At 40.4% G+C, this 57671-nt stretch carries 50 protein-coding genes and 4 pseudogenes (1 of these 54 running past the window's edge); 28 read left to right on the top strand and 26 right to left on the bottom strand.

Features of this window, described 5'->3' with window-relative positions; translation table 11 throughout:
- On the bottom strand, positions 1 to 265 hold the start of the coding sequence (locus tag MMP72_RS08900; protein ID WP_241316493.1) for a valine--tRNA ligase. Its footprint begins 2636 nt before the window's first position; 265 of the gene's 2901 nt are visible here — the first part of the coding sequence; the start codon lies at positions 263 to 265; its stop codon lies beyond the left edge, outside the window.
- A 251-nt stretch (positions 266 to 516) separates the two neighbouring features.
- On the opposite strand from MMP72_RS08900, the gene MMP72_RS08895 reads away from it, so the two are divergent.
- The 3 genes from MMP72_RS08895 (at position 517) to MMP72_RS08885 (ending at position 2795) form a co-directional block, all read left to right on the top strand.
- Positions 517 to 1197: a hypothetical protein gene (locus MMP72_RS08895; protein WP_241316488.1), complete on the top strand. Its 681-nt coding sequence runs from the start codon at positions 517 to 519 to the stop codon at positions 1195 to 1197.
- Between the two features lie 115 nt (positions 1198 to 1312).
- On the top strand, positions 1313 to 1984 hold the full coding sequence (locus tag MMP72_RS08890) for a hypothetical protein (protein ID WP_241316486.1): 672 nt from the start codon (positions 1313 to 1315) through the stop codon (positions 1982 to 1984).
- Positions 1985 to 1988: 4 nt separating this feature from the next.
- Positions 1989 to 2795, top strand: coding sequence for an SDR family NAD(P)-dependent oxidoreductase (locus MMP72_RS08885; RefSeq protein WP_241316484.1), 807 nt, complete (start codon positions 1989 to 1991; stop codon positions 2793 to 2795).
- Positions 2796 to 2867: 72 nt separating this feature from the next.
- Here the strand turns inward: MMP72_RS08885 and MMP72_RS08880 are convergent, their stop codons facing one another.
- The 8 genes and pseudogenes from MMP72_RS08880 to MMP72_RS08845 all read right to left on the bottom strand — a co-directional run bounded on the left by MMP72_RS08880 (position 2868) and on the right by MMP72_RS08845 (position 13472).
- Positions 2868 to 3308, bottom strand: a complete 441-nt coding sequence (locus MMP72_RS08880; RefSeq protein WP_241316482.1) for a heavy metal-binding domain-containing protein — start codon at positions 3306 to 3308, stop codon at positions 2868 to 2870.
- Between the two features lie 9 nt (positions 3309 to 3317).
- On the bottom strand, positions 3318 to 3668 hold the full coding sequence (locus MMP72_RS08875) for a YbjQ family protein (protein ID WP_241316644.1): 351 nt from the start codon (positions 3666 to 3668) through the stop codon (positions 3318 to 3320).
- A 106-nt stretch (positions 3669 to 3774) separates the two neighbouring features.
- Entirely contained in the window at positions 3775 to 5232 is a 1458-nt protein-coding gene (gene adeK, locus MMP72_RS08870; RefSeq protein ID WP_241316642.1) for a multidrug efflux RND transporter AdeIJK outer membrane channel subunit AdeK, read from the bottom strand.
- The gene (gene adeJ / locus MMP72_RS08865) at positions 5232 to 8408 is read right to left on the bottom strand and encodes a multidrug efflux RND transporter permease subunit AdeJ (RefSeq protein ID WP_241316476.1); all 3177 of its coding nucleotides are present in this window, start codon (positions 8406 to 8408) and stop codon (positions 5232 to 5234) included. The genes adeK and adeJ overlap by 1 nt, the downstream gene beginning before the upstream one ends.
- Positions 8409 to 8420: 12 nt before the next feature.
- Positions 8421 to 9644 (bottom strand): AdeA/AdeI family multidrug efflux RND transporter periplasmic adaptor subunit, encoded by a 1224-nt coding sequence (locus tag MMP72_RS08860; protein ID WP_241316474.1) that lies wholly within the window; start codon positions 9642 to 9644, stop codon positions 8421 to 8423.
- Positions 9631 to 10279, bottom strand: a pseudogene (locus MMP72_RS08855) (phosphatase PAP2 family protein). The gene MMP72_RS08860 and the pseudogene MMP72_RS08855 overlap by 14 nt, the downstream one beginning before the upstream one ends.
- A gap of 158 nt (positions 10280 to 10437) precedes the next feature.
- Positions 10438 to 12480 carry a site-specific recombinase gene (locus tag MMP72_RS08850; protein ID WP_241316472.1) on the bottom strand — a complete coding sequence of 681 codons (2043 nt, stop codon included), beginning with the start codon at positions 12478 to 12480 and terminating at the stop codon, positions 10438 to 10440.
- 14 nt (positions 12481 to 12494) lie between these two features.
- Positions 12495 to 13472 (bottom strand): All-trans-nonaprenyl-diphosphate synthase, encoded by a 978-nt coding sequence (locus MMP72_RS08845; RefSeq protein WP_241316470.1) that lies wholly within the window; start codon positions 13470 to 13472, stop codon positions 12495 to 12497.
- A gap of 451 nt (positions 13473 to 13923) precedes the next feature.
- Here MMP72_RS08845 and rplU point away from each other — a divergent pair, with 451 nt between their 5' ends.
- Both rplU and rpmA read left to right on the top strand, forming a co-directional pair.
- Positions 13924 to 14235 (top strand): 50S ribosomal protein L21, encoded by a 312-nt coding sequence (gene rplU, locus MMP72_RS08840; protein ID WP_241316468.1) that lies wholly within the window; start codon positions 13924 to 13926, stop codon positions 14233 to 14235.
- An 18-nt stretch (positions 14236 to 14253) separates the two neighbouring features.
- Complete coding sequence (rpmA, locus tag MMP72_RS08835; RefSeq protein ID WP_005296333.1) at positions 14254 to 14508, top strand: 50S ribosomal protein L27; 255 nt, start codon at positions 14254 to 14256, stop codon at positions 14506 to 14508.
- A gap of 58 nt (positions 14509 to 14566) precedes the next feature.
- On the opposite strand, the gene MMP72_RS08830 is transcribed toward rpmA, so the two are convergent.
- Positions 14567 to 15445, bottom strand: a complete 879-nt coding sequence (locus MMP72_RS08830; RefSeq protein WP_241316466.1) for a pirin family protein — start codon at positions 15443 to 15445, stop codon at positions 14567 to 14569.
- Positions 15446 to 15730: 285 nt separating this feature from the next.
- On the opposite strand from MMP72_RS08830, the gene lolA reads away from it, so the two are divergent.
- The 5 genes and pseudogenes from lolA to MMP72_RS08805 all read left to right on the top strand — a co-directional run.
- Positions 15731 to 16426, top strand: a complete 696-nt coding sequence (gene lolA, locus MMP72_RS08825; RefSeq protein WP_241316464.1) for an outer membrane lipoprotein chaperone LolA — start codon at positions 15731 to 15733, stop codon at positions 16424 to 16426.
- 121 nt (positions 16427 to 16547) lie between these two features.
- A complete protein-coding gene (locus tag MMP72_RS08820) occupies positions 16548 to 17315 on the top strand; it encodes an RsiV family protein (protein ID WP_277606357.1) in 768 nt (255 codons plus the stop codon).
- A gap of 131 nt (positions 17316 to 17446) precedes the next feature.
- Positions 17447 to 18718 (top strand): serine--tRNA ligase, encoded by a 1272-nt coding sequence (gene serS, locus MMP72_RS08815; protein ID WP_241316463.1) that lies wholly within the window; start codon positions 17447 to 17449, stop codon positions 18716 to 18718.
- A gap of 66 nt (positions 18719 to 18784) precedes the next feature.
- Positions 18785 to 20176: pseudogene (gene cysG / locus MMP72_RS08810) on the top strand (siroheme synthase CysG); the annotation flags it as partial.
- Between the two features lie 60 nt (positions 20177 to 20236).
- Positions 20237 to 20710, top strand: a pseudogene (locus MMP72_RS08805) (tRNA (cytidine(34)-2'-O)-methyltransferase); the annotation flags it as partial.
- A gap of 59 nt (positions 20711 to 20769) precedes the next feature.
- On the opposite strand, the gene MMP72_RS08800 reads toward MMP72_RS08805, so the two are convergent.
- The gene (locus MMP72_RS08800) at positions 20770 to 21150 is read right to left on the bottom strand and encodes a helix-turn-helix domain-containing protein (RefSeq protein WP_241316457.1); all 381 of its coding nucleotides are present in this window, start codon (positions 21148 to 21150) and stop codon (positions 20770 to 20772) included.
- A 116-nt stretch (positions 21151 to 21266) separates the two neighbouring features.
- On the opposite strand from MMP72_RS08800, the gene MMP72_RS08795 reads away from it, so the two are divergent.
- Positions 21267 to 21821, top strand: a complete 555-nt coding sequence (locus MMP72_RS08795) for a flavodoxin family protein (RefSeq protein WP_241316455.1) — start codon at positions 21267 to 21269, stop codon at positions 21819 to 21821.
- Between the two features lie 72 nt (positions 21822 to 21893).
- On the opposite strand, the gene MMP72_RS08790 is transcribed toward MMP72_RS08795, so the two are convergent.
- The 6 genes from MMP72_RS08790 to rpoD form a co-directional block, all read right to left on the bottom strand.
- A complete protein-coding gene (locus MMP72_RS08790; RefSeq protein ID WP_241316453.1) occupies positions 21894 to 23282 on the bottom strand; it encodes an APC family permease in 1389 nt (462 codons plus the stop codon).
- A gap of 313 nt (positions 23283 to 23595) precedes the next feature.
- Positions 23596 to 24780 (bottom strand): iron-containing alcohol dehydrogenase, encoded by a 1185-nt coding sequence (locus MMP72_RS08785; protein WP_241316451.1) that lies wholly within the window; start codon positions 24778 to 24780, stop codon positions 23596 to 23598.
- Position 24781: 1 nt separating this feature from the next.
- Entirely contained in the window at positions 24782 to 25261 is a 480-nt protein-coding gene (locus tag MMP72_RS08780; protein WP_277606359.1) for a hypothetical protein, read from the bottom strand.
- 135 nt (positions 25262 to 25396) lie between these two features.
- Positions 25397 to 26050 (bottom strand): lipoyl(octanoyl) transferase LipB, encoded by a 654-nt coding sequence (gene lipB / locus MMP72_RS08775; RefSeq protein ID WP_241316447.1) that lies wholly within the window; start codon positions 26048 to 26050, stop codon positions 25397 to 25399.
- 171 nt (positions 26051 to 26221) lie between these two features.
- Positions 26222 to 26509, bottom strand: a complete 288-nt coding sequence (locus MMP72_RS08770) for a DUF493 domain-containing protein (protein WP_061523626.1) — start codon at positions 26507 to 26509, stop codon at positions 26222 to 26224.
- 139 nt (positions 26510 to 26648) lie between these two features.
- On the bottom strand, positions 26649 to 28526 hold the full coding sequence (gene rpoD / locus MMP72_RS08765) for an RNA polymerase sigma factor RpoD (protein WP_241316444.1): 1878 nt from the start codon (positions 28524 to 28526) through the stop codon (positions 26649 to 26651).
- Positions 28527 to 28851: 325 nt separating this feature from the next.
- On the opposite strand from rpoD, the gene MMP72_RS08760 reads away from it, so the two are divergent.
- Both MMP72_RS08760 and MMP72_RS08755 read left to right on the top strand, forming a co-directional pair.
- A complete protein-coding gene (locus tag MMP72_RS08760) occupies positions 28852 to 29079 on the top strand; it encodes a hypothetical protein (protein WP_277602761.1) in 228 nt (75 codons plus the stop codon).
- Between the two features lie 71 nt (positions 29080 to 29150).
- Complete coding sequence (locus MMP72_RS08755; protein ID WP_241316442.1) at positions 29151 to 29675, top strand: YecA family protein; 525 nt, start codon at positions 29151 to 29153, stop codon at positions 29673 to 29675.
- Between the two features lie 149 nt (positions 29676 to 29824).
- Here the strand turns inward: MMP72_RS08755 and MMP72_RS08750 are convergent, their stop codons facing one another.
- On the bottom strand, positions 29825 to 30385 hold the full coding sequence (locus MMP72_RS08750; RefSeq protein ID WP_277606358.1) for a LysE family translocator: 561 nt from the start codon (positions 30383 to 30385) through the stop codon (positions 29825 to 29827).
- 148 nt (positions 30386 to 30533) lie between these two features.
- On the opposite strand from MMP72_RS08750, the gene MMP72_RS08745 reads away from it, so the two are divergent.
- Positions 30534 to 31418, top strand: coding sequence for a LysR family transcriptional regulator (locus MMP72_RS08745; protein ID WP_241316438.1), 885 nt, complete (start codon positions 30534 to 30536; stop codon positions 31416 to 31418).
- A gap of 73 nt (positions 31419 to 31491) precedes the next feature.
- On the opposite strand, the gene tmpT is transcribed toward MMP72_RS08745, so the two are convergent.
- From tmpT to MMP72_RS08730, 3 genes are all read right to left on the bottom strand, one after another.
- Positions 31492 to 32136 (bottom strand): thiopurine S-methyltransferase, encoded by a 645-nt coding sequence (tmpT, locus tag MMP72_RS08740; RefSeq protein ID WP_241316436.1) that lies wholly within the window; start codon positions 32134 to 32136, stop codon positions 31492 to 31494.
- Between the two features lie 17 nt (positions 32137 to 32153).
- Entirely contained in the window at positions 32154 to 32777 is a 624-nt protein-coding gene (locus tag MMP72_RS08735) for a DedA family protein (protein ID WP_241316434.1), read from the bottom strand.
- 143 nt (positions 32778 to 32920) lie between these two features.
- Positions 32921 to 33853 (bottom strand): rhodanese-related sulfurtransferase, encoded by a 933-nt coding sequence (locus MMP72_RS08730; RefSeq protein ID WP_241316432.1) that lies wholly within the window; start codon positions 33851 to 33853, stop codon positions 32921 to 32923.
- Positions 33854 to 33963: 110 nt separating this feature from the next.
- Between MMP72_RS08730 and MMP72_RS08725 the strand changes: the two genes are divergently transcribed.
- Positions 33964 to 34452 (top strand): DUF1289 domain-containing protein, encoded by a 489-nt coding sequence (locus MMP72_RS08725; protein ID WP_241316430.1) that lies wholly within the window; start codon positions 33964 to 33966, stop codon positions 34450 to 34452.
- Positions 34453 to 34527: 75 nt separating this feature from the next.
- Here MMP72_RS08725 and gltA read toward each other — a convergent pair whose 3' ends face one another.
- The gene (gene gltA, locus MMP72_RS08720; RefSeq protein WP_241316426.1) at positions 34528 to 35802 is read right to left on the bottom strand and encodes a citrate synthase; all 1275 of its coding nucleotides are present in this window, start codon (positions 35800 to 35802) and stop codon (positions 34528 to 34530) included.
- 901 nt (positions 35803 to 36703) lie between these two features.
- On the opposite strand from gltA, the gene sdhC reads away from it, so the two are divergent.
- Genes sdhC through MMP72_RS08700 form a run of 4 tightly spaced genes read left to right on the top strand, consistent with a single transcriptional unit; the run spans position 36704 to position 40100 of the window.
- A complete protein-coding gene (sdhC, locus tag MMP72_RS08715) occupies positions 36704 to 37105 on the top strand; it encodes a succinate dehydrogenase, cytochrome b556 subunit (RefSeq protein ID WP_241316425.1) in 402 nt (133 codons plus the stop codon).
- A complete protein-coding gene (gene sdhD / locus MMP72_RS08710; RefSeq protein ID WP_004652198.1) occupies positions 37105 to 37470 on the top strand; it encodes a succinate dehydrogenase, hydrophobic membrane anchor protein in 366 nt (121 codons plus the stop codon). The genes sdhC and sdhD overlap by 1 nt, the downstream gene beginning before the upstream one ends.
- Before the next feature lie 12 nt (positions 37471 to 37482).
- Positions 37483 to 39375 carry a succinate dehydrogenase flavoprotein subunit gene (sdhA, locus tag MMP72_RS08705; RefSeq protein WP_277606356.1) on the top strand — a complete coding sequence of 631 codons (1893 nt, stop codon included), beginning with the start codon at positions 37483 to 37485 and terminating at the stop codon, positions 39373 to 39375.
- A gap of 14 nt (positions 39376 to 39389) precedes the next feature.
- A complete protein-coding gene (locus tag MMP72_RS08700; RefSeq protein WP_241316424.1) occupies positions 39390 to 40100 on the top strand; it encodes a succinate dehydrogenase iron-sulfur subunit in 711 nt (236 codons plus the stop codon).
- A gap of 642 nt (positions 40101 to 40742) precedes the next feature.
- Here MMP72_RS08700 and MMP72_RS08695 read toward each other — a convergent pair.
- Positions 40743 to 40826 (bottom strand): annotated as a pseudogene (locus MMP72_RS08695) (hypothetical protein); the annotation flags it as partial.
- 2 nt (positions 40827 to 40828) lie between these two features.
- Between MMP72_RS08695 and MMP72_RS08690 the strand changes: the two are divergent.
- From MMP72_RS08690 to sucD, 5 genes are all read left to right on the top strand, one after another.
- Positions 40829 to 43669, top strand: coding sequence for a 2-oxoglutarate dehydrogenase E1 component (locus MMP72_RS08690; protein ID WP_241316422.1), 2841 nt, complete (start codon positions 40829 to 40831; stop codon positions 43667 to 43669).
- Positions 43669 to 44862, top strand: a complete 1194-nt coding sequence (gene odhB / locus MMP72_RS08685; RefSeq protein ID WP_241316420.1) for a 2-oxoglutarate dehydrogenase complex dihydrolipoyllysine-residue succinyltransferase — start codon at positions 43669 to 43671, stop codon at positions 44860 to 44862. The genes MMP72_RS08690 and odhB overlap by 1 nt, the downstream gene beginning before the upstream one ends.
- A gap of 60 nt (positions 44863 to 44922) precedes the next feature.
- Positions 44923 to 46356 (top strand): dihydrolipoyl dehydrogenase, encoded by a 1434-nt coding sequence (gene lpdA, locus MMP72_RS08680; protein WP_241316418.1) that lies wholly within the window; start codon positions 44923 to 44925, stop codon positions 46354 to 46356.
- 135 nt (positions 46357 to 46491) lie between these two features.
- Positions 46492 to 47658, top strand: a complete 1167-nt coding sequence (gene sucC, locus MMP72_RS08675) for an ADP-forming succinate--CoA ligase subunit beta (protein WP_003655470.1) — start codon at positions 46492 to 46494, stop codon at positions 47656 to 47658.
- A gap of 12 nt (positions 47659 to 47670) precedes the next feature.
- The gene (sucD, locus tag MMP72_RS08670) at positions 47671 to 48561 is read left to right on the top strand and encodes a succinate--CoA ligase subunit alpha (RefSeq protein ID WP_003655479.1); all 891 of its coding nucleotides are present in this window, start codon (positions 47671 to 47673) and stop codon (positions 48559 to 48561) included.
- 74 nt (positions 48562 to 48635) lie between these two features.
- On the opposite strand, the gene MMP72_RS08665 is transcribed toward sucD, so the two are convergent.
- From MMP72_RS08665 to trpS, 3 genes are all read right to left on the bottom strand, one after another.
- Positions 48636 to 50342, bottom strand: a complete 1707-nt coding sequence (locus MMP72_RS08665) for a flotillin family protein (protein WP_241316416.1) — start codon at positions 50340 to 50342, stop codon at positions 48636 to 48638.
- Positions 50343 to 50374: 32 nt separating this feature from the next.
- Positions 50375 to 51019 (bottom strand): YqiJ family protein, encoded by a 645-nt coding sequence (locus tag MMP72_RS08660; RefSeq protein WP_241316414.1) that lies wholly within the window; start codon positions 51017 to 51019, stop codon positions 50375 to 50377.
- A 409-nt stretch (positions 51020 to 51428) separates the two neighbouring features.
- Positions 51429 to 52442, bottom strand: coding sequence for a tryptophan--tRNA ligase (gene trpS / locus MMP72_RS08655; RefSeq protein ID WP_241316412.1), 1014 nt, complete (start codon positions 52440 to 52442; stop codon positions 51429 to 51431).
- A gap of 164 nt (positions 52443 to 52606) precedes the next feature.
- On the opposite strand from trpS, the gene MMP72_RS08650 reads away from it, so the two are divergent.
- The 4 genes from MMP72_RS08650 to MMP72_RS08635 all read left to right on the top strand — a co-directional run.
- A complete protein-coding gene (locus tag MMP72_RS08650) occupies positions 52607 to 53530 on the top strand; it encodes a DUF808 domain-containing protein (RefSeq protein ID WP_241316410.1) in 924 nt (307 codons plus the stop codon).
- Between the two features lie 38 nt (positions 53531 to 53568).
- Positions 53569 to 54462 (top strand): neutral zinc metallopeptidase, encoded by an 894-nt coding sequence (locus tag MMP72_RS08645; RefSeq protein ID WP_241316408.1) that lies wholly within the window; start codon positions 53569 to 53571, stop codon positions 54460 to 54462.
- Between the two features lie 131 nt (positions 54463 to 54593).
- The gene (locus MMP72_RS08640) at positions 54594 to 56093 is read left to right on the top strand and encodes a sodium:proton antiporter (RefSeq protein ID WP_241316406.1); all 1500 of its coding nucleotides are present in this window, start codon (positions 54594 to 54596) and stop codon (positions 56091 to 56093) included.
- Positions 56094 to 56493: 400 nt separating this feature from the next.
- Positions 56494 to 57671 (top strand): BapA prefix-like domain-containing protein (locus MMP72_RS08635; protein WP_241316404.1); only part of this gene is annotated, 1178 nt, incomplete at its 3' end.

The following is a 57671-nucleotide window of genomic DNA, read 5'->3' as shown; positions in this document are numbered from 1 at the left end:
CGTGGTCTGTACCTGGTTGCCACAAGGTATTTTTACCCGACATACGGTTGTAACGTGTCAGTGCATCCATGATGGCATTGTTAAAACCATGCCCCATATGCAAGCTGCCCGTGACGTTCGGTGGTGGGATCATAATACAAAATGATTCACCTTGACCTGACGGTTTGAAATAACCTTGTTGTTCCCAAGTTTGATACCATTTTTTTTCGATCTCAGTTGGATCGTAAGTGGTTGCGATATTTTGAGCAGATTGAGCGTCAGTCATAGTACAGAAGATCAAAATAGAATAAAAAATTGCACTTATTGTAGCAAAAAATCGCTAAAGGCTGTTGGCATTTCAGTGGCGTATTGCGTTATCGATTTAAACAACGTCAATAAGGTAAAAAAACCGATGAAATGAGTTGGTTTTTTGATCATAAAAAGTTAGATTTATGTATATTGGATCACATAATTAAATAATGATGATGCATAAAACAACAAAATAACAATGCTAAAACTTTAATAAGGATGGTTGATATGAGTTATTCAATTCTTTTAAAAATTAACCAAGTCACACATGGGCAGTTTGAGTCAATTCGTCAACAATTGAATGCGGGCAGTGATGAAAGTCAATCGCGCATCTTAGGGGAAGTGCTTTCAGAGATCGCATGTGACATCGTAGAGCAAGTATTCTCCGTTCTACTGATTCAAAATCGTAAACCATCGCATTTAACCCAACAAAATTCAGCAGAATCAGAAAAAGTCATCGCGCAAATTACGGGTGCTGTACGCAAATATATGCCGTGGTCCATTGCGTTATTTGGCAATGAACGTTTATGCCCTTTCGTGAATTACTTTTCCGATATGATTAAATATCATGATGAACAGGTGTATGTGTCTTATCCGATTGACCAGCAATTGGTACAACAGGTACATACTTTGGTAGATCAACTAAAACAAAATGAAATCAAAGATATGATGGATGTCTTCCAGACACTGATTCAAATCGTAGATTTGGGCGTGACCAATTTGATTCGTGAACCAAAGAAATGTCTGAATTTTAATCGGGTGGTGGATAAAACCTTAAGTGGTGTCATCAATATGACCGCACAACTAAGTTATAAGCGTTTAGAGAAAATGGGAACGCAGGTAGACACTGGAGCGGCTACAGCATGTGTAAATCATTTTTTGGCACTTATGCATACAGAACCGAATTAGGTTGTGCTAAAGTCGGTAAGGAAAAGCCAAAACGATAGAATAGATCATTTAATTTGATAAAAGGCTTGTTTTGACAAGTCTTTTTTTATGGAACTCAAAAATTAAGGTTGTGAGGATGAAGACCGCCGTTTTTTTAAATATTCATGCAGATACATACGCGAGATTTGTCCATATTCGGACACAATTATTGCAAGCGAGCAAAGAAAGTCAGGCAAGTGCATTGGGGAATGTTTTGTCTGAAATGGCTTGTGAAGTGATTGAACAAGTGTTCATGGTGCTGTTAAAGGATAATCAGCATTATTCACAAACAGGTGAATCTGAAAAAGTGATTCAGCAAATATTAGAGGCTATTCGAAAGTATATGCCGTGGTCGATTTCATTTTTCAGCAATGAACGTTTAATCCCTTTGGTTGAATATTTATCGAAAACGCTTTTAATTGAAGATGACATGATTTACATGACTTATCCTGTAGAACAGCAGCTTGCTCAGCAGGTGATTGCATCTGCTCAAAAACTTGCTGAAGGGGATAGTCGTGAAGTTGCGAATGCTTTAAAAAAATTGACGGAAGTGATTGATGCAGGCGTTACACACTTAATTCGTGAGCCTAAAAAGTGCTTAAAGTTTAATTTTGTGGTCGATAAAACGTTAAACGGCGTGATCAATATGACCACACATCTCGGTTATAAGCGTCTAGAAAAGTTAGCGACGCAACTTGATCAGCAAGTTGCGGTAACTTATGTTGATTATTTCCTGAAATTTATGCGTCACCCAGTGGATGGAGGGTAGAAATATGACAAAGCTAAAAAGTCTTGAAAATAAAGTGGTATGGATTACCGGAGCATCTTCTGGTTTAGGTAAAGCTTTGGCACGTGAATGCGCTTTGCAGGGGGCGCAAGTGGTGTTGACATCGCGCCGTTACGACGAGCTAGAAGCCGTTCGCATTGGTTTATTAAAGCCTGAGCAACATGTTTCGATTGCTGCTGATATTACCGATGAAGCACAGGTACGTCATGCTTACGAGCAAGTTTTGGCATGTAAAGGGCGTATTGATTGGTTGATTAATAATGCAGGACTGAGCCAGCGTGCTTTGATTCAAGACACCACCATGCAAGCTGAACGCACGATCATGGAAGTCGATTACTTTTCACAAGTGTTTTTGACCAAAACGATATTGCCGACTTTTTTAAAGCAAAAATCTGGTCGTGTGGTCTTTGTTTCGAGTGTGGCTGGCTTATTAGGGACGCAATACCGTGCCAGTTATTCTGCTGCCAAAGCTGCAATTCACATGTGGGCAAACAGTTTACGTGCCGAAGTTGCCAAAGAGGGGATTGACGTATCCGTGGTTTTCCCTGGTTTTGTGAAAACCAATGTCTCGTTTAATGCTTTAAATGGTGAAGGGAAGCCACAAGGGCATCAAGATGAAGCGATTGAAAATGGTTTAGATGCTGATATCTTTGCAGAACGTGTGGTTGCATCACTGATGGCTGGTGAAGAATATATTGTGGTGGGTGGCAAGAAAGAGCAACTGGGTGTATTGGTGTCGCGCTTGTCACCAAGTTTGTTGTACAAAATGATTCGTAACAGCAAAGTCAAATAACGCTTAATCCTGCTTTATATTGCAAATAAAAAAACAGGAGTAAGTCACTCCTGTTTTTTTAATGATTATTTGTTATTTGGGTTGAATGATGACCGTGCCGTATGCAAATACTTCAACCATTCCACCTTGCATTCCCATTTCAGTGGTGCTGAGGCGCAGCCCTAAAATTTGATTGCCACCCATGGATCTGGCTTGTTGTTTTAAACGGACAATCGCCTCACGACGAGCGCGTTCCACGACACTTTCATAGCTGATTAAGCGACCACCTAATATATTTTTAATAGCCGCCAGTACATATTTAAAATAATCATGGGAAATAACCACATTGCTGCTAATCAAATGTCCAGTATGTTCACTCGTTGCAAATCGACGGCTATCAACTTGAATATCTGCTAACAAGTGCTCTTTTTCGAGCAACTCCTTAAAATGCTTTTGTTCAATATGACGACCAAAGCCCCAACCTACAGAAAATAGAATCAGGAAAATGACAATTTGAAAAATTAAGCCATCCATTACATTTTCCTATGAACTAAATGGATCTGGAAGTTTTGGTGCGGAAGGTTGCACCACTACAGCAGTGCCATAAACAAAAAGCTCTGAAGCACCCTGTGCAATATTAGATGTGGAAAAACGAATCCCAACCACAGCATTTGCACCTAAACCTTTTGCTTTATCAATCATGCGCTGTGTGGCTTCTTGACGAGATTCTTCTAACAACTCGGTATAAGCTGTTAACTCTCCCCCAACAATATTCTTTAGACCTGCGAGAAGGTCTCGACCGACATGTTTACTGCGGACAGTGCTGCCATAAACAACATCAATCTGACGTAAAATCTCATGACCGGGTACGGATTCTAAATTACTTAATAACATCGTATTTTTTATACCATTAGACATTCACCTTGAAGATAAGAAATATTGAGCATGCTTGCAATAAAAAAGCCCACCGAAGTGAGCTTTTCTTGAAAAATAAGAAAGATTATTGTGTGTAATGCTTTTCAGAGCTCGAAAGTTGAGGCGTTACTGTTTCACTTGTCGTGGCTTTTAGTCCACCACCAAGTGTTTTGTAAAGCTCAACCTGATTATTCTGTTCAGCTTGTTGTAACAACAATAAACCTTGTTCTGCTGAGTACGCTGAACGTTGAGCATCCAATACAGTTAAATAGCTATCAATACCTGCACGGAAGCGTGCATTGGATAGTTTATAGGTGGTATTGGTTGCTTCAACCAAACGACGTTGAGCAGTTAAGCGTTCACCAATATTGGCACGTGTTGCCAGTGCATCATTTACTTCACGGAAAGCCGACTGTACTGACTTTTCATAGTTAGACAGTGCAATTTTTTGGTCGGTTTCAGAGATCTTGATATTGGCTTTGCGAGTGCCCCAGTCAAAAATTGGTAAATCGAGATTTGGTCCAATTGACCACGCTGCATTGCCTGATTTAAAGAGATCACTCAAATCAGTTGATGCATAGCCTGCCGTACCTGTCAGACTAATGGTTGGGAATAATCTCGCTTTTGCCGCGCCGATATTTGCACCTGCGGCACTTAAATTATATTCCGCAGCTTTTACATCAGGACGGTTATTGAGTAGATCACTCGGTAAACCCGCAGAGGATACATTTTGCTGTGTAACACGTTGCACAGGCTGAGTCGGTAGCAAGTTTTGCGGTACAGATTGACCCACTAAGAGGTTCAATAAGTTGCTCGCCTGAGCAATTTGTGTTTTGTAATTTGCAACATCATTACGTGCAGTTTCAACTGAAATCTGAGCCTGACGCAAAGGTACTTCGCTGTCGATACCGACATCAAAACGCTTTTTGTTCAGGTTATAAGAGTCTTGTTGAGCTTTGAACGTCTGTTCTGCAAGTTTTAAATTTGCAGTTGCAAATGAATAACTCAGCCATGCTTGTGTTACTTCACTAATCAAACTGATTTGTGTTGAGTCACGTGCACTTTGGGTCGAAAGATAACTGTCGAGCGCAGCATCTTTTAAACTACGGACTCGGCCCCAAAAATCAAGCTCATACGCGGTTACACCCAGACCAACCTGATAGGTTGAATATGGATTGTTTGGATCACGTGTTGGAGAAACCTGACGAATTGCACTACCACTAGCCCCAATCGTTGGGAGCTGGTTGTTTTGTGTAATTCGATATTGTTGCTGTGCGCGTTCAATATTCAAGGTTGCTGTACGCAAGTCACGGTTATTGCTCAATGCTAAATCAATCACTTCAAGCAGGCGAGGGTCAGCAAAAAACTGCTTATAACCCTGTTCAGCAATAGAAGAGCCAGAAGCGCTGTTATATGCATAGCTTTCTGGAATATCGGTTTTCACGACCGGTTCTGGGCCGCGCATGCTTTGACATGCGGTCAAAGCAAGCGCAAGTGCAGATACCGCAATGCTACGACCTGGAATAGACCATACTGTTTGCATCACGATTTATGCTCCTGAATGTTTGTAGTTTTTGGTTGGTACTTAAAGATACTACGAATCCACACGAAGAAGACAGGGATAAAGAAGATACCTAAAAGTGTTGAGGAAATCACGCCACCCAATACGCCGTAACCAACCGAGTGCTGACTACCTGCACCAGCGCCAGAAGAAAGCGCGAGTGGAAGCACACCAAAGCCGAAGGCAAGGGTGGTCATAATGATTGGACGTAAACGCATTTTTGCTGCATGTAAGGTTGCCTCAAGCAACTCCTCACCTTGTTCTTGTAAATCTTTTGCGAATTCTACGATCAAGATCGCATTCTTTGCAGAAAGACCAATCACGGCAATGATCGCGACCTGGAAGTAGATGTTATTCGAAAGATTTGGATCGTCTTTCAGTACCATACCAAAGTAAGTTAACAAAATTGCACCGATGATACCGAGGGGTACAACAAGTAATACTGAGAACGGAATAGACCAACTTTCATACAATGCCGCTAAGCAAAGGAAAACAATAAGTAATGAAAGCGCGTATAAGAATGGCGCTTGAGCACCTGATTCACGCTCTTCAAGTGATAAACCTGTCCATTCGTAGTCGAAACCTTGTAAGCCCATCGATGGCAGCTTCGCAATAATTTCTTCCATGGCTTTCATGGAGTCCCCAGAGCTTGTGCCCGGTGCAGGTGTCCCTTGAATGTTCACCGATGACACACCGTTGTAACGTTCAAGTCGAGGAGAACCGTAGGTCCATTTACCTGTTGCAAAGGCTGAGAATGGAACCATTTCACCTAAGCTGTTACGAACGTACCATTTATTCAGGTCATCAGGCATCATCCGACTGTCGGCTTCACCTTGGACATAAACTTTCTTCACACGACCACGGTCGATGAAGTCATTAATGTATGAACCACCCCAGGCCATGCTCATGGTGCTGTTGATGTCTGCAATGCTGACACCCATTGCACCCGCTTGAGCTTGGTCAATCATGATTTGATACTGTGGTGTATCCTCTTGACCATTTGGACGTACGCCAACCAGTCGTTGATCTTGAGAAGCTAAGCCCAAAATCGTATTACGTGCAGCAATCAGTTTGTCATGGCCCTGACCAGCAGAGTCTTTTAATTGCAAGTTAAAACCAGCAGTTACACCGAGCTCAGGCATTGCAGGAAGTTGTAATGGCATGATGTATGATGCATCTTTGACGATCATATTCAGTGCCATACCACGTTGAATGAGTGCACCAATTTGCGTATCAGCAGTAGTACGATCTTTCCAGTCTTTTAACTTAATAAAGCCAATACCTGCATTTTGGCCGATCCCTGTAAATGAGAAGCCTGATACGGTAAAGATCGACTGAACCGTATCTTCTTCCTTCATAAAGAAGTCAGTCATGGTATCAATGACTTTATCGGTACGGTCAAGTGTTGCATTCGGTGGTAATTGAACCAGTGTCATCACCACGCCCTGATCTTCTTCGGGTAAGAATGAAGAAGGGAGTTTTTGGAACATAAAGACCAATAAACCAATCACAACGGCATAGAGTACACCTGAAAACAACTTAGCTTTAAGCATACGGCTTACGCCGTTTTGATAGCCATGTGATACACGGTCAAAGCTATGGTTAAACCATCTAAAGAAACGGGCAAAAATATTATTGCTCGGTGCTTTATTTGGATCATGTTGTTTTAATAGCGTGGCACATAGGGCAGGGGTAAAGGTCAAAGCAACAATCAAAGATAAAACCATCGCTGTCACGAGGGTGATCGAGAACTGTCGATAAATTACCCCAGTGGTTCCGCTAAAGAACGCCATCGGTATGAATACCGCACTCAGTACACTAGTAATACCCACAAGCGCACCAGAGATCTGTTTCATTGACTTTTCAGTCGCCGCAACAGGGTCAGAATGCTCCTCAGTCATTACACGTTCGACGTTTTCAACCACAACAATGGCATCATCGACCAATAGACCAATCGCCAATACCATCGCAAACATGGTCAAGGTATTGATCGAAAATCCAAAAATGTTAATGACGGCAAATGTACCCAGTACAACAACAGGGATTGCCAATGTTGGAATAATGGTCGCACGCCAGTTCTGTAAGAACAGGAACATGACGATGAATACCAGAATTACCGCTTCAATTAATGTGCTTACGACACTTGCGATTGAGAGTTTGATAAATGGTGTGGTGTCATACGCCAGTTTGTCTTCAAGACCTGCTGGATAGTTCTGACGTAACTCCTTTAAACGTTCTTCAACGGCTTCCGCGGTATCAAGTGCATTGGAACCTGTTGCCATTTTGATGGCAAGACCACCAGCTGGCTTTCCGTTAAACATTGAGTTAAAGGCGTAGCTATCAGAGCCTAACTCTACGCGAGCCACATCTTTTAAGCGGACTTCAGCGCCAGCAGCAGTATTTTTTAAGAAAATATTCTTAAACTGCTCTGGGGTTTGCAATAAACTTTGAGCGTTTACAGTGGCATTGATCACTTGATCTTTAACCGCAGGTGCACCACCCAACTGACCCACTGCAACTTGTGAGTTTTGCGCTTGTAACGCTCTCGCAACATCACTTGGGGTTAACTGGTAATTTGTCAGTTTTGCAGGATCAAGCCAAATTCGCATCGCATAAGAGCCACCAAAGACTTGTACTTCACCGACACCAGCAACACGACTGATCGGTTCTTTAATCGATGAGTTTACATAGTCCTTAATATCGGAGTCTGACAAACTATTATCTGGTGAATAAAATGCAATCACTTGCAAGAAGCTTGCGCCAGATTTTGTGACAGTTACACCTTGACGTTGTACGTCTTCAGGTAGAAGCGCCGTTGCTGATTGTAGTTTGTTTTGAACTTGGACTTGAGCAATATCTGGATCAATACCTTGTTCAAAGTTGATTTCAATCGATGCCTGACCATTCCCAGAACTGTTAGACGAAATATAACGTAAGCCGTCTAAACCATTCATCTGTTGTTCGATGATCTGGGTTACCGTATTTTCAACAGTTTCTGCTGAAGCACCTGGATAGGTCGCAGAAATCGTCACGGTTGGTGGAGCAATCGTTGGATATTGGGCAATAGGCATCTTTGACAAGGTTAAAATACCTGCCAACATGATAACTAGTGCAATCACCCATGCAAATATGGGGCGATGGATAAAAAATTGAGCCATTCAATCTGCCCCTTATGCTTTCACAGTTGCTTTTTGTTCTGCTTGAGCTGGTTCCGTTGCATTTTGTGGATTTGCTGGTTGAGCTTGATAAGGTTTTGCTGAAACTTCCTGACCATCTTTCACTTTAGCAACACCATCAACAATCACTTTGTCTCCAGCTTTAAGCCCATTGGTAATGACCCAGTTTTGACCTTGTACATTTGAGGTGTCGACTGGACGGGTTTCAACCGTACCTTTGGCATTGACCAGCATGACAGTCGCTTGACCTGTTGGTAAACGTGTCACGGCAGCTTGTGGAATCAGATAAGCATTCGGAACCACACCTTGAACGATTTGCGCTGTTGTATACATGCCCGGCAGTAATAAATGGTTCGGGTTTGAGAACACCGCACGCAAGGTGACCGTTCCAGTATCTTGGTTAACAGATGCATCAGAGAATGTTAATTGACCTTCGATTGGATAGGTTGAACCATCTTCAAGTTTTAACTTCACTTTCGTATTGTTACTGTTGCTTAAACTGCCTTTGCTGAGTTGTTGGCGTAAACGCAATAACTCGGCGCTAGACTGATTAATATCAACATAAATTGGATTCAGTTGTTGAATCGTCACCAATGGTGCAGCTTGGTTCGCGGTAACCAACGCGCCTGCTGTTACAGATGAACGACTTGATTGACCTGAAATAGGAGAGCGAATTGTTGAATAACCAAAATCGACTTCTGCATTTTTTACTTGGGCTTGAGCCGCAGTAACTTGAGCTTCAGCCACATTCACTTGGCCAAGTAAGTCGTCATACTCTTGCTTCGATACAGCATTACTAGAAACAAGCTGTTGGTAACGGTTTAGTTTGGTCCGAAGAGACGCTAAATTTGCTTGTTGTTGCAAGAGCGAAGCTTTGGCCGTGTCTAATGACGCACGGTTAGCACGAGAATCAAGCTCATATAGTGCTTGACCTTCAGAGACATAACTGCCTTCAGTAAACAGACGTTTTAAAATAACGCCGCTGGTTTGTGGACGAACTTCTGAAATTTGATATGCAGAGGTTCGACCTGAAAGTTCAACGTTTTGTTCAATATTTTGTGGTTGTGCAACAATAACACCGACTTCAGTAGGTGGCATTTTTTGTGCAGCAGCAGCTTGCTGTGCATCTTCTGGATCTTTGCTACAACCAACAAGTGCAATGCTTGTTGCTAATGCGCAAGCAGTGAGGGCAGGTGCCCAAAGCTTAGCCGACATCATTGTTCCACCTCAATTTAGATTTTTGATCTAAAAAAATTATTGTTGAAATTGCTTTGATACAGCCATAACCAAAGCAACGAAGTCCAAATTAACCCAATTCCCCAACCAGCAAGTACATCGGTCGGGTAGTGAACCCCTGCATAAATTCGCGATATTCCCATAATAATAAACCACAAAGCAGATACTAAAATGACAGGAGTACGGTATCTATGCTGTTGCGGCAGCAACATGACTAAACTCGCAAGGGTCGCAGCATAAAGACTATGAGCACTTGGGAATGATGCGCCATAACTTTGGACCAAGTGGTAAATCTCTAAAGGTCTTGGTCGATCAACGCTCCATTTCAGAAGCCAACCAATCGTAATACTTCCAATTACACTCAATGTGATAAAAATTAAACTTTTATAGTTTTTAATCCAAGTTTGATATATACACAAAAATGTAGTTAAAAATAATGAAAATGGCATTCCACCAAGCAGCGAAAGCACAATAACGACATGGTTCAATGTAGCTGAACGATGCTCAAATAATGCTTGAACACTTAATGAATCTAAAGTTGATAGGGACGGATAAAATAATCCAATTCCACTACAAACTAAAAAAAACCAACCAATACAAAGTAGTAGGTACGGCATGCGGACCTCGTTATTTGTATAACCATTTTCAGGGCTATAGAGAGTTTGAAAGTGTACTCTTGAGTACACTTTAGGTCAAGTCTTGAAATTTTATGATAATTTATTTCAATGTCTTTTTAAGGTTTAGTAAAAAAACATAACAAAATTTGATGAGTGTCTCACTTTTTATCTGCGGTAATGCTTTCTTCCACTGAGACGGGTTGTTTGGGTGGCCAGAAAAAATCACTTGTTCGGGTCAGGAAGTGGGTTATGACTAAGTTTGCTAAAGGTTTCCATTGCGCAAAACGAACACGACGAGCACGCAAAGCTACGATAATGGTCAAGGTAAAGCTCACGAATAAGTTGGTTAAACCAATGAGCAGAACGCCTAAGAATGACACAACGATTAAGCCAATATCAGGTGACCCAATGGTCATTAAGCCTTGAATGAAATTGGCTGAAGCAAAAGCAATATGACGAATATCTAAAGGCAGACCTAAAATAAAGCCAATAGTTCCCATGCTGCCCAACATAATCCCAAACAGGAAATTACCAGCCAAAGCCCCTAAGTTGGTTTCAATGTAATTGGCAAATTTATCGAGGCGTTGTTGTCCCATCCAGCGTTTGAAACGGCGATGTTGTTTTAATCGAGCACCGACATTACGGTAAACGGCTAAGTTATCAAAATAACCTGCAATTAAACCTGAAAAGAATAAACACACGCCAGCGATCGCTGCATGAGGAACCGCAAGCGAAGTAAAGGGATTTAAGCTATGCAATAAGGCGGCTGATTTGGCATGATTGAGTAAGGGTTCATCCAAATAAAATTGCCATGAAAAGGTGATTAACGCCGCGACTGGGATTGCAATCGAGATATTGCCGAGTATCGCAATAAACTGAGTACGAATAATATTAATAATCAGCGCTGCCAATTCAGCAATTTGTGCCGTTTTACTGCCTTTTTGTTGTTGAACCGTCGAGGCCAGTGCTGCTGCGGTCATCGCAGGCTGTTTGGTCGCAACGGTAAAATGCAACACATGGATCAGCATAAAACCCAAAGAATAATTCATGCTATATAAAAATGCATGCGCAAAAGGAGCGAGTACCAATCGAGCTGTTAAGATTTTCAACGATGCCATTGTTGCGATGATCGCACCTGCACCTGCCGCAGCTTTGTACATGCCAAAGAAACCAGCTTTGTCTGTACTTACATAATGCTCGCCTGTCTTACTTGCATTTTCAGTCACTTGTAGAGCAATAAGTTCACTGGTAGAGGAAAGTAAGTGACGCACACTTTTTTCATCATAATGGGCTTTGGTTAAATCGATAAGGAGTTCGCCCATTGATTTATATCGGACTTCATCTTTACTTGCCAATAAACTCAGTAACAGCTCGATGCGGTCGATGGCTTGTTCTAATAACGAAAGCAAATAAGTCAAACTAATGCTGACACCAATCCGCCTAGTCGCACGGCGAATCTTGAGTACTACATCACGACATTGATCAAGCATGACAAAGGCTTGTGAAGCATCTGGTGGTGGAAGTACTGCGACGGCATCTTGGTTGTCGATTTGCTTTTTATATTTTTCAATAAAATCAACAATATCTCGGTTTTGAGCTAAAAATGGAGATTCGTATTCGGTAATATCGGGTTGAGCATTAATAAATTCAGGATATAAGCCAATACCACTAATTCGATAGGATAAAACCGTAATTGCTTTAATCAGCTCATTTTTAGAAATTTGTTTTTCGAGCGTATTACTTTGGCTTTCACCAATGACATTAAATAGAATAATCCAGTCTTGGTTTTCAATGAGATCCAACCACTCATGATCATTTTCTTGATGAAAAACTTTGCCAATGAGTGTTTTGAGTTGATTGCCTTCTTCCACTAAGGGGAGGAAGTGTGCACCTAGACGTTGACTTAACTGATTCCAAAAACCATCTAAAGATAAAATCCCGCTGTCAGCATATAAGCTAATCTGCTTGTACTGACTCATCAGTTTGACGATGAAGTCTTGTAATAAAGTGGAGGAGGTTGGCGTCAATAATAATATTTTGACGAGGGCCTGAAGGCGCTGTTTAACCTCTTCAGCATCATTGGGATTTTTAGGACGTAAACGATTGACCAATTCAATAATCAGGTTTTCGTCAAGAACAGCTTGTGGTTGATCAAGCTGTTCCTGCATTTTTAAAAATAAATCAGATAAATTTAAATGCATGGACACTCAGAAAGTTATTGTAGTCGATGTAATGCCATTAAAGTCAAATTAATCAATGCTTGGCGATATTCATTATCTGGTAGAGCTTTTAAAGCCTCTAAAGCGGCATCCGTTTCTTGTTGGGCACGTTTTTGACAATAGTCTAAACTACCCGAGTTGTGCACAATTTCAATGACTTTATCCAAATGTTCAACACCACCTGTGGCGATACTGCGACGAATAATCGCATGATCTTCACCTGTAGAATGAACCAATGCAGAAATTAACGGTAAAGTGGGCTTACCTTCCATTAAATCATCACCAATATTTTTACCTAATGTTTCTGCATCAGAGGTGTAGTCTAAAATATCATCAATAATTTGGAATGCATTGCCAAAATGCCCTGCAAATCGGCGTAAAGGTTCGCGATACTCGTCTGTACCTGCCAAAATTGCGGCACCTTCAGTCGCAAGTTCAAACAAACGAGACGTTTTTCCGTGAATAATTCTTAAATAGGTTTCTTCAGTGGTGTCGGGTTGATGTTGTGATTGAAGCTGTAACACTTCACCTTCAGCAATTTCGCAGGTGCCTGTCGAAAAATCTTTTAATAAGGTCATGTTGTTTAAATCAACCAAAAGGTCGAAAGCACGTGAAATCAAGAAATCACCAACTAAAACGGCGGTTTGATTGTTCCATGTTGCATTTGCTGTTGGTCGACCACGACGTAAGTTAGATTCATCGACCACATCATCATGAACTAAGGTTGCGGTGTGTAGCATTTCAATCACAGCCGCTAAGTGTTGTGCTTGTTGCATATTGGCTAAACCACAGGCACGAGCAGCGAGTAAGCACATGATTGGGCGCATACGTTTACCACCAGCTTCAACCACATGTTTACTGACAGACATAACCAAGCCAACTTTAGAACTGATTCCTTCATTGATGAGGTGATCCATCGCAGCAAAATCTGTCGCAACAGGGGAGAGAATGTCTTGCTTGAAATCGACGACCATATGAAGAAGAACCTCGTATAGATGGGTGAATGGTATAAGTGTACCAAGTAATCTGTTGCTAAACAGTGATACCCACTGCGTAATGTGTCATTTAAAACATGACGATGTATTTTCTGATCTTAATTTAGGCATAAAAGGATGCTTCTCACACAATCATGCGATCACATGCCTTGTGACCTTCTATAAACAGCGTTTATTTGGGTCATATTTACTTTTTGAAAATGTATTGCAAATCACAGAAAGAATCAATCAAAACAATGTGTCATCAATCTATCTGATTTCATTATAAAAATTAAATAATACGAGTATATGTGTGCATTTATACGAAATCACTTGTTGTTTGATCAAATTTCACTTAAAATTTGTGCCCTTGTATAATCCCCAGTGGCGTACGTTTTAAGATCGATATATCCCTTTATCGGCACGGCGACACGGGCATGTTGGAGTACGTATGTACGCAGTAATCCAAAGCGGTGGTAAACAGCACCGTGTTATTGAGGGTGAAACCCTTAAAGTTGAATTATTGAAAGCTGAAACTGGTGCAACTATTACGTTTGATGACGTATTAATGCTTGTAAACGGTGACAACATTCAAATCGGTGCTCCAGTTGTAGCTGGCGCGAAAGTAACTGCAGAAGTAGTTGGCCATGGTCGTCACGACAAAATCCGCATCATCAAAATGCGTCGTCGTAAACACTACCGTAAACAACAAGGTCACCGTCAATGGTTTACCGAGTTGAAAATTACTGGTATCGCAGGCTAACACGAGGAGTAAATAGACATGGCAACTAAAAAAGCCGGTGGATCGACCAAAAACGGTCGTGATTCGAATCCTAAGATGTTGGGTGTTAAAATTTACGGTGGTCAAACTGTAACTGCTGGCAACATCATCGTTCGTCAACGTGGTACTGAATTCCACGCTGGTGCAAATGTTGGTATGGGCCGTGACCATACTTTATTTGCTACTGCTGACGGCGTAGTAAAATTTGAAGTGAAAGGTCAATTTGGCCGTCGCTATGTAACTGTTGAAGCATAAGCTTTAATGGTTCAGAAAGACCCGCATTTTGCGGGTTTTTTTATGACTATTTTTAAGCTTATGTATTTTCGTTTGAATATTTCCCAAATTTTCCCGTCTTTAAGTCCTCGTAAGCCTGTAAAATTTCGGCATAGTTGTTCATCACAAAAAAGCCATGCCCATTCAGCGGTTCATGTAAAGGTTGAGCGGATAAGAATAAAAAATCGCAATTTTCTAATGCAGTCACTTCAACATCTGTATCGAAGCTGGACATCATCGCCATCGCTTGTTCTTCTAAGATATCTTCATCTACACTGAACTGAATTTTTCCTCTACGTAAATAAATGAGCGTGGTATCGCCATGACTCGCAGGAAGTATAATCCGATGGCCTTTTTTGAGGTGTACATCCAACACATGCATGGGGGTAAATGTTTGGGCAATGCCTTGCGTGTTTTGAAATTGACCAGCCACGATACGGACATAACCTGCATCCTGTTCAAATAAGATTTTAGGAATATTTTTATTTAATAAGCTTTGATAATGTGGCGCAGACATTTTATCTTTTGCAGGTAAGTTGACCCATAACTGTACCATTTCGAAATAGCCACCTTTCTCACGAAATTCGGGACTAAATTCTTCAATATGTTGTATGCCTGATGCGGCTGTCATCCATTGTACGTCACCTTGATGAATAATCCCGTGATTACCCATGGAGTCTATGTGCTGCAATTCACCTGAAAAAACAAAGGTTACTGTTTCGAAACCACGATGGGGATGTTCATTTACACCCTTTTTATGACTTTTGGGTGCTAAACGACCAGGACCGAGATGATCGAGTAATAAAAAAGGTGATGTGGTATTGCCAAGCTCATGGTGTGAAAATACAGAAAGTGCAGGGTAGAAGTCTCCAATAGCAAAGCGGGTATCGTTACGATGGATAAAGGCGAGGCTTTTCATGATTTATACTTTTTGAGTGATTCGTCTTTAGACTAACAAAATCTCATCTTTCGTCTAGCTCATTCTTTATCGGTTATTTCTCATCGCGTAAATAATGGGAAAAGTTGTACCGCGACTTTATAAAATTTTCCTATTACAATTTCTACATAAAGGCTGCAACTTCATACATAATGCAGAACTTTGCGACACGAACTACACAAAACCAATGCTTTTCTTCATTCTTTTCATGATTGAAAACAGTAAGATGTCGTCATTACAGTAGAAATTTGATAGAAGGTTCACTTTATGAATTTCGTAAAAAAAATAGCTTATGCTGCAACGCTTAGTGCGATCACACTTGCTCCTGTTGTAACGACTCAGTTGTATGCCGCACCTGTCGCTGCATCGGCTCAGCAAGCAACCACAAGTTTGGTTCAGCAGTTATCAAGCCTACAACGGTTCACAGCAGATTTTGAACAAACCACTAAAGTGACCAATAATAAAGTCGTACAGAAAAAAGGATTGACGGCTCAACACATGAATCAAACCTTTAAAGGAGTGATGAAGGTTGAGCGTCCTGGAAAATTCTTCTGGGAAATTACCAGCCCATCTAAACAAACCATTGTGACGGCTGGAAAAACTGTTTGGATTCATGATCCCGATTTACAGCAAGCAATTCGTCAAAATTTAGATGATCAAGTTGCCAATACACCTGCCTTGTTATTGTCGGGTAATACCAATCAGATCATGCAGTCGTATCGAGTGACTCAGCCTGATCGCTCTAAGTTGTACTACACCTTATTCCCTAAACAAGAAGACAGTACCTTCCAAAGTTTAACCATTAGTTTTGGTGCAAATAAAGCGCCGAACTTGATGATATTGCAAGACTCATTGGGTCAAACCACGTACGTCCGTTTTAGTAATGTGAAAGTTAATCAAGCCATTCCTGCTTCGGTCTTTAATTTTGAGCCACCAAAAGGCACTGACATTATTGATCAGTGATCATTTGATTAACTCAGTATGAAGCCGCATTTGTTGCGGCTTTTTGCTAGATACATTTCTTAATGTCATCTTCTAGCAAGGCTTTGTATAGTGGAGAAAAACATCAGAGACTTGCATAGCGATGAATACAGCAAAATTATCAAAATTTGTACCCCTTATTCCCATCCTTACGGTTATCGCATTAGCAGGTTGTCAGCCTAAAACAGACCCGACCACGAAAGCAGAGACGTCAGAGAAGGGTGATATTCCATTGATTCAGGCCCAAGTGGTGGCAGTTCAGTTGCCTAAACAGCAGGTTTGTTTGGAAGATGGTTGTACCAATTATGATCTACAAACGGTAAAAACCAATCAGCAGTGGATTGATGATTATTTTGTCAATCGTATGAAAAAAGCAGAACCGAATGCTTTTGCTGATTTATCAGATCAGCCCGTAAAAGTCCCAGAAGGTGAGCCATCTTTAAGTGAAAGTAGTACCTATGTGCGGTTTGTGGGGCAGAATTATAATTTAGCGACCTTTGCCATTCATAGTTATGCTTATCCTGCTGGTGCAGCGCATGGGATGTATCATCAAGAGTTTGTAAATTTTGATTTATCCACGAAAAAACATATTAGTGTGAGTGAGTTGATCAAAGAGGGTGTAGAGCAAAAGTTGCGAGATGAACTCTATGCTGCCAATCAAAATTGGTTGGATGAGCACAATATTAAAAAAGATCAATTACAGGTGAGTGATAATTACTACTATGGTGTGAACGGTATTGTGTTTGTTTATCCTTTATATGAGTTGGCATCCTATGCGGAAGGGATGAGTGAGTTGAGCTTGCCATATTATGCTGCAAAGCAGTTTATCAAAGCTGAATACTTGCCGAGTTTGCCGAAAGAACCAAGTTAATCGCAATTTTCAAAACTTTGTTAGGATCATTGTTTCAGTATAAAGCGGTGTGATTGCCATCACGCCGCACTGTATTTTTTTAGGTTAAAGCCTTACACTATAGCCAGTTTTTTCTCTATTCATGATTGATTATGATCGACCCAAAATTACTTAGAAATAATATTGAAGTGGTCAATGCCGCTTTAGCAAAACGCGGTATTCAGCTCAATGTACAGGAATGGGCGGAGTTAGAAGTTCGCCGTAAAGATTTGCAATCCAAAGCTGAAAATTTGCAGGCAGAGCGTAATGCTGGCGCAAAGCAAGTGGGTCAAATCAAAAAGTCGGGTGGAGATGCTTCAGAAATTATGGCGCGTATGGGCGCTATTGGTGATGAAATCAAAGCGGCTGAAGTGGCTTTAGCTGAGTTACAAGCTGAGCTTGAACAAAAGTCGCTTGCGATTCCAAACTTGCCAGATGAATCTGTACCCGCAGGTAAAGATGAAAGTGACAATTTAGAAATTTTGAAGTGGGGCACACCGCGTCAATTTGATTTTGACATTAAAGATCATACTGATCTGGGTGAATGGATGGGTGGTCTTGAGTTTGAAACGGCAACCAAACTCACAGGTTCACGTTTCAGTGTACTTAAGGGACCATTAGCACGTTTACAACGCGCTCTAACTCAGTTCATGCTCGATACCCATACCCTTAAAAATGGTTATACCGAAGCTTATGTTCCGTATCTAGTCAATGCTGATACTTTGCGTGGCACAGGACAATTGCCTAAATTTGAAGAAGATTTATTTAAACTTCAAGGGGAAAAGGAATACTATTTAATTCCAACCGCAGAAGTGCCGATCACAAACTTTGTCCGTGATGAAATCATCGATGCGGATCGTTTGCCACTTAAATATACTGCACACACCCCTTGTTTCCGTAGCGAAGCAGGTTCTTATGGTCGTGATACCCGTGGTTTGATTCGTCAACATCAGTTCGACAAGGTCGAAATGGTGCAAATCGTGAAACCTGAGCACTCAATGCAGGCACTAGAAGATTTAACTGCACATGCAGAGGGCATTTTGCAGGCATTGGGCTTACCGTATCGCAAAATTTTGCTCTGCGGTGGTGACATGGGCTTTGGTGCAATCAAGACGTATGACTTAGAAGTGTGGGTACCAAGCCAAGAGACTTATCGTGAGATTTCAAGCTGTTCAAATATGGGCGATTTCCAAGCACGTCGTATGAAAGCACGCTACCGTGTGGATCAGAAGAAGATCGAATTGGTGCATACCTTGAATGGTTCAGGCTTGGCTGTAGGTCGTACTTTACTTGCTGTGATGGAAAACTATCAGCGTGCTGATGGTTCTATCGAAATTCCTGAAGTTTTACGTCCATATATGGGTGGTATTGCTTATATCGACTAAAATGCATCGAATTTGTGCATAGTTTTTGCTTTAACTCAATCAGATCTAAAAATATAGAGGCATCGCGTGGATATTTTCCCAATCTCTTTAAAGTTGCAACAGCAACGTTGTCTGATTGTGGGTGGTGGGCATATTGCCTACCGCAAAGCAAATTTGCTAGTGAAAGCTGGTGCAATTGTTGATGTGATTGCACCAGACATTGAACCTGAACTCCGCTCACTGTTAGAAAAGTCGTCAGGGCAATATATCCAAGCTACTTTTTCTGAAAATATTTTGACAACGCCATATCGCTTAGTCATCGCTGCAACAGATCATCCTGAAGTCAATAAAACTGTATTTGAGCAATGTGAACAGCGTAATATTTTAGTCAATAGTGTGGATGATATTCCGCATTGTCGCTTTATGGTGCCTGCGATTATTGATCGTTCTCCTTTGGTGATTTCAGTTGCTTCAAATGGTGCATCACCTGTTTTATCTAGACAGTTGCGCACTCAGATTGAAACGATTGTGCCGCATGGCATGGGCAAGCTTGCAGAATTTTCAGGAAAATGGCGTAAGCAAGTTAAAGCTAAAATTACGAATCCAGATGAACGCCGTATCTTTTGGGAAAATTTGTACGCTAGCCCATTAAAAGAGCAAGTCTTTAATGACAACTTGGATGTGGCAAATGATCTGATTGAGCAAGCATTATCAGAATGGACTGCACCGAAAGGTGAGGTTTATTTGGTGGGTGCTGGACCGGGTGACCCTGAACTACTGACATTAAAAGCATTACGTCTGATGCAACAAGCAGATGTGGTGATTTATGATCGTTTGGTTTCAGCACCCATTATGGAACTATGCCGCCGTGATGCCACGAAGATTTACGTGGGCAAAGCACGTTCCAATCACTCTGTTCCACAAGATGGTATTAATGCTTTACTGGTTGAATATGCACAGCAAGGGAAACGTGTTTGTCGCTTGAAAGGTGGTGATCCCTTTATTTTTGGTCGTGGTGGTGAAGAAATTCAAGAGCTGGTTGAAGCAAATGTGACCTTCCAAGTAGTACCCGGGATTACTGCTGCTTCAGGCTGTTCTGCTTATGCGGGTATTCCACTGACCCATCGTGATTATGCGCAAAGTGTACGTTTCCTCACTGGGCATTTAAAAGAAGGTTCACCTGAGCTGCCTTGGCATGAACTGGTGTATGAAAACCAAACCTTGGTGTTGTATATGGGCTTGGTTGGTTTAGAGCGTATTTGTGAACAACTCATTGCGCACGGTCAACGTCCAAGCATGCCCGTTGCTTTGATCTCAAAAGGTACAACACCTGAGCAAAAGGTGGTGGTGGGAACATTGGCGGATATTGCCACCAAAGTCTCCGAACATCATATCGTAGCACCGACTTTAACCATTATTGGTGAAGTGGTGAGTTTACGTGAACAGTTACAATGGCAATCCCTCCCGACCTCCCTGTAAAAAAAAGAGGTGAGGAGCATTTATAGCTCCTCAAGGGAGATTTTAAAGTAGAGAAAATTTGTGATTCATGTCGTCCTATACGAGCCAGAGATTCCAGCGAATACTGGCAATATCATCCGTTTATGTGCCAATACGGGTGCTCAGCTACATTTGGTTAAACCATTAGGTTTTGAACTGGATGATAAAAAGCTTAAGCGTGCAGGATTGGACTATCACGAATGGGCGAGAATGCAAATCTGGGACAATATTGAATCATGTCTGGCTGATTTAAAAGCCAAAGGTGTCGAGCATGTCTTTCCTCTGACCACCAAAGGGGCAGCAACACCGCATACGGTTGATTTAAATCGACCAGTGGCATTGTTAATGGGACCTGAAACACGGGGCTTACCTGAACAGGTACGCCTTATGTTTCCACCAGAGCAGTGGATACGTTTGCCTATGGCTGAAAACTCAAGAAGTTTGAATTTATCTAATGCCACGGCTGTGATTGTTTACGAAGCGTGGAGACAGCAGGGCTTCAAAGAGCTGATCTGATTTTAGAAAAGTCCTTAAATATCACCATGAGATTGTGGATAGATATGAACCTCACTGAACTATTCTGTTGCTGCTTGTACTGCGTCATAACGTTGTTGGGCATAAATAATTTGTTCAATATTACTCTCTGCCCAATCTTTCAATTGATATGCCATTTCAGCGACTTCTAAGCCTAAAGCAGTCAATGAGTATTCGACTCGAATTGGCGAGGTGTTTTGTACTTGTCGTGCAATAAAACCATCTCGTTCCAGCATTTTTAATTTTTGTGAAAGTACTTTGGGGGAGATGCCTTCAATGTTCTTTTTGAGTAAATTAAAGTGTTGGGCTTCTTGCGAAAGCACATTGATGATCAGTAATACCCATTTATCTGCAATTTTTTCAAAAAATAATCGGGCAGGGCAATGTTGTTGATAAACATTGTATTTTAAGCCTTTTATCATCGTTACAACCCTCAATTTTCCTCTTTGATGTCCTTAGTTACCAAAAGGTAACTAATTGACACCTAGTTTCTAAAATATATCATTAAATGGAACTTTTTAGAACTCTAGGTTATCTCATGACAAAAATTGCAGTTGTTTATTACTCAGGCTATGGTCATACCAAAGTGATTGCAGAAACTTTTGCTCAAGCAATTGATGCTACTCGAATTGAAATTGATCAAAAAGGGGATATTACAGAACAAGATTGGCAGACATTAGATCAAGCCGATGCAATTGTCTTTGGTGTGCCGACTTATATGGCTTCGACACCTTGGCAGTTTAAGAAATTTGCGGATGATTCTTCTAAACGTTGGTTTACACGAGCTTGGCAAGATAAGATTTTTGGCGGATTTACCAACAGTGGAAGCCTGAATGGTGATAAGCAAATGACGTTGATTCAGTTACAGGCATTGGCATTCCAGCATGGTGGTCTTTGGGTCAGCTTGGGTATTTTACCTTCCAATACCAAAGCGGCGACACATAATGATATCAATTATATGGGAAGTTTTGGTGGGGCAATGGTACAGAGTCCTGCTGATGCGTCAGCAGATGAAATTCCACAAGGTGATTTAGACACGGTCAAAGCTTATGCAATACGTATTCAAAGTATTAGCAATAAGTTTGTGGGCTGATTTGCTATTCTTGGATAAAACAAAAGGCGCATCAGGCGCCTTTTGTCTATTTCACATACTTATCACAAATGATTATTCGTGTTCATTATGTTGTGGCGCGTTATATTTAAAGCCCTTGGTTTTATAACCGAGGTATAGCACACCAAACATTGCCCACCATAAACCATATTTCAATGCTGTCTCTTCAATCTCAAGCCATAAAGCAAAGATACTGATAAAACCACATAATGGAATCACCACATAGTTGATGATTTCTTTCAGTGTCTTGGTGCGACCATCTCGAAGTGCATAACGTGAGATCACCGATAGGTTGACAAAGGTAAATGCGGTTAAAGCACCAAAGCTAATCATTGAAATGACAATATCTAGATCCATGAAGCCCGCAGTCAATGCGACAGCACCAACAATTAAGATATTGTAAGATGGTGTAAAGCTTTTTGGGCTGATATGACCAAAGATTTTCTTATTGATAATGCCATCACGACCCATGACATACATGAGACGTGAAACGCCTGCATGTGCTGAAATACCCGATGCCATCACGGTGATGATTGCAAAGGCTAATACATAGGCTTGGAATAATGAGCCACCAACCAACATTAAGATTTCTGGTTGTGTTTCAGCAATATCTTTAAAATAACTACTTGGGTTATTTGGGAAATAAAGCTGAATAAAATATGTACTGATAATGAAGATCACGCCAGCAAGTAGGGCGGTTAAGAAAATCGCTTTAGGTAAGGTTTTCTCGGTATCTTTGGTTTCTTCAGCAAGAGAACTTAATGAGTCAAATCCTGTAAATGAGAAACAGAGTAGGGTTGCACCAGTAATTAATGCACCGACTGAAGTGAGCTCATTCCAGAAAGGTTCCAAACTCCACAGTTGATAGCGCGTTTCAGCCGTGATAGGACCATCCGCATTCATTCCCATTTGTAATTTGTTGTATACCAAATAGCTAAATGTGCCGATAACGATCAACTGAACCAATACAATCCAACTGTTAAAGTTTGCAACGAAACGCGCACCACGTAAGTTAACGCCAGTCATAAATGCAGTCAGTACAACCACCCATACCCAATGATTTACATCTGGGAAAAGTGCGGTGAGGTAAATCACCGCAAGGATGATATTGACCATGGGCGAGAGTAGATAGTCTAACCACGAAGACCAGCCGACCATAAACCCGATGTTGGGATGAATCGATTTTTGAGCATAGGTATACGCTGAACCAGACGATGGATAACGTCTGATCATATGTCCATAGCTAAGCGACGTCAGCAAAATGGCAACCAATGCGAAGATATATGAGGTTGGGACGTGGTGATTACTTGCTTCCGACACCAGACCGAAAGTATCAAATAACGTCATTGGTTGAATATATGCCAAACCAATAATGATGACGTGCCACAGACCTAATGTTTTTTGCAGTTTAGCTGCTGATTGAGTCCCAGAGATGTTTGTCAACGGCGTTACCCTCGTTATCGTTGATCAAGGATCAGCTATGGTTTAAGGATCATTTGAGACGAAAATGATCCCCCCTACAGAAAAAAAAGCGAAGTGCGCCAATCTATCCTAAATTGGCATAAATTGTCAGCCCTTTTATGCTTTTTTAGCAATTTTTTTGCCAATTGGGGAGAAAAGTAGATGAATTATGGGTTCACAAAATACAAAAGCCCTGAGTAGCATTTCTTGTCGAGCCTAGTTGAGTGTGCTTGGGCTATATACAAGGAATGATTATCAGGGCTCTAAGGAGTAATTATTTATTTAACTAAATGAATTACCAAGCTTTTTGTAAAATAGAACGAAGATCTTTCAAACTTGTTTCTTTCGGATTAAAAATGATTGAGCCATCATTTAAGGCTTTTTCAGCGACTTCATCTAACTGTGCTTCGGTAATTTTAGCCGTTTCACTTAAGGTGCGTGGAAGCTTGGTTAAGCTAAATAAACGATCACGCATGGTCAAAAGTGTTGCAATTGTTTTATCAGCGCGCAAGTTGGCAGGTGTTTGTGCATAAATATCTGCACCTGCAAGTGGCAGTAATAATTCGCCAATTTTGTGCCCATTGATTTCTTTGTTGTATTCAAGCACGTATGGCAAAAACAGGTTCATACAAAGACCATGAGGCAGATGAGCAACAGCACCTAAAGCATGACCCAGTGAATGGACTAAGCCAACCATTGAGTTAGAGAAGGCAATACCTGCCATGGTTGAGGCCTGCGCCAATTCTAAACGGCCTTGTGCATCGTTTGGATTGTCTAAAACTTTAAACAGGTTTTCACTGACTTTTTTAACTGCTGCACTGGCATAAGCATCACTGATCGGATTTGCTGCTAAACAGGTATAGGCTTCAACTGCATGGGTCATGGCATCCATTGCGGTCATTGCGGTTAAATGCGGCGGTAAAGTCATGGTCATACGTGGATCAAGAATCGCAGCATGAGGCATTAAATAGTAAGAGGTAAATGGAATTTTGACATTTCTTTCAATATCAGACACCACTGCAACCATGGTGACTTCTGAACCTGTACCCGATGTGGTTGGAATCACGAAAAATGGTTTTAATGGCTTTGGCAGGTTATGCGCGCCTGAATATTGTAATAGATCATCACCCCCCTCAGAAACGAGGATATTCGTCGCCTTTGAAGTATCAATCACTGAGCCACCGCCAATCGCAATAATCGCATCACAGTTTTGGTTGCGATAAAGTTCAGCAGCTAAACGGACCACTTCCAAGCTTGAATCAGGTGGAACATCATCAAAGATCGCACCAATCACTGCATCTGTAGTGCTGAAAGCCGCTTCAATCGGACTCAGTAGACCATTGGCACGTACGCCTTTATCGGTAATGATCATTGGGCGTTTTGCACCTAAGGTCGCAAGTTCAAAAGGGATGTGCTCTAACGCAGCGTTACCAGCAATTACTTTTACAGGACAGAAAAATTCGTAATAAGGCTTAGCCATGTTATGCGCTCCGTTTAAGATATGATTTTGCGACTTTGATATAAATATTTTTTGCACCCGTGAATTTTTCTTTTAAGGTCAATTCCATTGGATAGCGTTTTACTGCAAGCGAAGCAACTAATTTTGGCAGGATCAGGGCTTCCATTTTATTGAGGCAACGTACTAGACGAATTGCAAAAGAAACGTCGCCATTGACAAGCATGCGGTCATTGGCAAATGCCTGTGCTGTACTTTCCTGAAAAGAAAACACGAGGAAAGCATGGGTTAAATGTTTAAACGTAATGGTTAAGTTTGGTTGACCTTTAAAGTTTGATAAAAGTTCCAGTTGTTTCCCTTCAATTACTCGTGCAACAAATGCAGGCCCATTGGGAAATACATTCATTGAAAGTATAAAACCAACAGGAAACTTAGAAACTTCCTCGCGTACTTCATCGTCCACTTGACTTGCCATGACTAAACCACGACCGACAACGTCCATCATGAGTTTTACGTAGGCAAGTTGCAAAGTGGGCTTCACTGCTTTGGTTGAAATCACTTGCGTATCCCTTGTTAAAATTATGCAAAAGCTAATTTAGAGTATTTACTCTAATTTATTTTTTTGAAATTGAAAAGTAGTTTATTCAGATTTGACTGCGAGGTCACGAAAGAAACCTGTATTCTGTAAATAACAAATAAAATCCTGACTGACTTGCTCAAAGCTTGGATAATCCTTAAGCAAGTCTTGTAAGCGTACCATTTCTAAACCCGCGTATCCACAAGGATTAATGGTTTGGAAACCAGTGAGGTTACAATCAATATTGAGTGATAAACCATGATAACTACGACCACGGCGAATTTTAAAACCAAGTGAACCAATTTTACGTTCATCGACGTAGACGCCAGGGGCATCGGACTTGGCATAAGCATGAATTTGGTATTGTTGAAGGATATCGATCATGGCTTGTTCAGTAAAACTCACTAAGCTGCGCACATTCCATTTCAACCGATTTAAGTCAAATAGGAAATAAGCCACGAGCTGTCCTTGACCATGCCATGTGATTTGCCCACCACGATCAGTCTGAACAATCGGCAGATCACTTTGCATTAGAATATGTTCGGCTTTACCCGCTTGGCCCTGAGTCAGTACATCTTGGTGTTGTAATAACCAGACTTCATCTGGAGTATTTTCATCCCGAGTCTCGGTAAAGCTTTTCATGGCTTCAAAGCGATCTGTGTAGTCTTGTAGATCATTGAAGCAACGAATGATTAATGCGGGCTTATCAAAGTCCATTACAGCACTTTTCCTTTGATTCATGCAGTTTTATCTCAAGATTCATTATCTAATTATTTAGATGAGATAAACAGGGATCTTTCAAAAAATCAGGTAAAAACATTTGATTATTGTGGTTGTTTTAACTAAAAAGAAAAAATCCAAAACACTTCCGTATTTTGGATTTCTTCATTAAAGCGCTGTCTTAATTAACGGACAGGCTGCAAGATCTGCGTATAAGGCATGAACTTGTTCCAATTCTTCAAAGCGTAATTGCGCTGTTAAAGAATGGTATTTGCCAGTACGTGATGGCTGAACTTTGACTGAGTCACCATCAAATTCAGGGAAGTGCTTCTGCAAAATATCAACAACAGCCACTCGAAGTTCATCCCCTGCATTACCAATCAATTTGATCGGATAGTCCATCGGGAAAACCCAAAGATGTTCTTGCAATTCACGAGAAGGAGTGCGGTCTAACATGAGCAACCTCTTTAATTTGAAACGCCTGCATCAGCGCAGGCGTTTTTGATCTAATAGATAAATGGGGATGAAGTGTCTAACTTCAAGGCTTGAGTAGCAGCCAAACGGTGTTTTGCTCTTACTCAAGATTTCCCAAAGATTAGTCGTTTTCCAAGAATGAACGTAAGTGTTCTGAGCGAGACGGGTGGCGAAGTTTACGTAAAGCTTTCGCTTCAATTTGACGAATACGCTCACGTGTTACATCAAACTGTTTACCCACTTCTTCTAAAGTATGATCGGTTGGCATATCGATACCAAAACGCATTTTCAATACTTTCGCTTCACGTTCAGTTAAGTTTTCAAGGACTTCACGCGTCGCTTCTTTTAAGCCTTCTGAGGTCGCAGCATCCACTGGAGAAGTGATGTTTGAGTCCTCAATGAAGTCACCAAGATGCGAATCTTCATCATCACCGATCGGTGTTTCCATCGAAATCGGTTCTTTTGCGATCTTGAGTACTTTACGAACTTTAACTTCGTCCATTTCCAAACGTTCGCCGAGTTCTTCAGGCGTAGGTTCACGACCCATTTCCTGAAGAAGTTGACGAGAAACACGATTGATCTTGTTGATGGTTTCAATCATGTGAACTGGAATACGAATGGTACGTGCTTGATCCGCAATCGAACGTGTGATCGCCTGACGAATCCACCAAGTTGCATAGGTCGAGAATTTATAACCGCGACGATATTCAAACTTGTCAACGGCTTTCATTAGACCGATGTTACCTTCTTGAATCAGATCGAGGAATTGCAAGCCACGGTTGGTGTATTTTTTCGCAATCGAAATCACCAAACGTAAGTTTGCTTCAACCATTTCTTTTTTAGCACGGCGAGCTTTCGCTTCACCAACAGCCATACGTTTAGAAATATCTTTGATATCTTTAACGCTTAACTCAAGTTCTTTTTCAATATCAGCAATCTTTTGTTGGAAAGCCAATACATCCGGACGAACTTTTTCTAAGTGTCCTTTGATCTCAGCAGGTGCCTTCGCGATTTGCTCATCTAACCATGCTGGATTAGATTCTTGCTCAGGGAACGAAGTACGGAACTGGTGACGATCCATACGACCACGACGTACTGCATAACGCATGATTTCACGTTCGTTGGTACGGATTTGATCATGTGTACCACGAATCATTTCAGAAATGATGTCGAATAGACGCGGCGTAAATTTGAACATCATAAAGACAGTCGCTAATGACTCAAGTGCAACTTTTGCTTCTTCGCTATTGCGACCATGCTCGGCAATAACCGTCTTTGTTTCGTTCCAAGCTCTTTCTAATTCAGTGAAACGAGCTTTAGCAATTTCAGGATCTGGACCTGAGTCTGCTTCAGAATCATCATCGCTTTCTGATTCTTCTTCGTCATCATCGTCTAGTTTAACGTCTTTAGTTGTTTTTACAGAATCAGCTTCTTCTACAAGCTCAGCTTCTTCAATGACTTCAGGAATTTCTTCGTCAGATTCAGGATCTAAATAACCAGACAGAATATCGGCAAGACGACGTTCACCCGTTACATAATCATTATATTCTTGTAATACCACTTCGACTGCATTTGGCCAGTATGCGATAGAGTGTAAAACATCACGGATACCTTCTTCGATCCGTTTTGCAATACTAATCTCGCCTTCACGGGTCAGAAGTTCAACTGTCCCCATTTCACGCATATACATACGTACAGGGTCAGTGGTACGACCTGGTTCGCTTTCAACCGATGCTAATACGGCAGCAGCTTCTTCTTCAGCAACTTCATCCGTTGTTTCGGTAGATTCACCAAACATGGTGTCATCAGTTTCAGGCGCACGTTCATGCACAGGAATACCGACATCTTGAAGCATTTGAATAATGTCTTCAATCTGCTCACTTTCCGTAATTGAGTCTGGGAGATGATCGTTAACCTCAGCGTAAGTTAAGTAACCTTGTTCTTTGCCTCGGCTAATCAGAGCCGCTACTTGTGAAGTAGGGGAATGCATATCGCTCATCTTTGCTTACTCTTTGTTGAATCTGTGGCGGTGAAAAACCGTGCATGATAGCACAATTCACTAGGAATGTTTTGGATTTGATCCGTTTGCTTTAAATAAAAAATATGTTTGATTTTAAGGTCGTGTGTTGAATATGGGGTTAAGCAATAATTTTTCAAGACTTAAATTCCTAAAAGCGTTTTTTATTGGTCATGTCCTTAGACTATAAATACACAAAAAAACTGCCGAAAAAAAGTACAAAACACCATTTTATAGCGAAAAAATCAAATAAAACTTGACAGGGAAATCTAAGAAAGATAAATAGCGGCTAGACCCATTTATATTTTTGCATTACGAGGTAGTGTTAGTGTCTTCTACAGATTTTGAATTAGATGATGATAACTACGGTGAGGACGATGCTGGTTTTGATGAGTCGTCAAGTAAACTCACCGCTAAAGAATCATTAGAAAAGCGCCGTTTAATTGATGATCTACTGGCTCAGCGCCGTTTAGAACGAGAATTAAAAGATTTTGACTATGATTTCGACGACGATGACCTCGATGACGAAGACTAAGCAAAATTGCTGAGACTTTATGTCCTAAAATGTTATGCTGTTGAAGATGTATTTTTAGAATTGGATAGAGAATGAGCACGTTAGATTTAGACTTATTGAGTAATTATCTTGACGGTGATCAAAACGAATACGGTCTAGATTTCGCTGCGACTCATGGCTTTTTGTGTGCGATTGCAGTCGGCCCAAAATTTGATCGTTGGTTGGATGAGCTATTTGATAGCAATCAAAAGAAAGTTCCGAATGAAGTGATTGAGCAAATCAAACTTTGGTTAGAGGCTCTTCGCCAAAATTTAGCCAATGAAGATGGAATCGAATTTCCATTTGAAATCGAAGAAGCAGATGTAGAATCGAGCTTGGGTGATTGGAGCGTTGGTTTTGTTGATGCGATGTTCTTAAATGAAGATGCTTGGTTTGTACCTGAGTTTGAAGAACAGTTAATTGACTTAACTTTACCGATTATGGTGTTTAGTGGCATTGATGAAGAAGATCCACAAATGGAATCTTTCCGCCGTAATGGTCAGTTGATGGACGAATTAGCTGAAGAAATCCCAGATAATTTGAATGAAATTTACCTGATGTATCATACGCCAGCGTGATGAGACATCTTGTGCCGCTACAATCGTGGCTCATGTATCTCTAGCAAGTTACATATTAAAACGTCCCTCGAGGACGTTTTTTATACCTATTTTTTATGAATAAAATTAAAAAGAGTGTGATGACTGAGCTTGCTTGTCCATTTCGGACACTACAAATTTGCAAAGAATAAGCTTAGGCCTAAAGCACTGAGCACAATGCCAATTATGCGATTGATGGTCATTTGTTTGGCGAAAATTTTATTTCTAATCGTTGGTGTAGAACAAAAAAAAGTAATTAAACAGAACCAGAATAGATGGCTTGTTGAGATAAAAACACCATAAGCTAAAAGTTTGTTTATCTTGTTCTCTGATGTCATTATCTGTGAGAAGACACTCATCACAAATAATGTGGTTTTGGGATTTAAACTATTGGTTAAAAAACCGTGTTTGAATGCTTGCCTGTTTGTGATATCTGAGCTGTTTTCATTCAAAATAATTGGAGGTTGCGTAAATGTCTTGTAGCCCATATAAATTAAATAAGCTGCGCCAATATATTGAATAATATAAATTAAGCTTGGAAGTTGCTGTTGCAGAAACTTTAAACCGATCAAACTGTAACTGATATGCACCCAAACGCCAGCAGCAATTCCATAGGCTGTCCAGAGCCCTAATTTTCGACCATAGAGATAACTATTTCGAGTGACTAAGGCAAAGTCTGCACCGGGACTCATGACCGCCAGTATTGTAACGATTGTTACTGCGATTATTTCATTCACTCATCTATTCCTGAAAATATTGGTTTTAAGTATCTTTATATTTTTCATATATTTGTTATATTTAAAATCGAAATTAATTCTTGTTGATACATGAGTTTTTGGAATGATAGAAAGATTGTCTTTGAATTCACTTAAGTTTTTTTATTATGTGGCGCGTTATGAAAGTATGACCATTGCTGCAGAAAAGTTATTTGTGACTCAAGGAGCGGTCAGTAAGCAGCTTAAGAATCTAGAAGACTCGTTGGGGTTTAGCTTGTTTGTTCGTGAGGCTAGAAAGTTACGCTTAACACGCGAAGGCGAAGTCTTATTTGATTGCTGTCAGCAAGTTTTTCAGCACATTGATCAGTGTTTGGTACAGTTGCAAGATAAAACCAAAGCACAAAATAATTTAGTTCTTTCGTGTGAGCCAACTCTTGCAATGAAGTGGTTAATTCCACGGTTGGTACAATTTAAACAGCTCTACCCTGACTTGGAGGTCAACTTGTTAACGGGAGGTGGGGTGGTAAACTTTAAGGAACAAAATATAGATTTAGCGCTAAGGCGTAATGATTTTGATTGGGGTGAAACAGTCTATAGTGAAAAAATAGCCGATGAAAATATGCTTTGTGTGGCCTCAAAGAATAATCTGCAACCTGCAACACAGGTATTTATTTCAGCATCAAGAGCAAAGCTATGGCAACAATTTAAAGAGATTCACAAAGGGCGATTTAAGGAGTTAAACAAATCTTCCCTTGAGCATTTTTATTTATGTATTGAAGCCTGTTTGGCTGGGTTAGGGGCGACTGTCGTGTCCGCATATATGGTTGAAAGAGAAATGAAATATCAAATGCTGGAGCTGCTTAGTCCAGTGTATCAGGATGGCTCATCGTATTTCTTATTATCGGCTCAGCCGTTTGAGGATGATTTGCGTAAATTATTGTTTCGGGATTGGTTAAGAGCAGAGATGCAAGCGAGCCAGTTCTGGTTTAAATCAACCCAAACAACGTGATTATGCAAGATAGATCAAAAGCCTTGATCTGTTAGTAGATATATCAGCGCCTAAATATGCTTAAAATAAACGTTTAATCAGTCATTGAACGTTTGCTTAGATACCAAGCATGTTCATAGGCTGTGAGTTTACCTTTTAGGTTTTCTGTATTCGATGCTAATAATTTAATATCGTAATTTGCTCCATAGTGTTGAATTAACTCGTATTCAGGAACAAAAAAGGGTGGTCCTGCAAATAAGCTTTGATCGTATTCTAGGCTGATGAGTAATTGTGGTGCTTGGTGGCTAATGTTAAGTAGATGCTGGGTATATTGTGTGCGCATTTTTTCGGGTAATGCAATGAGTGCTGCTCGATCATAAACTGCATCAATCTTACCGATTTGCTCTGTTGTTAACTCAAAGAAATCTCCGACAAACAGTTCAATTTGAGCATGCTGATAATGAGTTAAATGATCTATTTGGGCTTCTTGAAAAGTAAGCCCTAGGTCTAAAATCAAATCTTGAATCGCAATTGGACTCAGATCAATTCCGATCACATGATAGCCTTGCTCGATCAGCCAGCTTATATCTAGACTTTTGCCGCAAAGTGGAACAAAAACTCGTGCATTTTTAGTTAGATTTAGGCTTGCCAAATATTCTGTTAGTAATGTGTGAGGCTGGTTTTGATGAAAACCGATGCTATTGGTTTGCCATTTGTTATGCCAAAAATCATGTTGCATTTTTGAAACCTCAATATTTATTTAGAATCTATCTTGTTTGATGAATAACGTTTCTTTGCGAATCGCCAGAAAATATAAAGGAGAACAATGGTCAAAATAATATAACCAACACGTTGTATGATCATGCTCATCAATGCTTGATTTTCACTAAAATAATAACCTAGACAGGCAAGAAAACTTGTCCAGATCACTGTTCCAGCAGCGCTGTAAGTCATAAATTTGTTAAAAGGCATTTTGCTGATACCAGCAGGAATACTAATGAGGGAGCGGACTGCAGGAATCATTCGACCGAAAAAAACAACCCGATGCCCGTATTTTTCAAACCAAGTTAAGGATTTTTCTAAGTCGGTTGTGTTTATTCTTAAATATTTCCCATAACGCTCTATAATATGGAATAAGTGTTGCTGTGGGATTTTTCGACCAATCCAATACAGCAGCATTGCGGCCAAAAGTGAGCCTATACTGCCTGCGATAATCACACCGATCAGTCTAAGGTCACCTTTTGAAGCAGTATAACCTGCGGAAGGCATAATAATTTCGGATGGAATCGGTGGAAAAACATTATCGAGAAACATAAGAAATGCGATGCCTAGATAACCTAGTTTCTCCATAATAGATAAGATCCAATCTTCTAGTCCCATAGTGCCTTGAATGTTGTTTATGAATTTAAAGCAGAATAATGGCCATTAGCTGAATGCTCAATGAGGTATTGGTTAACAGGTTTTATTTAGCAAAAAGCCTTAGTTGAACTAAGGCTTTTAAAATTTCGCTCTATACGAGACGCTTACAAGCGTTTGCGTTTTGCTGCGGTAATTTGTGATTGACGCATACGGAAGCCGGCTTTTTGCTTGTCCGTTGTTTTATCAATACAGTAAATACAAGAAACACCATGTTCATAGCTTGGTAACTCTGATTCGGCTTGGGTGAGCGGCCAGCCACAAGCATGACATTTGATATTTTCGCCTTCTTCAACACCGTGAGTCACTGCGGTACGGCCATCAAAGACAAAGCATTCACCTTCCCATAGGCTTTCTTCAGCAGGCGTTTCTTCGAGGTATTTTAAAATACCACCTTTAAGATGATAAACCTCGTTAAAACCTTCTTGTAAGAGTAGGGAGGTTGATTTTTCACAGCGAATACCACCTGTACAGAACATCGCAATTTTTTTGTCTTTATGTTGCTCAAGATTCTGTTTTACGTAATCTGGAAACTCACGGAAGCTTTCAGTTTTTGGGTCAATTGCATTCTTGAATGTCCCAGCTTTATATTCATAATCATTACGTGTATCAATTAAAATCACATCATCACGCGCAATCAGTTCATTCCACTCTTTGGGATCAAGGTAGTGACCCACTAAATCGCGTGGTTTAACTTCTACACCTAGAGTCACAATTTCTTTTTTTAGTTTAATTTTCATCTTACGGAATGGCTTATCAGAGCTATGAGACTCTTTGTATTCCATTGCGGTAAAACCTTCATCAAGTAAAAAACGATAAATTGTGTCAATTGCCGCACGATCACCAGCAACTGTACCATTAATTCCTTCTGACGCTACAATCAGAGTTCCACACAAATTGATACGATTCACTAAGTCTAAAAGACGTTGTTGCAGGTCGGCTGCATCTGAAACTTCTTTAAATTGATATAGTGCTGCAACAACCCAATTTGTGGTCGCTTGCTGTTCTACAGGTGCAAGCTGTTCTACAGTAGCGTTCATGGATAACTCCAAATGTATTAAGATAGGAAAATTAAGGCGCACATTTTAGCGCGAAATCTGAAAATAAGCGAGAAAACCATAAAATTGATATGGTTTTATAGGAGTTGGTTTTGAGTAGTGATCGTCGAATTCCATCATTGACCCCATGTGCAGGGCGTTGTTCAACGGTATTTGGTGATCTGGTTTGTCGTGGCTGTCGCCGTTTTAATCATGAAGTCATTCAATGGAATACTTATAGCCCAGAACAAAGACTGGCGGTGTGGCGGCGCTTAGATGCGCAGCTAGACCAAATCTTGGTGCCTTTGTTGCCAAATGCAAATCTTCAGCATGTTGAGGGTTTTATCCATAGTCGGCATATCCGCATACTGGACAGTGCGAGCACTGGCCGTAAACTTTATCATGCACTTAAGCTTTGTGAAAAAAATAAACAGCTTGCTCATGATAGTGGTTTAGGTGTGGTTGATCAGCAAGTGAAACCGATCTGGGAAGAGTTTGAACGTCGTGTATTGGCTTTGGCGAAGGCGAGTTATGAACTGGCATGGTTACGTGCAGATGGTATTAGTTATAACTTAATGCGTTTATTAGATGATGAAGATTAATACCTTGATGCTTTATGAATTTAAAAAGCTGCCATTTGGCAGCTTTTTAAACAAACATTAATTTTAGTTTTAAAATTAACGGTTGATATCGCGTCTAGTTTCACCAGTATAAAGCTGACGAGGGCGACCGATTTTGTATGGCGCAGAATGCATTTCTAACCAGTGGCTGATCCAGCCTACAGTACGTGCAAGTGCAAAGATTACTGTAAACATGCTGGTTGGGATACCAATTGCTTTAAGGATGATACCTGAGTAGAAATCTACGTTTGGATATAAATTACGCTTGATGAAGTATTCATCAGACAATGCAATTTTCTCAAGTTCCATTGCAAGCGCAAGTTGCGGATCATCAATACCTAAAGCTTCAAGCACTTCGTCACATGTTTCTTTCATGACTTTTGCACGTGGATCGAAGTTTTTGTAAACACGGTGACCGAAGCCCATGAGTTTAACTTCTTTACGCTTTACTTTTTCCATGAATTCAGCAACGTTTTCTACGCTACCAATTTCATCTAGCATTTTAAGTACAGCTTCGTTTGCACCGCCGTGAGCAGGTCCCCACAGTGCAGAAATCCCAGAAGAGATACATGCATATGGGTTTGCACCTGTTGAACCAGCAAGACGTACAGTCGATGTAGACGCATTTTGCTCATGGTCAGCATGAAGCGTAAAAATACGATCCATTGCTTTCGCAAGTACAGGATTTACTTTGTAATCACGGTCAGCAGGTGTTGCAAACATCATATGCAAGAAGTTTTCTGCATAATCTAGATCATTACGTGGGTAAATGAATGGTTGACCGACTGTGTACTTGTAGCTCCAAGCGGCAAGTGTTGGGATTTTTGCAATTAAACGAATTGCTGTAATTTCGCGATGGTTAACATCTTCAATATCGAAAGCGTTGTGATAGAACGCTGATAAAGCACCAACAACACCAACCATGATCGCCATAGGGTGAGCGTCACGACGGAAACCATTAAAGAAACGGCTAACTTGATCGTGAACCATGGTGTGATTGCGCACTTTAGCGTCAAATTCTGCTTTTTGTTCAGCAGTTGGAAGCTCACCATTTAACAATAAGTAGCAAGTTTCTAAGTAGTCTGCTTGAGTCGCTAATTGATCAATTGGATAGCCACGGTGTAATAACACACCTTTGTCACCATCAATGAATGTGATCTTAGATTCGCAAGCAGCTGTCGCCATAAAACCAGGATCGAAAGTAAAGTGACCAGATGCCAATACATCTTTAACGTCAATTACATCTGGGCCCAATGTGCCGCTGTAAATTGGTAATTCAATTTCTTTGCCATCAAGCTGTAATACGGCTTTTTTGCCAGTTGCTGCAGACATTCAATAGATCTCCTGTCCTGGTGAATGATTATCTGACTCGAAATCCTAATCTTGTCATGTGCGAATCAGACGGTGTCAAAATTTGCTATAAGATTAGTGGCTACTAAAATTTTGTCAATTATACTTAGGGATAAAAAATGACGTTGCTATAGTCAATGAGTCATTCAGTATCAAAGGAAAAACTGAGTAAAATCACAGCACCGGTCGAGTATAATATGTCAAATCATGTTTCAGGTGCATAAAAAAAATGAAGCATCAGTACAATTGTAAGTAAATTTTTATTTCGGTGATATTTTGGTGCTTATAAAATAAGGACTTAGAAGTGTTCGAAACGCTATATATCTCAAGGTTTAGAATTGAATAGTGATTCAAAAATTGATTAAAAAGTGTATTTGTTGTGGAATAATTGATTCATTGTGGTGCGCTTGATTGTATAAAAAAACCGCATTTCTTTTTTAATGAGAACGTGATGAATAGATTATTGATTATTCATATTTAATATATAAATGGGGGGTATCATTTTCGACAATATTTATAACTGAATGATTTGCACTGGATTTACGCTAAAAAAGTGTATTTTTTATGAAAAAAATAAGAAAAAATCAATGAAAGTGAAAAATATTTATAAATAATCTCTCCTTATTTTTATCCTTTAAAAACATGTGGATATCTTGTTTCTATTTGGTGTTTCACCGTTGTTATTGCTGTTCTATTCATGAATGATTCTTATTTAATGTGTTTTTAGACTAAAGAGAAATCTGATTGTTTGTATTTTGATATTTCACGTCTTATAATTCGGTGTCGTTATATATAGGTTAGGCATGTGCTGTTCTTGCCTGACAATGCCAGCTTTCCTTTGAATTAATTCAAACAAACTCCAGTTGGAGTTTCTACCTACAGGATGCCCGCTGTGAAAAGCAACAGACCTGTCAATTTGTCCATGGGTCAAGTGTTAGCGGTAAATTTACGCTCACCCGTGGCTATTGCATCAATTCTACACCGTCTATCAGGTGTAATCGTTTTCTTACTCGTCGCAGTTCTTTTGTGGATTTTGGATAAATCTTTATCTTCACCAGAAGGATTTGATTACGTTAAAAATGTCGTTTTCGGAAATATCTGTGTACGTTTTATCGTATGGGTATTTGTAGCCGGCTTAATTTTCCACTTTATCGCAGGCATCAAGCATTTGCTTGCTGACGTCGGTTTTGCTGAAGAATTACAAAGTGGTCGTATTGCAGCTACAGTTTCATTGATCTTGTCTGCGATTGGTATTGTCGCAGCCTTCGTATGGATTATGTTCTGATGAAAAGTGCTACAGGTTTAACAGGTTCAGGTTCTCGCGATTGGTACATCCAGCGTGTTAGTGCTGTGGTGTTGGCTGCTTACACTGTTGTTCTGTTTGGTTGGATCCTTTGCAATAGCGGATTCGGTTATGAACAGTGGGCGGGCTTTATGTTGACTTTGCCAATGAAGATTTTTTCTTTATTAGCAGTGTTATCACTCGTTGCACACGCTTGGATTGGTATGTGGCAAGTCTTTACTGATTATGTAACGACTCGTCAAATGGGTCCTTCAGCTTCAGGTTTACGCCTTGTACTCACTTCTGCTGTGATTATTTCAGTATTCGTGTACGCAATCTGGGGTATCCAGATTTTCTGGGCAAATTGATAGGAAGAGATCATGGCAACTACCCCTAAAGAAAATTATTCAAACATCCAAACCTTATCATTTGACGCTGTAATCGTTGGTGGTGGTGGTTCTGGTATGCGTGCTGCTTACCAACTTGCTCAAGCTGGTCTAAAAGTTGCTGTATTAACCAAAGTATTCCCAACACGTTCGCATACGGTTGCCGCTCAAGGTGGTATTGGTGCGTCGTTAGGTAATATGCAGGAAGATAACTGGCATTATCACTTTTATGACACGGTTAAAGGTTCTGACTGGTTAGGTGATCAGGACGCAATCGAGTTTATGACCCGTGAAGCACCAAAAGTTGTTTATGAGCTTGAACACTTAGGTATGCCTTTTGACCGTAACGAAGATGGTACGATCTATCAGCGTCCATTTGGTGGTCACTCTGCAAACTACGGTGAAAAAGCTGTGCCACGTGCTTGTGCTGCTGCTGACCGTACGGGACATGCATTGCTTCATACCTTGTATCAAAGCAACGTAAAAATGGGTACTCAGTTCTTTGTTGAATGGATTGCACTTGATTTGATCCGCAATGAAGCAGGTGATGTACTTGGTGTGACAGCAATTGACCAAGAAACGGGTAATATCGCTGTATTCCAAGCAAAAGCGACTTTATTTGCGACAGGTGGTGCAGGTCGTGTGTATCGTGCATCAACCAATGCCTATATCAACACCGGTGATGGTCTTGGTATGGCAGCTCGTGCGGGTATTCCATTACAAGATATGGAATTCTGGCAGTTCCACCCAACAGGTGTTGCGGGCGCAGGCGTATTGTTGACCGAAGGTTGTCGTGGTGAAGGTGGTATCCTTCGTAACAAAGACGGCGAACCTTTCATGGAGCGTTATGCACCAACTTTAAAAGACTTGGCGCCACGTGACTTCGTATCACGCTCAATGGACCAAGAAATTAAAGAAGGTCGTGGTTGTGGTCCTAAAGCGGATTATATCTTATTAGATATGACTCACTTGGGTGCTGAAACGATTATGAAACGTCTTCCATCTGTATTTGAGATTGGTAAGAAATTCGCAAACGTTGACTGTACTAAAGAGCCAATTCCTGTTGTACCAACGATCCATTATCAAATGGGTGGTATTCCAACCAATATTCATGGTCAGGTTGTTGTGCCGCATGGTGTGGAAGAGGGTGAATTCTCTGCACATTATGACAAGGATTCTAAAGAGTATACCTATAAAGGTACACGCGATTATGTAAAACCTGTTAAAGGTTTCTATGCAATTGGCGAATGTTCTTGTGTATCTGTACATGGTGCAAACCGTTTAGGTACCAACTCATTGCTTGACCTTGTGGTATTTGGTAAAGCAGCGGGTGAACATATCATTGATTATGTGACTAAACATCATGGCGATGATTATGCTCCGCTTCCAACAGATGTATTGGTCAATACATTGGAACGTATACGTAAACTGGATGATTCAGCAACAGGTGAAAATGCACAAGAAGTTGCTGATGTGATCCGTGACATTGTACAAGATCATGCTGGTGTATTCCGTACTCAAGCCTTGCTTGACAAAGGTGTGAAAGAAATTCTTGCGATTGAATCACGTGTCCGCAATATTCATTTAAAAGACAAATCTAAAGTATTTAACACAGCGCGTGTTGAAGCATTAGAAGTTGAAAATTTATATGAAGTTGCGAAGGCGACTTTGATTTCTGCTGCTGCACGTAAAGAGTGTCGTGGTGCGCATACCGTTGTTGACTATGAGTTGGCACCTGATCACCCGACTTATTCTTATGGTCGCCGTGATGATGAGTGGATGAAGCATACTTTATGGTATTCAGCAGACAACCGTCTTGAGTACAAGCCAGTACGTTTCACGCCATTAACGGTTGAAGCAATTGAACCTAAACCACGTACATTCTAATCGGGAGAACAAAGATGAGTAGAGGCACTCGTACATTCGAAATCTACCGCTATGATCCTGATAAGGATAAAGCGCCGTACATGCAAACGTATAAACTTGAGTTAACTGACAAGCATCGTATGTTGCTTGATGCGTTACTTGCGTTGAAAGTGCAGGATGAGACATTAACGTTCCGCCGTTCATGCCGTGAAGGTATTTGTGGTTCGGATGGTGTGAACATCAATGGTAAAAATGGTTTGGCTTGTTTGTGGAACTTGAACGACTTACCAGAGAAGATTGTGATTCGTCCTTTACCTGGTTTGCCAGTTGTAAAAGACTTGGTTGTAGATATGAACCAGTTCTATGATCAATATAACAAGATTCATCCATTCTTGATTAACAATCAGCCAGCACCAGCGAAAGAGCGTTTACAGTCTCAAGCAGAACGTGAACACTTAGATGGTCTATATGAATGTATTCTTTGTGCATGTTGTTCAACAGCATGCCCATCATTCTGGTGGAACCCTGATAAATTCCTTGGGCCATCTGCATTGTTAAATGCTTATCGTTTTATCATCGACTCTCGTGATACAGCAACACAAGAACGTTTGGCTCGTTTAGACGATCCATTTAGCTTGTTCCGTTGTAAGGGAATCATGAACTGTGTGTCAGTATGTCCTAAAGGGTTAAACCCGACGAAGGCAATTGGTCACATTCGTAATATGTTGTTAGATCAAGCTGGTTAATACCGGTTTCTAACTCAAAAAATGGAAGTTTCGAAAGAGACTTCCGTTTTTTATTGATTGACGCTTTACTTTTAAAATTGCTGGTAAATAAGTCACTGAGTGTGCTAATTATAGATATAAGTCATATTGTTAAGTATAATAATAAAAATAGATATATGGCGCAGTGGTTTATTTTTAAACACTGTGCATGATGTTTGTGCAAGTTTTGTAGAGAATCTTAAACTTTGGTCGATAAAAGCGCAACTTTTATAAAAAGGGCGGTATATTAGAGCATAATTTGAAGTATGTATTTCGCTGCTTTATGGATGGTATGTGTCAAAAAAATCAATCCGAGCTTGATAACATGTTAGCATTTCTGCCACAGCTAAAAGCAAAAAATCAGTATATTCTTGGAGGTGTCTTGGGCTGATATCTCAGGGTTTTATTTTGGCTTTTTTTGGGTTTGGGGAAGTCATTTTAGAAAAGTTAAAGAATGATTTAATTTTTCTAAAATGATTTGCAAAAAATTGCTCGATTTCATCGAGTATAAGAATGAGTTATGTGCTTTGGATTGAAAGCGCATAGCTCATTTATTACATCAAAGGAAGTATTCCGGATGTGTAGTAATGATGTCTCAGGGTTGTAAGATCTTGGGCTGTAGTGTCTTGTTACCAATTTGACATTATGAATCATGGGTGGGCTTAAAAGGCAACCCGTAATATTTTTTGCAATAGGAAATGGGTCCAAAAATGCAAGAAGTTGCTGACGCGTCGCGTCTTGACACTGAACTTTCTGCTGATAGTGCAGCGTATATTGAAGATCTTTACGAGCTGTACCTATCTTCTCCAACCTTAGTCTCTGAGGATTGGCGTGAATATTTTGATAAATATCCTAAAGGTGATCAACCACACGGCAGTGTGCGCGAGCAATTCCTCCTTTTGGGTCGTAATGCAAGTCGAGTTCAACCTGTTGTACAAAGCACTGTAAGTACAGAGCATGAGCGTCGTCAAATTGGTGTTTTACAACTCATTGCTGCGTATCGTAACCGTGGTCATCAAAAAGCTAAACTCGATCCATTAGGTCTTGCGAAACGCGAAGAAGTTCCTGACCTTGATTTATCTGCACATAATTTAACTAAATCTGATTTAGACACTGTATTCAATACAGGCAATCTCGCCATTGGAAAAGCAGAAGCAACATTGTCAGAAATGATTGAGGCAATGGAAGCAACTTACTGCGGTTCAATTGGTGCAGAATACATGCATATTGTTGACACCAAAGAAAAACGTTGGATTCAACAACGTTTGGAAAGTGTTCGCGGTCAATTCCAGTTAAATACAGAGCAGAAAAAAGGTGTTCTTGAGCGTTTAACCGCAGCTGAAGGCTTAGAAAAATACCTTGGCAACAAGTTTGTTGGTGCAAAACGTTTTGGTGTAGAAGGCGGTGAGTCTTTTATTCCAATGGTGAACGAGCTGATTCAACGTGCTGGTGCAGTAGGTTGTAAAGAAGTTGTGATCGGGATGCCGCACCGTGGTCGTCTTAACCTGCTTGTCAACATTATGGGTAAAAACCCAGCTGACCTTTTTGGTGAGTTTGAAGGTAAAAGCATTCATAAGAAAGGTTCTGGTGATGTGAAATACCATCAAGGTTTCTCATCGAATGTCATGACCGCGGGTGGCGAAGTTCATTTGGCTTTGGCATTTAACCCATCACATTTAGAAATCGTTGGTCCCGTTGTTGAAGGATCTGTACGTGCGCGTCAAGTCCGTCGTAAAGATATCGGTGGTGATGATGTACTTCCATTGATTGTTCACGGTGATGCTGCATTTGCGGGTCAAGGCGTGAACATGGAAACTTTCCAGATGTCACAAACGCGTGGCTATACGGTGGGTGGTACAGTTCATATTGTGGTCAATAACCAAGTTGGTTTTACCACTTCAGATCCGCGTGACACACGTTCGACTGAATACTGTACTGATGTTGCTAAAATGATTCAGTCACCCATTTTTCATGTGAATGGTGATGATCCTGAAGCGGTGATTTTCGCAACGCAAATTGCGCATGATTTCCGTCATGAATTCCGCAAAGACGTTATTATTGATTTATTCTGCTACCGTCGTCGTGGTCACAATGAAGCAGACGAACCATCTGCAACGCAGCCAATGATGTATCAGGTGATCAATAAAAAAGCAACAACGCGTACCTTGTATGCAGATCAACTTGTACAAGAAAAAGTACTTGATCGTGCGACTGCTGATCAAATGGTAGAAGATTATCGTGCCGATCTCGAAGCAGGTAAACATGTTGCCAATGCTTTAGTGACTGAACCAAACAAGAAAATGTTTGTGGATTGGACACCGTATTTAGGGCATGACTATACTGATGTCTGGGACACCACGGTGAGTATCGAGCGTCTCAAAGAGCTTGGTAAAATCATGAATACTTTGCCTGAAGGTTTTGTATTACAACGTCAAGTGCAAAAAGTAATTGATGATCGTACCAAAATGCAAGCGGGTGAAATGCCTCTAAACTGGGGTGCAGCAGAAACTTTAGCTTATGCAACTTTGCTTGATGACGGTTTCTTGGTTCGTATTACTGGTGAAGATGTCGGTCGTGGTACATTCTCACACCGTCATGCCAAACTACATAACCAAGTGGATGGTTCTGTTTATATCCCACTTTGCCATATTAAAGAAAATCAACCGCGTACTGCTGTATATGACTCTTTATTGTCTGAAGAAGCAGTCCTTGCATTTGAATATGGTTATGCAACAACGTTGCCAAAAAGCTTAATCGTTTGGGAAGCGCAATTCGGCGACTTCGTCAACTGTGCACAAGTGGTGATTGACCAGTTTATCGCTTCGGGTGAAACCAAGTGGGAGCGTGTATGTGGTCTTACCATGTTGTTGCCGCACGGTTATGAAGGTCAGGGTCCAGAGCATTCATCTGCACGTTTAGAGCGTTTCTTGCAACTTTGTGCAGAAGACAATATGCAAGTGATTACACCAACGACTCCAGCGCAAATTTTCCATGCGTTACGTCGTCAGGCGGTTCGTCCTATTCGTAAACCATTGATCGTCATGTCACCTAAATCTTTATTGCGTCACAAACTTGCGACCTCTACTTTAGATGAGTTAGCAAATGGTTCATTCCAAACTGTGATTGATGAAGTCGATCAAATCAACAAAGCTGAAGTGACTCGTTTAGTGCTTTGTGGCGGTAAGGTTTACTACGATTTACTCGAAAAACGTCGTGAACTTGGTTTAAACAATACAGCGATCGTTCGTATTGAACAATTATATCCTTACCCAGAGCAACGCTTAGCTGAAGTCATGGCGGCATATCCAAATATTCAAGATCTTGTCTGGGCACAAGAAGAACCGAAGAACCAAGGTGCTTGGTTATTCATCGTTCCTCGTCTGTATGAAGACATTCTTGAATCAGGTAAACAAATTCGTATTAGCTATGCTGGTCGTGAAGCATCTGCCGCACCTGCCTGTGGCTCACCGTACTTGCATGCAAAACAACAAGCTCAGCTCGTCAATGACGCACTTGCAATTGAAGCTGAACAATCAGGAGATTCTCAATAATGGCAACCGAAATTAAAGCACCGGTATTCCCAGAGTCAGTTGCTGACGGTACGATCGCAACTTGGCACAAGAAAGTAGGTGAACCTGTATCACGTGATGAAGTGATCTGTGACATTGAAACCGATAAAGTTGTTTTAGAAGTGGTTGCTCCAGCTGACGGTAGTTTGGTTGCAATCATCAAAGACGAAGGCGAAACGGTACTTTCTGACGAAGTGATTGCACAGTTTGAAGCTGGTGCTGGTGCTGTTTCTGCGGCTGCTCCTGAAGCTGCTGCGCCAGCGGAAGCTCCTGCTGCATCTGCGCCAGCAGCATCAACGCAAGCAGTTGATCAAAACCAAGCACCTGCTGTTCGTAAAGCATTATCTGAAACAGGTATCAATGCTGCTGACGTACAAGGTACAGGCCGTGGTGGTCGCATCACTAAAGAAGATGTTGCTGGTCATCAAGCTAAACCTGCTGCATCAGTTCAACCATTAAGCGTTGCTGTAGGTGAGCGTATCGAAAAACGTGTTCCAATGACGCGTTTACGTAAGCGTGTTGCTGAGCGTTTATTGGCTGCAACACAACAAACTGCAATGTTAACGACATTCAACGAAGTTAACATGAAGCCAATCATGGAAATGCGTAAGCAATATAAAGATGCTTTCGAAAAACGTCATGGTGCTCGTTTAGGCTTTATGTCTTTCTTTGTTAAAGCGGCGACTGAAGCACTAAAACGCTACCCAGCAGTGAATGGTTCTATTGATGGTGAAGATATTGTTTATCACGGTTTCTATGATATCGGTGTTGCTGTATCGAGTGATCGTGGCTTAGTTGTTCCTGTCCTTCGTGATACTGACCGTATGAACTATGCAGAAGTTGAAAACGGTATCCGTGACTACGCTTATAAAGCACGTGACGGTAAATTAGGTATCGAAGACATGACTGGTGGTACGTTCACGATCACCAATGGTGGGACATTCGGTTCATTATTATCTACGCCGATTTTGAATACGCCGCAAACCGCTATTTTGGGTATGCATAAGATCCAAGAGCGTCCAATGGCGGTAAATGGTCAAGTTGAAATCTTACCAATGATGTATTTAGCGCTTTCTTATGACCACCGTTTAATCGATGGTAAAGAAGCTGTTGGTTTCTTGGTAACAATCAAAGAATTGTTAGAAGAGCCGGCTAAACTCATTCTTGACCTTTAATACTACAAATATTCCTTCCCATATAGAGTGACCCTTTATATGGGATTTTTGGAGATAAAAATGTCTCAACAATTTGATCTTGTTGTTATTGGCGGTGGACCTGGTGGTTACGAAGCAGCGATCCGTGCTGCACAACTAGGTTTTAAAGTTGCTTGTATTGAAAAACGTATTCACAACGGTAAACCGTCTTTGGGTGGTACCTGTTTAAACGTTGGTTGTATCCCTTCTAAAGCCTTACTTGACTCTTCGCATCGTTATGAGGCGACTGTTCACGAACTTGCTGAACACGGTATTACAACAGGTGAAGTGAAGTTTGATTTAGACACTTTGTTGGCGCGTAAAGACAAAGTTGTTGACCAATTGACTGGCGGTATTGCTCAGTTATTGAAAGGTAATGGTATCGAGTGGTTACAAGGTACAGGTAAATTACTTGCTGGTAAAAAAGTAGAATTCACGCCATTTGAAGGTGATGTACAGGTTTTAGAGCCTAAGTACGTGATCCTTGCAACAGGTTCTGTGCCTGTCAATATTCCTGTAGCACCTGTCGATGAAGATTTAATCGTTGATTCGACTGGCGCATTAAAATTCCCAGAAGTTCCAAAACGTCTGGGTGTAATTGGTGCGGGTGTAATTGGTTTAGAGCTTGGTTCTGTGTGGCGTCGTCTAGGTGCTGAAGTTGTTGTATTTGAAGCAATGGACACCTTCTTACCAATGGCGGATAAAGCACTAGCGAAGGAATATCAAAAAATCTTGAAGAAACAAGATTTGGATATTCGTATCGGTGCAAAAGTGTCTGGTACAGAAGTTAATGGTCGTGAAGTGACTGTTAAATATAACCAAGCTGGCGAAGACAAAGAACAAGTTTTTGACAAGCTCATTGTGTGTGTCGGCCGTAAAGCGTATGCAGAAGGTCTATTGGCAGAAGATTCTGGTATTAAATTGACTGAACGTGGTTTGGTTGATGTCAATGATCAATGTCTAACATCTGTTGAAGGTGTTTATGCAATTGGTGACTTGGTTCGTGGTCCAATGCTTGCACATAAAGCAATGGAAGAGGGCGTAATGGCTGTTGAGCGTATTCATGGTCATGCCGCTCAAGTGAACTACGACACCATCATCAGTGTGATTTACACGCATCCAGAAGCAGCTTGGGTTGGTCTTACTGAAGAACAAGCCAAAGAAAAAGGTCATGAAGTGAAAGCGGGTCAGTTCCCGTTTGCGGTAAATGGTCGTGCATTGGCTGCTGGTGATACGGCTGGTTTTGTTAAATTCGTTGCTGATGCCAAAACAGATCGTCTGTTAGGTATGCACGTTGTTGGTCCAAATGCATCTGATATCGTACATCAAGGTATGATTGCGCTTGAATTTGTATCTTCAGTTGAAGATTTGCAATTGATGACTTTTGGTCACCCAACATTCTCTGAAGTTGTACATGAAGCAGCGCTTGCTGTTGATGGTCGTGCAATCCACGCGATTCAACGTAAGCGTAAATAAATAAAAAGTGTGGTTCGCCACACTTTTTTGAATGATGATGATTACTTTTATACGGTGATCATTTACTCAATATGTAGCAGTCTAGTTTTAAGTACATCTAGGCTGTATCACACAAACAACATAGTAGGTAACTAAATGAACTTACATGAGTATCAAGCTAAAGCGTTATTGAAAGAATATGGTATGCCAGTACAAGAAGGTATCTTGGCAACCAATGCAGACGAAGCAGTTGCTGCATTTGAACAGCTTGGTGGTAAATTCGCTGTAATGAAAGCGCAAGTTCATGCTGGTGGTCGTGGTAAGGCTGGTGGCGTTAAAGTTGCAAAATCTAAAGAAGATGTCATCGAATTTGCAAACAATATCATTGGTACTCGTCTTGTAACGTATCAAACAGATGCAAATGGTCAACCTGTTAACAGCATTATCGTTGCTGAAGACGTATACCCAGTTGAGCGTGAACTTTACTTGGGCGCGGTTGTAGACCGTTCTAGCCGTCGTATTACTTTCATGGCTTCTACCGAAGGTGGTGTAGAAATCGAGAAAGTTGCAGAAGAAACACCTGAAAAAATTATCAAAGTTGAAGTTGATCCACTCGTTGGCTTACAACCATTCCAAGCACGCGAAGTTGCGTTTGCTTTAGGTTTGAAAGACAAACAAATCAGCCAATTTGTAAAAATTATGGCTGCTGCTTATCAAGCATTTGTAGAAAATGACTTTGCATTATTTGAAATTAACCCGCTTTCAGTTCGTGAGAATGGCGATATTTTATGTGTTGATGCGAAAGTTGGTATCGATTCTAACGCGCTTTACCGTTTACCTAAAGTTGCTGCTTTACGTGACAAATCTCAAGAGAATGAGCGTGAATTAAAAGCATCTGAATTTGACCTTAACTATGTTGCTTTAGAAGGTAACATCGGTTGTATGGTGAATGGTGCTGGTCTTGCAATGGCAACTATGGACATCATTAAACTTTATGGTGGTCAGCCTGCAAACTTCCTTGACGTTGGCGGCGGTGCAACTAAAGAGCGCGTAATTGAAGCGTTCAAAATCATCCTTGCTGATACCTCTGTACAAGGTGTTTTAATCAACATCTTCGGTGGTATCGTACGTTGTGACATGATTGCTGAAGCAATTATTGCAGCGGTTCAAGAAGTAAATGTAACTGTACCAGTGGTTGTTCGTTTAGAAGGTAACAACGCTGAATTAGGTGCTAAATTACTTGATGAATCTGGTTTGAAATTAATTTCTGCGAACGGTTTATCTGATGCCGCAGAAAAAGTTGTAGCTGCAGTTAAAGCGTAAGGAGTATCAATCATGAGCGTATTAATTAATAAAGACACTAAAGTATTGGTACAGGGTTTTACTGGTAAAAACGGTACTTTCCACTCTGCACAAGCTTTAGACTACGGTACAAAAGTTGTTGGTGGTGTTACTCCAGGTAAAGGTGGTACAACTCACCTTGACTTACCAGTATTCAACACAATGAAAGAAGCTGTACGTGAAACAAATGCTGATGCATCTGTAATCTATGTACCAGCGCCATTCGTTTTAGACTCTATCGTTGAAGCAGTTGATTCAGGTGTTGGTCTTATCGTTGTGATCACTGAAGGTGTTCCAACGATCGACATGCTTAAAGCTAAACGCTACTTAGAAACGAACGGTAACGGTACTCGTTTAGTTGGTCCTAACTGCCCAGGCGTGATCACTCCAGGTGAATGTAAGATCGGTATTATGCCTGGTCACATCCACCAACCAGGTCGTATTGGTATCATCTCACGTTCAGGTACATTGACTTATGAAGCTGTTGCTCAAACAACTAAGCTTGGTTTAGGTCAGTCGACTTGTATCGGTATCGGTGGTGACCCAATCCCAGGTATGAACCAGATCGAAGCACTTCAATTGTTCCAAGACGATCCAGATACTGATGCAATCATCATGATCGGTGAGATCGGTGGTACAGCGGAAGAAGAAGCTGCTGAATTCATCAAATCTAACGTGACTAAGCCTGTAGTTGGTTACATCGCTGGTGTAACTGCGCCTAAAGGTAAGCGTATGGGTCACGCTGGTGCGATTATTTCTGGTGGTCAAGGTACTGCTGAAGAGAAATTCGCTGCATTTGAACGTGCGGGAATGGCTTACACTCGTAGCCCAGCTGAGCTTGGTTCAACGATGTTACAAGTTTTAAAAGAGAAAGGTTTAGCGTAATTCGTTAGATTTTAATCTTTAAAAAACCCCAATTTTTATTGGGGTTTTTTATTGGGAAATAACTATAGTTCCAATTATTCAGCCTTTGGTTTTAAGCCTTGAGTCAAACCATTAATATCACCACCTTGTAAGCCAAGTTCACTCATCAAACTATCAATGAGAGGGGCTTGTGAGCGATAGCGTAGGGCGCTATTCACGACTTGATCAGATAATGAAGCTTGACCATTGTCAACATGCTCAGTTGATGAATTTCCACCAGCAAAACTGCCTAAACCATTGACCTGTAAAATTTTGATGTCGTCAATATTTTCCATTGGTTTAACACTTTCACGAATGATGTCAGGTAAGTGTTTAAGGAGTGCCAAGCGGACTTGCATTTCGACCTGCTCAGCAGAAAGGACATTGGCTGCTTCATTCACCGCACGTGTACCTTCAGCATCAACTTGGTATTGTTTTTCCAATGCTTGAGCCAGTAAGATCTTGGCATCTGCCTCACCTTTTGCTTTTAAGCGAACTTTCTCTGCTTCCGCTTCAGCACCAATTCGGACTGCTTCAGCTTCATCAGCAGCCGCTTTTTTACCAGCATCAGCCGCAACCGTAATCGCAATTGCATCTTTCTCAGCAGTTTGTTTTGCTGCAACCAATTCAACTGCTTTTTGACGTTCTGCGCGTTGTGTTTCACGCACGGTGATTACTTCTTCTTCTGCCTTGACTGCTTCAGCACGCGCTTTATCGGCTTGCGCTTTGGCTTCAGATTCGGCACGAGATTTCTCGGCAATTGCAATAGCGCGATCTTGCTCAGCAAGTTCAATGGTTTTCTTTTGTTCAACTTCTGCTTTTTGAATGAGCTGCGCTTTCTGAATATTTTCATTCGCAACATCACGCGCAGCAGCAATACGTTTTAGCTCAACTTCACGTTCAGCAGCAATCCGTGCTTCTTCTGCTTCACGTTTTTTGCCAGCCTCTTGAGACGCAATTTCAGCCATTTGTTCAGCTTTACGAATTGAAATTTCTCGCTCTTGTTGCATTTTTGCGTATTCTTCTTCACGTGAAATTTCGAGTCGTTTACGTTCAGCCTCTAAATCTTTGCCGCGAATGGCAAGATCAGTATCTTGTTCGATGTCATTACGTTTTTTACGACGGTCTTCAATGGTTTCTGTGAGTTTAGTTAAACCTTCAGCATCAAAAGCATTTTGTGGATTAAAGAATTTAAAACTCGTTTGATCTAAGCCTGTTAATGACACCGTTTCAAGCTCTAAACCATTTTTTGATAAATCTTCTGATACTACTTGCTGAACTTTTTGTACGAAATCAACACGCTTTTCATGTAGCTCTTCCATTGCCATTTCTGCTGCGACTGCACGTAAAGAGTCTACAAACTTACCTTCTACTAAATCTTTTAATTCAGGAGGAGACATGGTTTTTCTACCCAATGTTTGGGCTGCTGTTGCAATTGACTCACTTGTTGGTTTTACCCGAACATAAAATTCAGCCATCACATCGACACGCATACGATCACGTGTAATTAAAGCTTGGTCAGCAGCACGCTTCACTTCTAAACGTAAAGTATTCATATTTACAGGGATGATTTCATGTAAAACTGGCAGTACAATTGCACCTCCATTTAAAATGACTTTTTCACCACCCCAACCTGTACGTACAAATGAAACCTCTTTACTTGAACGTTTGTATAATCGAGCAATTACAACACCAATAAAGATCAGTACAGCAAAAATAATACCCGTAATAATTAGAATTTCAGTCAATGCTGAAGTAAGCATTTAAATACCCTCTGTGTATGTAATATAAAAAATTAAGTGGCAATTGCTTGAAAGCCGATTTTGGTTCTTTGCGTTAAAATAACGTCTTGTCCTTGAAAAAATATAATATCAAGTTCTGGTTCAACTAAGACATAATGTGTCTGACCAAATTGATCTTTAACTTTCGCTTGCGCAGGGGAGTTGGGTTTTGCTTCACCTAAAATAATCTGTGCAGTACGACCAATCAAATCATCACTATGAATCGCGGTTGTTTCATCTTTAGGAATAATTTTAGCGATGAAAGCAGCACTGAAACGTACGATAGGCATACAGAGAAATAAGCATGCTGGCGCGATCAACCAAGCTGAAAAATAATGCTCAGTCAAAAGGAAAAAAATATTCTGAATAATTAAGCCAGTTAATCCATAAGCTGTGAGGAAAATGATTAGCCAAATTAATAACGGCACTTTACCTAGATATAACCATTCAAGAAGCTGAGTAAATACATTATTTGAATGTTCAATAGAGACATCCGCGTGATTTATATCAGTGAGACTATCTGGTAGGAACTGTTCAATAAAACTAGAACTACCACCCAGTAATAATAGGATTAATTCTAGTACGCCAATAAATAAGCATAACATTAAAGCAATACTAAAAATAAAATTGGATGGGTGTGTGAGGAGTTCTAAAATCATTGGGATTGCTCTTATTTCTTTTTGAAAGAATTAATAAATTTTTTATAAAAATAAAACAGTTATAAGGATAAATGTAAGCTACTTGAAATTCAACTTAAATTTATAACAGGCGAAAAAAAACGCAATGATTGGGGTGATCACTGCGTTGAACAACGCGAATCTGTTTAAAACAGTTCCGGTTGAAAAGGAGAAATGTCATAAGATTAGTGTTTGCTAATCTACATCGCAATATTAGTCAAAAACCTGACTGTTTTCATGGGTATTCGTGTTAACTACTGTTAATATGTGTTAATAGTTGACAAAAAATGTTAGTTTTGGATTTTATGGGGAAGTTCTTAAATTAGACTTAAATCAAATGCTTATACAAAAAAGCCCTGAATCGGGCCTTTTGTGTGAAATATCATATAAATTAGAATTTAAATAATCCTAATCCTGCTTTAACTTCATCTAGGGTTTGCTGCGTAATATTTCGGCATTTCTCAGTGCCTTGTTTTAATATATCCATGATGTAATCAGGATCTTTTTCTAGCTCGGCACGACGTTCACGAATTGGTGCAATCAGCTCTTGTAAAACACCTTCTAAGCGTTTTTTGACAGCACCATCGCCTAAACCTCCACGACGATAATATGCTTTTAGCTCTTCCACTTCTGCTTTATTTGGATCAAAGGCATCCAGATAGGTAAAGACGATATTGCCTTCCACTTGACCGGGATCTTCAATGCGTAAGTGATTTGGATCGGTATACATTGCGTTCACTGCTTTTTTGATGTCTTTATCCGAAGCATTTAACACAATGGTATTACCCAAAGATTTGGACATTTTGGCTTTGCCATCAAAACCGGGTAAACGTGCCATATTTGATAATAACGCTTTGCATTCTGGCAAAAGGTCATGACCGATTTGGCGATTGACACGACGAACAACTTCGTTGGTTTGTTCGATCATTGGCAGTTGATCTTCGCCAACAGGAACAACAGTCGCTTTAAATGCAGTGATATCCGCTGCTTGGGCGATTGGATAGCATAAGAAACCGGCTGGAATATCACGCTCAAAGTTACGAAGTTGAATTTCGGCCTTCACTGTCGGGTTGCGTTCTAAACGCGCTACAGTCACATAGTTGAGATAAATCATTGTGAGTTCATTGAGTGCAGGCAAACAAGACTGCACACAAATGGTGGTTTTACTTGGATCAATACCAACAGCTAAATAATCTAATGCGACTTGAAGAATATTATTACGTACTTTCTCAGGATTATCAGCATTGTCCGTAAGTGCTTGAGCATCTGCCAATAAAAGGTGTTGATGATGACTGTCTTGTAAACCTACACGTGAACGTAATGAACCGACAAAGTGTCCAAGATGAAGTTGTCCAGTAGGGCGATCGCCTGTCAAGATGATTGGGCGATGATCAGCATTACTCATGATATGTTCCAAGATTCAGTTATTTGATCAATATAAGATGGGCATTATTGTACGGTAAATAATTTTTTTTCGTCAGCGATTGCTTAAACTTTTTCTTAAAATAATATTGTGAATTTATTGAGTGATTCTACTATAGTGAAATAAATACCAAGAAGGAAATAAAAATGGCCAGTGGTCTATTACTATTACTTGATGATATCGCAACAGTTTTAGATGATGTTGCGGTGATGAGTAAAATGGCTGCAAAAAAAACAGCAGGTGTATTGGGGGATGATTTAGCGCTGAATGCACAACAAGTCAGTGGTGTCCGTTCTGATCGGGAATTACCTGTTGTTTGGAGTGTTGCAAAGGGATCGTTTGTCAATAAATTAATTTTAGTCCCATTAGCGCTGTTGATTAGTGTTTTTGCCCCATGGCTCATTAATCCGTTATTAATGATTGGTGGTTTATTCCTTTGTTATGAAGGGGTGGAAAAAGTAGTACACACATTCCATCATAAAAAAGCAAAAACAGTTGAAGAGGCAAATGAAAGCCTACAAGAAGTAGAGGTTGATTTAGAGAAGTTTGAGAAAGAAAAAGTAAAAGGTGCAATTCGTACCGACTTTATTTTATCTGCTGAAATTGTGGTGATTTCGTTAGGTACAGTTGCAACAGCGGCATTTATGACTAAAGTATCGGTATTAAGTGTGATTGCAATTGCGATGACTATTGGTGTTTATGGCTTGGTCGCAATGATCGTTAAAATTGATGATTTAGGTTTGTATTTAACACAACAAGTTTCTGAATTTAAAAATAAAATAGGGCGTGGTTTACTCGCTTTTGCACCAGTTTTAATGAAAACTTTATCTATTGTTGGAACGATTGCGATGTTTTTAGTGGGTGGTGGAATCATCACACATACCATCCCTTTGCTGCATCACTTTACTGAAGAAACAGTAGACCATTTAGAGCTTATCCCAAGTGTTGGCTCAATCATTGGCGCTGTAACACCGACATTGATTAATTTTGGAATCGGTTTGGTTGCGGGTGCTATTGTGCTGATTATTGTGAGTCTTGTTCAAAAAGTGTGGTCAAAAGCATCTGCTTAAAAAATAGGTCGTCATCATCGTGAGCATGTGAGGTGGTTATGCGTTGGAAAGGTCGTCGAGTCAGCAGCAATGTTGAAGACCGTCGTGGTGGTGGCGGAGCAAAAGCAGGTGGGATTAGTATTTTAGGTTTGGTGGTTGCATTCGTTGCTTGGAAGTTTTTTGGGGTCGATCCACAGCAGGCTTATCAGGCAACTCAGGCGGTAACAAGTGCTCAATCGACTCAAGAAGGAAATGCCCCTCAAAACTTAACAGCCGATCAAAAAGAAGCAAGTGATTTTGTTGGAACGGTTTTGGCAGATACAGAAGATACGTGGACACCGATTTTTCAGCAAATAGGAATGACTTATAAACCACCAAAATTAGTTTTATTTAGCGGTGTCGTTCGTTCTGGTTGTGGTTCGGCACAAGCGGCTATGGGCCCCTTTTACTGTCCCGCGGATCAGAAGGTTTATATTGATACCTCTTTCTTTAAAGATATGCGGCAGCAAATGGGCATTTCGGGGGAACAAAATCAAACTGAGCTTTCTCGTCAAGATCAAGCAGGGGATTTCGCTCAGGCTTATGTGATCGCCCATGAGGTTGGGCATCATATTCAAAATTTATTAGGAATATCTGGGCAAGTTCAGCAAGCACGTTCACAAGCGAGTCAAGCGCAAGGCAATCAGCTTTCAGTTCGTTTGGAGTTACAGGCTGACTGTTTTGCAGGGATTTGGGCACATCAAAACCATCAACGTACTCAGTTTTTAGAACAAGGTGATATCGAGGAAGCGATGGATGCTGCAAAAAAAATTGGTGATGACTATTTACAGCGACGTGCAACTGGACAAGTCGTACCCGATAGTTTTACCCATGGTAGCAGTGAACAGCGTATGCAGTGGTTTCAGCAAGGCCTAAAATCAGGTGATATTAATCAATGTAATACTTTTGGTTAAGCGTTTGATATTTTATCATTTATTTCTTTTTTATACTGGAGAGATGAGGGCGTTCTGGGACGTGGAAATGATATGTTTTAAAATTTAGATGAAATATGTTGTTTTTAGATTGAGAAAAATAAAGAGGTCATATGGGTAATTATTTTCTTTTACAAGCATTAACGGTGATTTTTGCATTATCCATAGCAACGACTATTTTTAATAAACGCATATTGGGTTTCCCTCAAGCAATAGGTGTTCCGATTGTTTCTGCAATTTTTGTTTTTATATTGCAGTGGGGAGCAAGTTTATTGAATGGTAATCAGTTTATTACCATTAATATTCATAATATTGAAGCCGCTGTAAGAAGTATCGATTTTTACGACTTTTTAATTAATGGTGTGATTTGTTTTATCCTGACATCTTCCGCACTAAAATTTAAAATTTCAGATCTAAAGAATCATTGGAAACCTATCAGTATTCTAGCCACGATTGCATTGGTACTTTGTGCTGGTTTTTATGCTGGGCTGCTGTACTTATTTCAATGGGCAGTTGGTTATCCGGTCCCATTCATTGTTCTATTACTCCTTGGTGCAGCATTGGGTGCAACTGATCCGATTGGTGTCAAAGGGGTGTTAAGCTCGATTCGCGCACCGCATCATTTAATGGTCAAGCTTGAAGGTGAATCATTATTTAATGATGCAATGTGTATCGCCTTATTTATGACGTTACTCAATGTTATACAGGGTGAACACTTTTCATTAATCGCAACAGTTGAAACCTTGTTATATGAGATCTTTGTTGCAGTCATCATTGGCCTTGCATTTGGGTTCGGTATCTTACGTTTGTTACGTGGCAAGCACGAGATGGAATCCTTGATTTTAACGACTGCTTTACTTGCAAGTGGATCGTATCTGGTCGCTTTATTTGCGCATGCATCAGCTCCAATTGCATGTGTTATTGGTGGTTTGATTGTCGGTAATAAATGGCATGAGATTCGTGAGCAGCGTGAAATACGTGAGGTGAATCATTTTTGGCATACCGTCGAGGGGATCATTAACTCATTCCTCTTCACCTTAATTGGTTTAGAGTTATTCATTCTAGATTTAAACGCTGGTTTGATTATTGGGGGGATTGTTGCTTTCCTTATCTTACATTTATCAAGATTTGTTGCGAATTTTTCAGCTTTTGCTTTATTTCCCTCGTTTCGTAAAAAAAGCTATAACGGAAGTTTAACAATATTATCTTGGGGCGGTGTCCGAGGTGGTATTTCGCTGGCATTAATTCTTGCTGTTGCAAATATACCTGCACTGAGTGCTTATAGCAGTATTTTAATTGGCTATACTTTTATCAGTGTATTGTTGTCTGGAGTCGTGTGTGGGCTAGGCTTACCAGCAGTGATGAATACTTTTTATTATAATCCAAACGAAGAAACAAAAGGTTTAAAAGGCTTTTATCAACGCATGTGTAACAAGATGAATCGTCGTGGTTTCAAATACATTATTGGCGAGGATTCAGCAGGTAAAGAGATTATTACAATTTATAATCCAGAAGTCTTATTAGATCAAAGAACTGAAGATGGGGTTACAACGATGCATCACCCAAATAAACGAGAAGAAGTAAGACGTTTGGAAAATCCTGATAATTTTTAACATTATATTTTATTTGTTTGATAAAATCCTTCCTTAAAGACAAGTTTTTATTTTTAAATTATGTTTAAGATTTATTAAATAATATTTTAAAATTATTTAAATGCCTTTTGGGAACTAATGGTTATTTAAAAAAAATTATTAATAAATGTAAATTTTATAATTTAAAAAAACGTATTTTAGTAATAAATGTTTTAAAAAATAAAGGCTTAAGATTTTTTGTTAACTTTGGCTTATTATGCATAACTATTTTTTTTTGTGGGCTATTTAACATTTTTAAAAATTGGTTTAGAGTAGAGTCGATAACTGTAATAAATGTAATACATAACAAAATACGCGAAAGCTTAACACTTGAATAGATAAGCAGTTGAAAACAAATATATTATAATTGAGGAACAGAACCATGTCTGAAATACAAATAATTTCCAAGGAAAGTCACAAAACACTTTCTAACACAACGGATAATACGACGACTCTGCCTTCTGAGGCCGCAGTAGTATTAATTAAGGTTCCTTTAGCGGACATATTAGTAATAAAAAGAGATGGTTTGAATGCAGTTGTTTTCTTGAAAAATGGAGAAAAAATAGTAATTCAAAATTTCTTCAATGAAAATAACAATCTGGATAATAGTCTTGTTATTCAGGATGAAAATGGACAGTTAACTTGGGCTAAATTTAAGGATGCTGAAAGTGATGCAGATGCGGATGCGGATGCAGATGCGGATGCAGATGCAGATGCAGAAGGGGCTGTTTATTTAGAGGAGACTCCAGCGGTTGTACCTGAAATAGTAGAAGCGCCTGTCTCCGACGTTCTGTTTCAACCTATCCAATCAATAGAGCCATTATTGTACCATGATGCTGGTATGAACCCTTGGTTATGGGCTGTTCCGATAGTTGCTGGTGGTATTATTGCAGCTGCAAGTGGCGGCGGTGGTGGTAAAAATAATAATAATCCAGATACAACTCCTCCAAATACAGACAATGTTGGTTTTGATATTGATCCATTGACATCAGATAACGTTTTAAATGCGGCGGAAGCAGCAGGTAATGTGACGATCACAGGTAAACTTACTAATATTCCAGCAGATGCAGCAACAACAGTTGTTACTGTGGTTGTTAATGGTGTGAGTTATAACGCCATAGTCAACGCAGCAAATGGAACATGGAGTGTAAGCGTACCCGGTAGTGGCTTACTGGCAGATGCGGATAAAACGATTGACGCAACAGTTAAATTTACAAATGCAGCAGGTAATAGCAGCACAGTAACAGATAGCCAAGTCTATGATGTTGATGTTACCCCACCGGATGCACCCGTGATTGATCCAGTGAATGGAACAGATCCAATCACAGGAACAGCAGAACCTGGTACAACCGTTACGGTGACTTTCCCAGACGGCAGCGAAGTAGAAGCAGTTACAGACGAAGATGGTAATTGGAGTGTTCCAAACCCAGACAATCTTGAAGATGGTGATGAAATAACTGTGGTTGCAACAGACCCCGCAGACAATAGCTCAGATCCTGCCACAGCGGTGGTAGATGCAGTTGCACCCGTGGTGAGCTTGGATGACTTGAGCACCAATGA

Origin of the sequence: Acinetobacter sp. NIPH 2699 (genome assembly GCF_022549355.1) — a bacterium.
Lineage (GTDB): Bacteria > Pseudomonadota > Gammaproteobacteria > Pseudomonadales > Moraxellaceae > Acinetobacter.
This window is presented reverse-complemented; position numbering and strand designations above follow the sequence as displayed.

Coding starts and splice junctions, on each gene's coding strand:
- MMP72_RS08895 (WP_241316488.1), top strand. CDS start 517: ATGAGTTATTCAATTCTTTTAAAAATTAACCAAGTCACACATGGGCAG.
- MMP72_RS08890 (WP_241316486.1), top strand. CDS start 1,313: ATGAAGACCGCCGTTTTTTTAAATATTCATGCAGATACATACGCGAGA.
- MMP72_RS08885 (WP_241316484.1), top strand. CDS start 1,989: ATGACAAAGCTAAAAAGTCTTGAAAATAAAGTGGTATGGATTACCGGA.
- MMP72_RS08880 (WP_241316482.1), bottom strand. CDS start 3,308: ATGGATGGCTTAATTTTTCAAATTGTCATTTTCCTGATTCTATTTTCT.
- MMP72_RS08875 (WP_241316644.1), bottom strand. CDS start 3,668: ATGTTATTAAGTAATTTAGAATCCGTACCCGGTCATGAGATTTTACGT.
- adeK (WP_241316642.1), bottom strand. CDS start 5,232: ATGCAAACAGTATGGTCTATTCCAGGTCGTAGCATTGCGGTATCTGCA.
- adeJ (WP_241316476.1), bottom strand. CDS start 8,408: ATGGCTCAATTTTTTATCCATCGCCCCATATTTGCATGGGTGATTGCA.
- MMP72_RS08860 (WP_241316474.1), bottom strand. CDS start 9,644: ATGATGTCGGCTAAGCTTTGGGCACCTGCCCTCACTGCTTGCGCATTA.
- MMP72_RS08850 (WP_241316472.1), bottom strand. CDS start 12,480: ATGCATTTAAATTTATCTGATTTATTTTTAAAAATGCAGGAACAGCTT.
- MMP72_RS08845 (WP_241316470.1), bottom strand. CDS start 13,472: ATGGTCGTCGATTTCAAGCAAGACATTCTCTCCCCTGTTGCGACAGAT.
- rplU (WP_241316468.1), top strand. CDS start 13,924: ATGTACGCAGTAATCCAAAGCGGTGGTAAACAGCACCGTGTTATTGAG.
- rpmA (WP_005296333.1), top strand. CDS start 14,254: ATGGCAACTAAAAAAGCCGGTGGATCGACCAAAAACGGTCGTGATTCG.
- MMP72_RS08830 (WP_241316466.1), bottom strand. CDS start 15,445: ATGAAAAGCCTCGCCTTTATCCATCGTAACGATACCCGCTTTGCTATT.
- lolA (WP_241316464.1), top strand. CDS start 15,731: ATGAATTTCGTAAAAAAAATAGCTTATGCTGCAACGCTTAGTGCGATC.
- MMP72_RS08820 (WP_277606357.1), top strand. CDS start 16,548: ATGAATACAGCAAAATTATCAAAATTTGTACCCCTTATTCCCATCCTT.
- serS (WP_241316463.1), top strand. CDS start 17,447: ATGATCGACCCAAAATTACTTAGAAATAATATTGAAGTGGTCAATGCC.
- MMP72_RS08800 (WP_241316457.1), bottom strand. CDS start 21,150: ATGATAAAAGGCTTAAAATACAATGTTTATCAACAACATTGCCCTGCC.
- MMP72_RS08795 (WP_241316455.1), top strand. CDS start 21,267: ATGACAAAAATTGCAGTTGTTTATTACTCAGGCTATGGTCATACCAAA.
- MMP72_RS08785 (WP_241316451.1), bottom strand. CDS start 24,780: ATGGCTAAGCCTTATTACGAATTTTTCTGTCCTGTAAAAGTAATTGCT.
- MMP72_RS08780 (WP_277606359.1), bottom strand. CDS start 25,261: ATGATGGACGTTGTCGGTCGTGGTTTAGTCATGGCAAGTCAAGTGGAC.
- lipB (WP_241316447.1), bottom strand. CDS start 26,050: ATGGACTTTGATAAGCCCGCATTAATCATTCGTTGCTTCAATGATCTA.
- MMP72_RS08770 (WP_061523626.1), bottom strand. CDS start 26,509: ATGTTAGACCGCACTCCTTCTCGTGAATTGCAAGAACATCTTTGGGTT.
- rpoD (WP_241316444.1), bottom strand. CDS start 28,526: ATGAGCGATATGCATTCCCCTACTTCACAAGTAGCGGCTCTGATTAGC.
- MMP72_RS08755 (WP_241316442.1), top strand. CDS start 29,151: ATGAGCACGTTAGATTTAGACTTATTGAGTAATTATCTTGACGGTGAT.
- MMP72_RS08750 (WP_277606358.1), bottom strand. CDS start 30,385: ATGAGTCCCGGTGCAGACTTTGCCTTAGTCACTCGAAATAGTTATCTC.
- MMP72_RS08745 (WP_241316438.1), top strand. CDS start 30,534: ATGATAGAAAGATTGTCTTTGAATTCACTTAAGTTTTTTTATTATGTG.
- tmpT (WP_241316436.1), bottom strand. CDS start 32,136: ATGCAACATGATTTTTGGCATAACAAATGGCAAACCAATAGCATCGGT.
- MMP72_RS08735 (WP_241316434.1), bottom strand. CDS start 32,777: ATGGGACTAGAAGATTGGATCTTATCTATTATGGAGAAACTAGGTTAT.
- MMP72_RS08730 (WP_241316432.1), bottom strand. CDS start 33,853: ATGAACGCTACTGTAGAACAGCTTGCACCTGTAGAACAGCAAGCGACC.
- gltA (WP_241316426.1), bottom strand. CDS start 35,802: ATGTCTGCAGCAACTGGCAAAAAAGCCGTATTACAGCTTGATGGCAAA.
- sdhC (WP_241316425.1), top strand. CDS start 36,704: ATGCCCGCTGTGAAAAGCAACAGACCTGTCAATTTGTCCATGGGTCAA.
- sdhD (WP_004652198.1), top strand. CDS start 37,105: ATGAAAAGTGCTACAGGTTTAACAGGTTCAGGTTCTCGCGATTGGTAC.
- sdhA (WP_277606356.1), top strand. CDS start 37,483: ATGGCAACTACCCCTAAAGAAAATTATTCAAACATCCAAACCTTATCA.
- MMP72_RS08700 (WP_241316424.1), top strand. CDS start 39,390: ATGAGTAGAGGCACTCGTACATTCGAAATCTACCGCTATGATCCTGAT.
- MMP72_RS08690 (WP_241316422.1), top strand. CDS start 40,829: ATGCAAGAAGTTGCTGACGCGTCGCGTCTTGACACTGAACTTTCTGCT.
- odhB (WP_241316420.1), top strand. CDS start 43,669: ATGGCAACCGAAATTAAAGCACCGGTATTCCCAGAGTCAGTTGCTGAC.
- lpdA (WP_241316418.1), top strand. CDS start 44,923: ATGTCTCAACAATTTGATCTTGTTGTTATTGGCGGTGGACCTGGTGGT.
- sucC (WP_003655470.1), top strand. CDS start 46,492: ATGAACTTACATGAGTATCAAGCTAAAGCGTTATTGAAAGAATATGGT.
- sucD (WP_003655479.1), top strand. CDS start 47,671: ATGAGCGTATTAATTAATAAAGACACTAAAGTATTGGTACAGGGTTTT.
- MMP72_RS08665 (WP_241316416.1), bottom strand. CDS start 50,342: ATGCTTACTTCAGCATTGACTGAAATTCTAATTATTACGGGTATTATT.
- MMP72_RS08660 (WP_241316414.1), bottom strand. CDS start 51,019: ATGATTTTAGAACTCCTCACACACCCATCCAATTTTATTTTTAGTATT.
- trpS (WP_241316412.1), bottom strand. CDS start 52,442: ATGAGTAATGCTGATCATCGCCCAATCATCTTGACAGGCGATCGCCCT.
- MMP72_RS08650 (WP_241316410.1), top strand. CDS start 52,607: ATGGCCAGTGGTCTATTACTATTACTTGATGATATCGCAACAGTTTTA.
- MMP72_RS08645 (WP_241316408.1), top strand. CDS start 53,569: ATGCGTTGGAAAGGTCGTCGAGTCAGCAGCAATGTTGAAGACCGTCGT.
- MMP72_RS08640 (WP_241316406.1), top strand. CDS start 54,594: ATGGGTAATTATTTTCTTTTACAAGCATTAACGGTGATTTTTGCATTA.